General features: G+C 36.8%; 34 protein-coding genes and 1 rRNA gene (1 of these 35 running past the window's edge). 14 read left to right on the top strand and 21 right to left on the bottom strand.

The window, feature by feature from the left end; translation table 11 throughout:
- The 3 genes from ABD692_RS04970 to ABD692_RS04960 all read right to left on the bottom strand — a co-directional run.
- Positions 1–490: the 5' portion of a carbonic anhydrase family protein gene (locus tag ABD692_RS04970; protein WP_344765481.1), read on the bottom strand. It extends 284 nt beyond the left edge of the window; only the first 490 of its 774 coding nucleotides appear in the window; it begins with the start codon at positions 488–490; its stop codon lies off the left edge, out of view.
- Positions 491–612: 122 nt separating this feature from the next.
- Positions 613–2,355 carry a glycoside hydrolase family 9 protein gene (locus tag ABD692_RS04965; RefSeq protein WP_344765479.1) on the bottom strand — a complete coding sequence of 581 codons (1,743 nt, stop codon included), beginning with the start codon at positions 2,353–2,355 and terminating at the stop codon, positions 613–615.
- A 16-nt stretch (positions 2,356–2,371) separates the two neighbouring features.
- Positions 2,372–3,130 carry a ThuA domain-containing protein gene (locus ABD692_RS04960; protein WP_344765478.1) on the bottom strand — a complete coding sequence of 253 codons (759 nt, stop codon included), beginning with the start codon at positions 3,128–3,130 and terminating at the stop codon, positions 2,372–2,374.
- Between the two features lie 624 nt (positions 3,131–3,754).
- On the opposite strand from ABD692_RS04960, the gene ABD692_RS04955 reads away from it, so the two are divergent.
- Positions 3,755–5,254, top strand: coding sequence for an acyl-CoA dehydrogenase family protein (locus tag ABD692_RS04955; protein WP_344765476.1), 1,500 nt, complete (start codon positions 3,755–3,757; stop codon positions 5,252–5,254).
- A 95-nt stretch (positions 5,255–5,349) separates the two neighbouring features.
- Here the strand turns inward: ABD692_RS04955 and ABD692_RS04950 are convergent, their stop codons facing one another.
- From ABD692_RS04950 to ABD692_RS04925, 6 genes are all read right to left on the bottom strand, one after another.
- Positions 5,350–7,233, bottom strand: coding sequence for a glycoside hydrolase family 35 protein (locus tag ABD692_RS04950; RefSeq protein WP_344765474.1), 1,884 nt, complete (start codon positions 7,231–7,233; stop codon positions 5,350–5,352).
- 94 nt (positions 7,234–7,327) lie between these two features.
- Positions 7,328–8,554, bottom strand: coding sequence for a DUF2264 domain-containing protein (locus ABD692_RS04945; protein ID WP_344765472.1), 1,227 nt, complete (start codon positions 8,552–8,554; stop codon positions 7,328–7,330).
- Positions 8,555–8,573: 19 nt separating this feature from the next.
- A complete protein-coding gene (locus ABD692_RS04940) occupies positions 8,574–9,764 on the bottom strand; it encodes a glycoside hydrolase family 88 protein (protein WP_344765470.1) in 1,191 nt (396 codons plus the stop codon).
- 43 nt (positions 9,765–9,807) lie between these two features.
- Entirely contained in the window at positions 9,808–11,754 is a 1,947-nt protein-coding gene (locus ABD692_RS04935) for a heparinase II/III domain-containing protein (RefSeq protein ID WP_344765469.1), read from the bottom strand.
- 222 nt (positions 11,755–11,976) lie between these two features.
- Positions 11,977–13,737 carry a RagB/SusD family nutrient uptake outer membrane protein gene (locus tag ABD692_RS04930; RefSeq protein WP_344765467.1) on the bottom strand — a complete coding sequence of 587 codons (1,761 nt, stop codon included), beginning with the start codon at positions 13,735–13,737 and terminating at the stop codon, positions 11,977–11,979.
- Positions 13,738–13,755: 18 nt separating this feature from the next.
- Positions 13,756–17,055, bottom strand: a complete 3,300-nt coding sequence (locus ABD692_RS04925; RefSeq protein ID WP_344765465.1) for a SusC/RagA family TonB-linked outer membrane protein — start codon at positions 17,053–17,055, stop codon at positions 13,756–13,758.
- A gap of 359 nt (positions 17,056–17,414) precedes the next feature.
- Between ABD692_RS04925 and ABD692_RS04920 the strand changes: the two genes are divergently transcribed.
- A complete protein-coding gene (locus tag ABD692_RS04920) occupies positions 17,415–21,464 on the top strand; it encodes a two-component regulator propeller domain-containing protein (protein ID WP_344765463.1) in 4,050 nt (1,349 codons plus the stop codon).
- Between the two features lie 57 nt (positions 21,465–21,521).
- On the opposite strand, the gene ABD692_RS04915 is transcribed toward ABD692_RS04920, so the two are convergent.
- From ABD692_RS04915 to ABD692_RS04890, 6 genes are all read right to left on the bottom strand, one after another.
- Positions 21,522–22,751: an alkaline phosphatase family protein gene (locus ABD692_RS04915; RefSeq protein WP_344765461.1), complete on the bottom strand. Its 1,230-nt coding sequence runs from the start codon at positions 22,749–22,751 to the stop codon at positions 21,522–21,524.
- Positions 22,752–22,816: 65 nt separating this feature from the next.
- Positions 22,817–24,274, bottom strand: coding sequence for a SusD/RagB family nutrient-binding outer membrane lipoprotein (locus ABD692_RS04910; protein ID WP_344765459.1), 1,458 nt, complete (start codon positions 24,272–24,274; stop codon positions 22,817–22,819).
- 11 nt (positions 24,275–24,285) lie between these two features.
- Positions 24,286–27,711, bottom strand: a complete 3,426-nt coding sequence (locus tag ABD692_RS04905) for a SusC/RagA family TonB-linked outer membrane protein (RefSeq protein ID WP_344765457.1) — start codon at positions 27,709–27,711, stop codon at positions 24,286–24,288.
- 131 nt (positions 27,712–27,842) lie between these two features.
- Positions 27,843–28,838, bottom strand: coding sequence for a FecR family protein (locus ABD692_RS04900; protein ID WP_316762442.1), 996 nt, complete (start codon positions 28,836–28,838; stop codon positions 27,843–27,845).
- Between the two features lie 103 nt (positions 28,839–28,941).
- Positions 28,942–29,508 carry an RNA polymerase sigma factor gene (locus ABD692_RS04895; protein ID WP_316762444.1) on the bottom strand — a complete coding sequence of 189 codons (567 nt, stop codon included), beginning with the start codon at positions 29,506–29,508 and terminating at the stop codon, positions 28,942–28,944.
- 100 nt (positions 29,509–29,608) lie between these two features.
- Positions 29,609–30,688 carry a calcium:cation antiporter gene (locus ABD692_RS04890; protein ID WP_316762447.1) on the bottom strand — a complete coding sequence of 360 codons (1,080 nt, stop codon included), beginning with the start codon at positions 30,686–30,688 and terminating at the stop codon, positions 29,609–29,611.
- A gap of 185 nt (positions 30,689–30,873) precedes the next feature.
- Between ABD692_RS04890 and ABD692_RS04885 the strand changes: the two genes are divergently transcribed.
- The 7 genes from ABD692_RS04885 to ABD692_RS04855 all read left to right on the top strand — a co-directional run bounded on the left by ABD692_RS04885 (position 30,874) and on the right by ABD692_RS04855 (position 40,517).
- Positions 30,874–31,569: a response regulator transcription factor gene (locus tag ABD692_RS04885; protein WP_344765451.1), complete on the top strand. Its 696-nt coding sequence runs from the start codon at positions 30,874–30,876 to the stop codon at positions 31,567–31,569.
- Entirely contained in the window at positions 31,569–32,921 is a 1,353-nt protein-coding gene (locus ABD692_RS04880) for a sensor histidine kinase (protein WP_344765449.1), read from the top strand. Before ABD692_RS04885 ends, ABD692_RS04880 begins: the two co-directional genes overlap by 1 nt.
- A 56-nt stretch (positions 32,922–32,977) precedes the next feature.
- Entirely contained in the window at positions 32,978–34,249 is a 1,272-nt protein-coding gene (locus ABD692_RS04875) for a TolC family protein (protein WP_344765447.1), read from the top strand.
- Positions 34,250–34,254: 5 nt separating this feature from the next.
- A complete protein-coding gene (locus ABD692_RS04870) occupies positions 34,255–35,352 on the top strand; it encodes an efflux RND transporter periplasmic adaptor subunit (protein ID WP_344765445.1) in 1,098 nt (365 codons plus the stop codon).
- Between the two features lie 28 nt (positions 35,353–35,380).
- Positions 35,381–38,512, top strand: a complete 3,132-nt coding sequence (locus ABD692_RS04865) for an efflux RND transporter permease subunit (RefSeq protein WP_344765443.1) — start codon at positions 35,381–35,383, stop codon at positions 38,510–38,512.
- Between the two features lie 113 nt (positions 38,513–38,625).
- Entirely contained in the window at positions 38,626–38,946 is a 321-nt protein-coding gene (locus tag ABD692_RS04860; RefSeq protein ID WP_344765442.1) for a hypothetical protein, read from the top strand.
- 44 nt (positions 38,947–38,990) lie between these two features.
- Positions 38,991–40,517 (top strand): DUF4394 domain-containing protein, encoded by a 1,527-nt coding sequence (locus tag ABD692_RS04855; RefSeq protein ID WP_344765440.1) that lies wholly within the window; start codon positions 38,991–38,993, stop codon positions 40,515–40,517.
- A gap of 144 nt (positions 40,518–40,661) precedes the next feature.
- Here the strand turns inward: ABD692_RS04855 and ABD692_RS04850 are convergent, their stop codons facing one another.
- Together ABD692_RS04850 and hutH are read right to left on the bottom strand one after the other, a co-directional pair.
- Positions 40,662–42,665 (bottom strand): urocanate hydratase, encoded by a 2,004-nt coding sequence (locus tag ABD692_RS04850; RefSeq protein WP_344765438.1) that lies wholly within the window; start codon positions 42,663–42,665, stop codon positions 40,662–40,664.
- Between the two features lie 11 nt (positions 42,666–42,676).
- A complete protein-coding gene (gene hutH, locus ABD692_RS04845; RefSeq protein ID WP_344765436.1) occupies positions 42,677–44,224 on the bottom strand; it encodes a histidine ammonia-lyase in 1,548 nt (515 codons plus the stop codon).
- A 75-nt stretch (positions 44,225–44,299) separates the two neighbouring features.
- On the opposite strand from hutH, the gene ABD692_RS04840 reads away from it, so the two are divergent.
- The 4 genes from ABD692_RS04840 to ABD692_RS04825 all read left to right on the top strand — a co-directional run bounded on the left by ABD692_RS04840 (position 44,300) and on the right by ABD692_RS04825 (position 48,168).
- On the top strand, positions 44,300–45,190 hold the full coding sequence (locus ABD692_RS04840; RefSeq protein WP_344765434.1) for a LysR family transcriptional regulator: 891 nt from the start codon (positions 44,300–44,302) through the stop codon (positions 45,188–45,190).
- Positions 45,191–45,272: 82 nt separating this feature from the next.
- Entirely contained in the window at positions 45,273–46,457 is a 1,185-nt protein-coding gene (locus ABD692_RS04835; RefSeq protein ID WP_344765432.1) for a glycosyltransferase family 87 protein, read from the top strand.
- A complete protein-coding gene (locus ABD692_RS04830; protein ID WP_344765430.1) occupies positions 46,454–47,386 on the top strand; it encodes a glycosyltransferase family 2 protein in 933 nt (310 codons plus the stop codon). The genes ABD692_RS04835 and ABD692_RS04830 overlap by 4 nt, the downstream gene beginning before the upstream one ends.
- Positions 47,386–48,168, top strand: coding sequence for a polysaccharide deacetylase family protein (locus ABD692_RS04825; RefSeq protein ID WP_344765428.1), 783 nt, complete (start codon positions 47,386–47,388; stop codon positions 48,166–48,168). Before ABD692_RS04830 ends, ABD692_RS04825 begins: the two co-directional genes overlap by 1 nt.
- 26 nt (positions 48,169–48,194) lie before the next feature.
- Here the strand turns inward: ABD692_RS04825 and ABD692_RS04820 are convergent, their stop codons facing one another.
- The 3 genes from ABD692_RS04820 to ABD692_RS04810 all read right to left on the bottom strand — a co-directional run bounded on the left by ABD692_RS04820 (position 48,195) and on the right by ABD692_RS04810 (position 54,669).
- A complete protein-coding gene (locus tag ABD692_RS04820; RefSeq protein ID WP_425567322.1) occupies positions 48,195–49,961 on the bottom strand; it encodes a S8 family peptidase in 1,767 nt (588 codons plus the stop codon).
- A gap of 148 nt (positions 49,962–50,109) precedes the next feature.
- Positions 50,110–51,543, bottom strand: a complete 1,434-nt coding sequence (locus ABD692_RS04815) for a RagB/SusD family nutrient uptake outer membrane protein (protein WP_344765426.1) — start codon at positions 51,541–51,543, stop codon at positions 50,110–50,112.
- Between the two features lie 18 nt (positions 51,544–51,561).
- Complete coding sequence (locus tag ABD692_RS04810) at positions 51,562–54,669, bottom strand: SusC/RagA family TonB-linked outer membrane protein (RefSeq protein WP_344765424.1); 3,108 nt, start codon at positions 54,667–54,669, stop codon at positions 51,562–51,564.
- Between the two features lie 1,186 nt (positions 54,670–55,855).
- Here ABD692_RS04810 and ABD692_RS04805 point away from each other — a divergent pair.
- On the top strand, positions 55,856–56,911 hold the full coding sequence (locus ABD692_RS04805) for a transposase (RefSeq protein ID WP_344765422.1): 1,056 nt from the start codon (positions 55,856–55,858) through the stop codon (positions 56,909–56,911).
- Between the two features lie 424 nt (positions 56,912–57,335).
- On the opposite strand, the gene rrf is transcribed toward ABD692_RS04805, so the two are convergent.
- Positions 57,336–57,447 (bottom strand): 5S ribosomal RNA (rrf, locus tag ABD692_RS04800).
- Positions 57,448–57,671: the final 224 nt, after the last annotated feature.

Raw genomic sequence — 57,671 nt, 5'->3', positions numbered from 1 at the left:
TGATTGCGCCACAATATTCGTGGCCCAATACCATTACAAGCTTAGCTCCAGAAACCTTGCAGGCATATTCCATACTTCCCAAAATATCATCATTGATGATGTTACCAGCTACCCTTGCAACAAAAAGGTTTCCTATTCCACTATGAAAAACATCTTCTACTGGTACTCTGGAATCTAAGCATGAAAGTATAACTGCTTTCGGATATTGCCCCAGCGAAGCCTTCCTTACTCTTTCTGTGGTATTACGGATGGTTAGATTATCCTTTGTAAAATCCAGATTACCTTGTTCCAGGCGTTTTAGAACATCGACAGGCTGGAGCTTTGATTGCTCTTCTTTTGTTAAAACATCTGAGATCAATACATCGTCTGCCGCAATGGTTAGCGTATCTTCCTGATCAAGTTGATCTGTATTTACGGTCGACTTATTTTGCTGACATGCATTTAAGATGATTGCAGAAATGACTAGGAAGGCAAAAAACAATGATTTCATAAAAGGCGGGATTGATCATTAAAATTATAAAAAAAACCAAACATTAGCCTCATTACAATTACCATTTGCCAGCTACAGGCAGTAAAATTATTTTTGTGTTAACAATTTATCCATAAGCGACTCTATCTTTTATCAGTTTCAGCGTTCATGGCTGTAATGGCTTGAAGAAACCACGCCGCATGAGGAAGCCATTGCTCTGTCCAGCGCCATTCGTTTCCCTTATCTTCGATTTTAAAATCAATGCCATCGCCTAACCCCGATTCGGAACGGCCAGTGATCCCATTTGATATGCCACCTTTTTGCGAACCATGACCATAATTTGAGGCCATGTAAGGCACATTATTTTCGCCCATTCCATACATAAAACACATTTGATAAGGATTTAATCCTAAAATCCAGTTTAGTTGTTGCGTTGCAAATGTATGCTGGCTTTTATCTTTTTCTTTTACCAGGGCTGCCGATGCAAGAGAGGCAAGTCTTGCGTTTTCGCCTTGCCACCACCAGCCAGTTTCATTTTCATGAGGGATAAAAAATGACTTTTGAATACCTGCAGAATTTCTAAAAGTTTGACGAGGATAGCCAAAAGGATTACTCACTTCTGTGCTTATGCGATTTTGATAGTCTAAATTAGCATTGATTATATTTTGAGCACGACTTTTATATTGCTTGTCTTTCTCCAGTTTTAGATATCTGTTTAATGCAATAACAGGCAGACCAGCATCAGATGCATGAAAAAAAGGACGACCAGTATCATCAGAAATAAAATAACCTGAAGGGCTTAACCGAGCTTCTAATTTTTGCATCCACCCACGGGCTTCCGATAGGTAATATTCGTCGTTAGTAACCTTAAAAAGTTCACTTGCTGCCATTAGCGCACAATAGTTATCTATTATGTTCTCCTTTCCATCATCACAATATTTAAGGTTATTAATTTTAAGGTGTTCGTATGCCCGTTTGGCTCCAGCCAAATAATTCGTTCTTTGATTTTTCCCGAGCATAGACCACCCTGAAATTCTTGCCAGGGCGGCAATAGCCATGCCTCCCCCTTCCCGAAATGCGCATTGATATTCATCTGTGGTTACGCTATTTGCATGGAGCCCAACAACTCTGCGTGCTTTCGGATCCTTATTAAAATAACTAAAAACAATCATGTAGAAATACCCTTCTTCAGAAAGCGACTTGAGCAGGTAATCTGCTCCGTAAACCGCTTCGTCCCTTATGGAATCGGTTAGTTTAAGTTTTCCTAAAAGCTCGGGCATTCTTTCAGATGCATCAATCAGGCTCCAGGTTACCAATGGTATCTGTTGAGGAGAAAAGAAATTTGCATAAGATAAGTGAGAAAAATACTTACTCACATCACCAGAAGCATCGCACCAACCGCCCGTAAGATCAACCGTTTTTGCAGAACCGTACAGCAAAACGTTTTTGTCTTGCCCAAGTTCCTGCGGTGTATTAGCTCTCTGATTTCTGAAATAATGCATTAACGCAGGCAATGTTTTTTGAGCAAGTATATTTTCACCAATTTCGAAGACAGGAGAATGAATTGAGTCTGCAGCAATGATCTTAATATAGAATTTACCTGCCGTTTTTAATGCAGAAAAATCTATTAAATAATAGCTTTTTTTTCCCCATTCTGTAAATGCTTCTTCCTTTTTTATGATACCTTGAAATACGGATTGATGGTTACTTTGATTGATGATCTCAAATTTCTGATTAAAACTGTCGCCATATTCACTTACAATTATGGCATCTTTCGATGAACCAGTAGTATATCCGATCTGGTTTACACAAATGATAACTTTTGCGTGTAGAACACTGCATAAGGAAGATAAAAACAACAATAGGATTGAAAAAGCTTGTTTCATGTTAAGTTTGTTGGTATTATAAATATGGGGTTACAGCCCATAGAATGGAATTTTTGAAGAGTTTCTTATAGTAAGTATTGTCAAACAGATCGGCACCATGCCCCATAAAAATGTATAAATTTCGGGATTTAACATTAGGATTACTCCAGATCACTGGATGATCGCCCATCTTTGGAACCTGAGCTGGCACGTAAGAATTTTCATTCGCATTTGCTAAAACCTCGACATGAGCCCTCGGGCTTTGGTTATAGGTGTACCATTCTTCCCTTTTTACTACAAACTTCTCGGGAATTCCCTTAAATATAGGATGTGCAGGTTTTTCTAACTGAACTTCTGCAGATGCAAAACCTGGAATGTAGCTTTTAAAAACAATATCGCCCATAAAATAACTGAACCACGGCCACATACTGTAGCCATCAAAATCGCCCAGCAGGGTAGCGTGATGGAAACCTATCCAGGCGCCTTTTCCCTCTTCAATGTAGGCCCGAAATGCTTGCATTGCTTCTGGACTCCAGGCATACGGAGGATAATCGAGCTGGATAATTAGTTTAAAACTACGGAGGAACTCATCATCAAAGGATTTTGTATTATACACATAAGTAATCGCAAACGATTCTTTAGATGCAAGGCTATCCAGCCAGATTCTCGCCGCCTTAGAATATTCGGTGTGGTTACCACCCTGTTCGTAAAGAACCAATACTTTAAAGGCAGGCCGAGCCGTGGCTGTGTACCAAAACCCCAGAAAACATAGGGATAAAATGAGTATTTTTCTCATAATTAATATTACTAAAAAGAACTTATCAGTTGAATTTAAGAAATTTCCCTTTTCTGAATAATAATATTAAAGCATAATACGTTCATTTTAATCTTAAGCTAATTTCAATCGATGTAAATAAATCATCTTTAAACCAATAATTAAGATTTAAATAATTAACAGCCTGGCAAATAGCGCCAGAAAAGAAATTTTAACTGGCTGGCTGTTCCAGCGCATTAATGCGATTACCCGAATCGAAAAAAACAATAAATCTTTCACTTGCGTAAATGAGCTCAAACATTTATAAAATAAAGCTGTTAGAATTCAGGCGGATTATCCAGCTTAAAAAAATAATTTAGGCAACAGAATTTACGCCTCATATTAAGCGGATTCATATTATTAGATTCTTTTTTCTATTTTACAGCACTTTTGATCGTTAACACAAATATCATTAAAGAAATTATAACCAATGAATTTGTAAATGAGGCAATTGTAAAAATTAAAAACCGCTCTACAGGATTTCTTGAAGAAGAAATCGACGAATTATAAAAAATCGATGGAAGTGATACACGCTCGTGATGAGGATTTTGTGTTTAAAAGCGACCTCAAATTAAATATATAAAAAAGCTTACGGCAGTAAAAAACATGATAGACCCTAACCAAAGATTCCCAGAATTTCTCGAAAATTTTGAGCAACGATTAAAACATCTATTTCAGCAAGAATATAATATTGATCTGTTAAGTCTTCAAAGAGGGCTTCCACCAGAATTGCTTAAAGGAATTATGGATAATGTGCCATTATCTGTTGCCATCCCTAAAGAATATGGCGGAAGAGGAAGTTTGGTTAAAGAATGTTTGGGAATACTTTCTGCTGCATCATACGAGTCGCTATCGTTATCCTTAACTTTTGGAATAAACATTGCCCTTTTCCTGGAGCCACTTTCTAAGTACGGGAACAGTGAAATTAAACAAGGTATTTTCGATCGTTTTCTGAAAGAACAAAACATGGGTGGTTTGATGATTACCGAACCAGATTACGGTAGCGATGCCTTAAATATGAGAACCATAAACAAGGAAACTGCCGATGGTTATAAAATTAAAGGTACAAAACATTGGCAAGGACTTACGGGTATGGCCAATTACTGGATCATAGCCACAAGAAATGAAAGTAACGATGGTGCTTTATCAAGAGATATTGATTTCTTTATTTCTGATGATTCGAAAATTGCCCAACAAATTTTTGTAGAAGAATATTATGATAATGCAGGCTTATATATTATCCCATACGGCTTAAATAAACTGGATATTGAGGTTCCAAAAAATTACAAACTTCAGCCTGAAACTACTGGAATAAAAATGATGCTCGACATATTACACCGAAGCAGAATGCAGTTTCCAGGTATGGGTATGGGTTTTATAAAGCGTATGCTTGATGAGGCCTATACACATTGTTACAACAGAAAAGTTGGTACGGGCAATTTGCTTTGCATGGATAATGTTCAGCATCAAATATCCAGACTTCAGGCTGCATATACCATTTGTTCGGCCATGTGCGCCAGAAGTTCATCAATAAGTGGCATAGCAAACAACCTGGCTACCGAAGGCCTGGAAGCCAACACCATGAAAACTGTTGTAACTGATTTAATGCAGGAAAGCGCACAATTACTGGTTCAGCTATCGGGTGCAAAAGGTTACCGTACCAGTCATATTGGTGGCCGTGGCATTATGGATAGTCGTCCGTTTCAAATATTTGAGGGATCGAACGAAATGTTATATGCCCAAATAGCAGAAATGGTAACTAAAGCCATGAAAAAACAAAAACAGGCACAGCTTTACGCTTATCTTAAGGAATTCTCATTAACCATTAAGGTTGCTGATTACTTTAAAGAAGAAATTAACTTTAGTCTTGATGAACATTTGCCGCAAAGAAAGCTGGTAGATCTTGGAAAAATAATTGCCAGAATTATTTGTGCTGGATATGTTATCGATCTTCAGGAGAAAGGTTTTAGAAAAGAACTTGCCGAAAACTGTATTATAATGATAAAACAAGAAGTGGCCTCGCTAGTTGCTGCTTTGCGCTTTCAAAATACAGCTGCAACGATTACAGATTATCAGGTAGGTAGTTTGTGGCTCGATTTTGCTTAATGGAATTGAAAAAAAATTAAAGTTTACCTAAAAAAATAGGTGCTGAATAAAAATTCAGCACCTATTTTTTGTTTTAAATAACATTAGAATATATACTATTCAGTTTTTAACTTATCAAGTACTGGCTGTAAAACCGAACTTACCGATTTGTGAATACTGTCGTTCTTTTGTTCAAAAATGGCAATTTCATTCTTTCCTGTTTTTAACCAGCAACCTGGAACATATAATGTTTGCTGCGGCCCTACACTCCAATAACGGCCAATGTTTATCCCGTTAATAAAAACAATGCCCTTTCCCCAGTCTTTCATATCCAGAAAAGTATCGCCTGTTTTAGTTAAATTAAAACTGCCTTGATAAAGTGTCGGTCTGCCAACTGATGCAGAGTTTTTCATAGCGGCCAAATCGGGAATTGTATTCATTGGGAGTTTATACATGTCCCAGTTTCCTGTTATGGTTTGTCCGTTAATTATAACAGGAGAAATAATGCCTTTTGTGCTGTTTATGATTTTTGAGCCATAATTTATACGCCCCATGTTTTCTACAACGATATCTAAAGTTGCGTTAAAGGGAATATCAATGTCGCATTCGTAGTTTTTATAATAACTATTTAACTCCCCAACTTTAACGCCATTTACATATACAATTGCATAATCACGCAAGCCAGCAAGCTCTAATTTTCCGCTGATAGGCTGATTGAACTTTTTGCTATACCAAACATAACCATGTCCTTGATTTAATTCTTCAAATGTTAATGGCTTATCATCGTTTATGGGGGTAATTTTGCTCTTCAGATCTTCCAGATCAACAGCTTTAGACAACGCTATTTCTGGAATAGCAATTACAGGAATTTTTGCTGGAACTGCTGGCGTTTCTGCTGTTTTCAGCATCATTCTTAAAGTATCATACTTAACCGTTGCCCAGCCTGCTTCGCTTATTGGCGCATCATAATCATAGCTGGTTAAATCAGGCTGAATATCATGTTTACCATCATAATTTGCTCCAGAAGTAAAACCAAAATTTGTACCGCCATGAACCATATAATAATTAAAAGATACGCCACCATCAAGATATTTCCTGGTTTGCTTTGCTACACTTTTATAGCTGACCTTTGGAAAAGGCTCTGCCCAATGGTCAAGCCATCCTGGATAAAACTCTGCGACCATGTAAGGCCCTTTTCCGCCATTAAACTTATTAACTGTTTCTTTAAGTTTGGCTACATCATCTTCTCCATTTGCTGTGGGTAAAGCGCCAGGTAAAGCACCGCCTTCAAAAAGCCAGCTCCCATCTGATGTGAAAAAGGGCACATTAAAACCTACATCTTTAAGTTGCTGAAAAACTGCTGCGCTGTATTTTTTATGTTCTTCGAGGCTTATATCTTTACGCTGAGCAACATACGACCCAAATTCATTTTCGCCTTGAACCATAATAATCGGCCCGCCATTGCTTACCAATAAGTTTTTTACCTGTCCGTACAAAGCCGTAAAGTACGCTTTTGTAGCAGCAAGATATTGATCATTGTTTCCACGAATAACCATTCCTGGAACTTTTGCTAAAAACCATGGATAACCTCCAAACTCCCACTCGGCGCAAACGTATGGCCCTGGACGCAGGATAACAAACAGTCCTTCTTCCTGTGCAGTTTTGATATACTCCGCAATATCTTTATTTCCAGATTTGAAATCCCATTTACCTGGTTCAGTTTCATGATAGTTCCAAAAAACGTAGGTAGCTACAGCATTTAAACCCATAGCTTTCATCATTTTTAAACGATGACGCCAATAAGGTTTAGGAATTCTTGCATAATGCATTTCACCGCTATGAATTTGAATCGACTTTCCATCCAGCATAAAACTGCCATCACGGATTTCAAAAGTGTGCGATTGTACTTTCTTTACGGTTTGCGCTTTAAGATTTGAGCAAAAACCCGTCAACATGATCAATAAAACTGCACCAATTTTCATTTCTTTCTTTGTAAACATCTACCAATTATTTATTTAAAGCGTATAATCTTTCATCTAATATCAAAGGCTAAACTTCGGAACATCTTATTAATAAAACAATACATCGTCTATATTAATACTCCACTTTATAATCCTTTTTTATCTGCTCGCCCTTCCAGGCCTTTAAGCTCGTCCATGGAGCAGCTTCATCTGTCCAAAATTTGTGATCAGCAGGTAAACCAAGTGTTAAAAATCCTAATGTTGCCATGTATAAACTACCTGTAGAGGTGTATATATCTGCCACTTCAGGTTGGTGCCCATTAAAACCTAAAACCAACCAGCCTTGTTGATCAAAATTCTGACTACCATTGTATAGGTTGTAAATTACCATTGTTAAACCGCAGCGAACCTGGGCTGGCTTAACGTAATCGGGGAGCTTTTCCATCAATGCGGTTTGTGCCAGAGCCTGAAAGGCCGCAGTGCGATAAGTTATGGAGCGACCGTAAGCGGGATAGGTACCTTCAGGAGAAATAAGGCGTTCGAGGTATTCTGAATAACGAACCATTCTTTTCAATACTAAATCGTATTCAGATTGTGGTGCTCTTTTTTTATCAACCAGTATCTTCATTAAATCGACCAGCATCGGGTGAATAACATATGAGTTGTAGTAATCCATGCCAAACTTTTCGCCATCGCTATACCAGCTATCGCCAACGTACCATTCTTTCATCTTATTTACTGCAAACTGAACCCTTGCAGGATCGTATTGTTCGCCAATGCTTAATAAAAAACCTTCTGTTAAGCCAGAAAACAAAAGCCAGTTGTTATAAGCTCCACTTCTTGTACGCAATGCTTTAAACTCTTCTACAAACCGTTTCTTTGTCAAATCATCTAAAGGCTTCCAAAGTGCTTCTGGCGCTCTGATAAAGGCTTGTGCTACATAAGCTGCATCAACAATGGGTTGGCTTTCGGTGCGGTAGTTCATATAATCAGGACTTTCGGGATTCACTGAATTTGCCAATCCTTTAAGTAACTCTAAACGTAAACTTTTACGCATTTTTCCTTCTTCGGTTTCATCGTCGGGTAAGGCGAGCCAGGGTGCAACACCAGCGGCAGTTCGCCCCAAAGCTTCCAGATAGGTAACTTTTGTTAGGTTTAATCCATAATTAGGCAACTTCTCTAAAGGCATATTTTTCTTTAGCGTTTCGTTAGCCAGATTATGAATAACAGGGTATGAAATTTTGTATAAACTCTTAACCCAAATTGCACGGTCTTGTAAACCCGTATTGTTTTTCTTGTTTTGTGCTAATGCGAGCTGGAACAACATCAGCAAGGCAAAAAATGATACACTATATTTCATCAGCAATAATTATTATTTTTTATAAATACCATTTTTTAAACCTCAATAAAGCCTCTAAATAATAGTAGTCGGCATAAACCAAAGGCACATCTATTTCGCTGTTTAAAGGGTAGGCGCCCGTACTGTGCATTAATAAAAAACCGCCATTTTCGCCTAATTTTGCGCGATAGGCAGGACTTGCAAGTGAGTAAATCATGGTTTCGGCCGCAGATTTAAACTCATTTTTTTCGTTACCCGAAGTGTATTGACCAAGTTCCAAAAGTGCAGATGCGATTATAGCGCCAGCAGATGCGTCGCGTTTTGCATAAGGAATTCCTTGTGCATCGAAATCCCAATACGGTATTTTATCGGCAGGAAGATTTGGATGATTTAAAATAAAATGCGCAATACCTTTTGCTTGTTTCAAATATACTTCATCTTTTGTAAAGCGATACATCATGGTATATCCGTACAAGGCCCAACCTTGTCCACGAGACCATGCAGAACAATCGGCTGCACCTTGCCACGTTGCTTTTCTCTTAACATTGCCTGTTTCAGGGTTATAATCGATAACATGGTAAGAGCTAAAATCAGGGCGGAAGTGGTTTTTTAAAGTTGTGTTGGAATGGATGACTGAAATTTCTTTATACTTCGGATTTCCACCGTTATCGCTTACCCAATTCATCATTTCAAGATTCATCATGTTGTCGATTATAACAGGACAATCCCAATATTTATTTTTATTCCACGATTGAATTGCCTTAACATTTGGGCGGTATCGTGTAGCTAAAGATTCTGCCGAACGTTTAATAATGGTTTTGTATTCTTCTTTTCCTGTTAAGCGGTAGGCATTTCCAAAGCTGCAATACATCATAAAACCCAGATCGTGATTTCCTGTATAAGTTTGATTTGGCTCAATAACCTTTAATGCCTTCTCTGCTTCTTTTTTAACCGCTTCATCTTTAGTTTGCTCATACAAGTACCATAAACTACCCGAATAAAAACCGCTGCACCACCATTTTATATCATAGTTTACAGGTTTATTTTTTTCAAAACTCTGTGGTGTTAAACCTTCAGGGATATTTTTTGCTAAAAATTTATATTGATCAAGGGCAAATTTGAATTCATCGTTTATTAACTGCACCATTGGTTTTTTTGGCGATTGCGCAAAGCTAAAATTGCAGCTAAGCACAATTAAAACTGCCAGAAGGCTAATTCTTTTTATAATCATTTTAAAGTATGTATGTTTTTACAATTGGTCGAATTAATAGTTATTAGTTTTTTGACTGTGATATCAAAATCTTATATTCTGAAGATTTCTCTTTGAGTTTAGTGATTAAACGAATCCGATAGATTTTAGAGCCCCAGGCAGCAGCTAATCTTACATCATCAACTTGTTGTTCATCAATTTTTGCCTCAAACTTATGCTCATCAAAATGGAGTATTAACCCAGTTTGAAATAAAAGTTTCCCTTTTTTTATTTCTACGTTTAGGGGTGTTAAAAAGTTAAGCTCGGTTGGCGCTTTATATTCTTTCAGCACAGCCTGATCGATCAGGCTTATTTCATTTTTTGTCCTGTTAAGGGTGATTGTTCGGTTCCATTTTTCTACAGCGGCCGCTGCGGGATAGGCATTCGCGATATCCATAGAAACTGTAGCCAAATTACTTGTATTGTTAAACCTAAAGTTAGCGGCCACATATTGCTTGCCATCGTGTTGTTGCACACCGTTTATAGTCGGACAATTATGCCATTGCGATTGTACGTTCCAAAGTTCATAACGTTTGCTGCTAAAAGTTTTACTGGTATAAACGCCTACTCCAACGTCAATTAAAACTGGCTTTCCATTGCTATAAACTATAAAATTGCCTATATCATTATGGTTATGGCTTTCTGCGTTACTCCCTCCTTTTGCAGCGAAAAACAATCCTTGTGTATCGCCAGCCTTTTGCCTTGCATTAAAAACCTGCAAATCGGGCAATGCTGCATATAATGGATATGGTGCTTTTGCAGGTGTCGATTTCAGATCTTGATACAAATTGGAGATGGCCAGAAAATCGCTGATATCGTTAGACGAAACCTGTTTATTTTCGGAGTTAAACAGAAAGGCGGCATAATTTTTTAGTTTTTCATCATTAAACATTACGCCATATTGATAAACACTTTCTGGATTTTGTCCGTATTTTGAAAACGCATCGGCAAAATTTACAACATATCGATTTGCAATCTGCATCTTATATGTATAAGCACCAATTTTGTGGATCAGCTCTTTATCGTTCCAGTTCAGTTTGTGGTCGGATGCCTGATTAAGTGTGGTCATTAACCATATCAATCTTCCGCCAGCCATATCCCAATAAGAAGGACCTTCATCGCAACCTCCATCTTCTGGATACTGATTTATAAAATTATCGGTACTCTTTAAAAGTTTTACGGTTAAAGCATCCAGCTGATCGCCTGGAGCAAGAACGAATAATGCCGCCTGTAAACAATTTGCGTTTACATAAGTGTTCCAGTTGTTTACTGAATTTCCTTTAAAACCCATCCACCAAAAATTATCGTATTTTAAGTATGGCTCGAAAATTCGACGATTAAGTTCAGATAAAATTCTTCGGTTGATCACTTTAGAATAGTTCGCCAGCTTTGGTGCGAGTACACCGTAAATAGCCGCCACTGTTAAGGCTGTTTTTGATGCGTTTAAATCGATATAAGGATTTTCGATATTTGCCAGATCAGCGCCTTCTTTTTGCACCACAATATGAGCGGGAGCTACCCATGTGCTTTCTTCCAGAATAAGCCAAAGGCCATTTACAATTTGAGGGATGTATTTTCCTTTGTCTTGGATAAGTTCTCCAGCAACTAAATTCGATAATATTTTTCTACGTTCATTTTGTAAGTTTTCATAATTAACCCTTGTGCCTGTCAATTTATAATCGAGATATAATGAAGCAGGAAGTGATGGCCAATTATAAGCAACGGCCTTTTCTGCTTGCTTTATAAGTTTGTCTTTAACACTATCGGGCAGCGCCTGAATTGTTTTTAATGAATTTATGGCTTGTTGTTTTTGCCATTCGGGCAAGTTTGGAAAAGCATTTCCGTTGGGATAAACTTTATTATATGTTTGAATTAACCAATCTCTTTTTACTTGATTCTGAGCTTTAGCATTTATAAGGAAAGAGAGCGAAAAGATAAGCAGCCAAGTATATTTATTTTTAAAAATCTTCATATTCAAAGGGATTGATCAGCTATTATTCTTTTGATTTTAAATTATAAACCCAATTCGGCCAGTTAGCATTTAACTCAGATGAGAAAACCCTCATAGCAAAGTTTTTTTAAGCAAAAAATTTACTGCAAGCCGTAAAAAATGAAAGGTAAATATTTTTATTAGTGCATTTTAAAAATTAAAAAAAGGCCGTCATCACCAAATGACGACCTCAAACTAACCAACTTAATTTATCCAACCTGGGTTTTGAGTCAGGTTGGGGTTTCTTTCTATCTCTACAGCTGGAATTGCCCAATTGTAAAGGTAATCTCCCTTAAACGAGTAAGCATATACCACTTTTCCCCAGGCTTGTTTTACACCATTACCTGCATAAAACACTTTTTCTTTCCAGGTTTTCCATCTCATTTCATCAAAGAAGTTAATTCCTTCGTTCGGGAATTCAACTCTTCTTTCATTGCGAATGCGTTCTCTTAAATCAGCCTGCGAAGTAACATATGTAGGTAAAGCACCATTTGTATTTTGAAGTAATGCTACGCCAGCACGACTTCTAACTTCGTTAACCTTTGCAATTGATTCTGAAATCAAACCCTGTTCGTTAAGTGCTTCAGCCCACATTAAAAGCACATCTGCATATCTTATTAAAACCAGGTCCGTTGGCCCGTAATCTCTTGCAGGTGTTTCTGCTGTACCTTCGTAAACATATTTTCTGTATAGGTAATAAAGTAGGCTTTGGGTATCGGTACGTAAATCGCCATTGGTTGCTGCTTCCGCACGATATGGCCACCTCGAAGTTACAACCGCATTAGCGCCACTAAACACGCCTACGTATGTAGAATATGGCGTAATTACGTTCGCAGCCAATCGTGGATCGCGGTTTGTATAAGCTTTAATCAACCGAGCTTCGTTACCTGTAGGCAAATAAAGGCTCATTTTTGCGCCTCTAACCGTAGCCGCAGCAATTTCTGCAGTAGTTAAATTATTTCTTAAGAAGTAAACTTCACGTTCTGCTACACTTAAAGCCGAATAACCAGGAATGGCAACTTCCCAATCGAATTTAGAACCATCGGCATTTTCGTACAAATCGACCAAATTAGGCGAAACATGATAGGTATTCCAGCAAGAGCCGAAAGAAGAGCGGGTACCACAATAAAACTGCGTATCTGATCCAAAACCCGTAACACCGATATTTTGAATTGAAAATATCATTTCACTAGATTGTTCATTGGCTGTTTTAAATAAGTTAGAATAGTTGGCGAACAATGTATAACCAGCCTCTTTAACCTTGCTGAAATCGGCAGCAGCCAGATCCCATTTTTGAGTGTACAAATAAGCTTTACCGCGTAAAGCATAAGCTGCTCCTTTTGTGATATGGCCATATTGCGCATTACCACTAGTATAACGATCAGGTAAATTTGGTTCCGCAATGGCGGCATTAAGATCGTTAACAACCTGTGCCCAAACCTCGGCCTCGCTTGAGCGTGCCTTTGTTGCCTCGGCTGCGTTAAAAGGTTCTAGATAAATGGGCACACCTTTGTAAAGCTGATTTAATCTCAAATAAAAATAAGCTCTTAAAAATTTACATTCCGCGATATATCTTGCCTTTTTTTCTGGCGAGGAAGGTGATTTTAAAGGAATATTTTTAAGGGCATCATTTGCTCGTTGAATTCCTTCGTACAAGTTTTGCCAATGGGAGCTAAAATATCCGTTCGCTGGCGTAATTGTTCCAGAAAGCAGGGATTCGGCGCCACTAGTTTGCCCTGTCATACCTAAGGCATCCATTTGATAAAGCTCTAAACCCGAAGCGCCACCGCTAGTCCAACCGTATCTTAAAATTGCGTAAACACCAGTTATTCCCTGATCGGTTAAATTATCGGTTGTCCACATCGTTTCTGATGCAACCTGAGAATATGGTGCTGTATCTAGTAAATTTTTCTTGCAACCTGTTAGCACAGCAATTGCAAATATTATAGTTAATATCTTTTTCATTTTCTTCTTTCTAAATCGTTAAAAAGTAACATTTAATCCTACAGAATACTGGCGCATCGTTGGGTAACCTACGCCTGCTCCGATCTCTGGATCTAAACCAGGATAATTGGTGATCGTCCAAAGGTTTTCTCCCGACACGTAAATTCTAGCTCTGCTGATTAAGGCTTTTTTTGAAATCTTTTCAGGAATGGTATAACCAATCTGTAAATTTTTCAATTTTAAATAAGATGCGTTGTATAAATAGAAATCACTAGTCACCGCAGCGTTTTGGGCATCAGTCGTATTTTTTAAACGAGGGTAGTGCGCCGTAATGCTATTAGCGGGATCATTTGGATTAGCATCATTATAATAATAATGATCATTGGCAATTAATGTACTCACGGCATTACCCAATGATACGATTGAGTTGTTGTAACCCGTTGCATTCCAGTAGTACCACATACCTGCACTACCAGACCATAACATAGACAGGTCGATATTTTTGTACGACATATTTAGATTAAAACCATAGTTATATCTTGGTGTTGAAGATTTATTTAGAAACTGCGCATCAAAAGAATTTCCATACAATCCATCGCCATTGTTATCCGCATAAATTAAATCGCCGTAATAAGTTTTTGTTTTGCTCACGCCATCGGTTGGTTGAAATTTATAACCAGCAGCAATCATGGCATTTAACCAATTCATATCATCTGGTGTACGAATCATACCATCTTTCGGACCACCATTTACATTAACTTTTCCATCGGTAAAATAGTTACCCGTTCCTTTGTAAACAGTTTGCAGGTAATATTCATTTATTTCGTGTCCTTCTAAAATTCTGTTTGTTCCTCCGCTAGAAATGTTCCCTAAATTTGAAGTGTAAACTCTAGCGCCTGATGCATCTGTTGTATAACCTGCATTGAGCAAACCTTTATATTTAGCAACTCTGTTAAAATTGTAGGCAAAGTTTCCAGAAACACCGTATCTAAATTCGCCCAGTTTACCATTATAGCCAAGTGTTATTTCGACACCTTTGTTAGATACTTCGGCAATATTTTGCGTTGCTGCAGTTGCGTTCCCCGTAGTTAAAGGAATTGTTGGGGTAAATAAAATCCCATCCGTATATTTTTTATACAAATCGATTTCGAAGGTTAGCGCACCTTTAAACAGGTTACCATCTAAACCGATGTTAGTTGTGGTTGTGGTTTCCCATTTTAAATCGTTGTTGGCAAATTTGGTTGATACCAAACCAGTTGACTGGATGGCATTGAAAGAGTAATTCGTAGCACCGTATACGGCCTGATAATCGTAATTACCAGATGCATTGTTACCAGTTTTACCCCAGGATGCTCTTAATTTAAGATTACCTATGTATTTGTTAAGGCCTTCCATAAACGGCTCTTCAGAAATGCGCCATCCTGCAGATAATGCAGGGAAGAACCCCCATCTGTTTTCAGCTGAGAATCTTGATGAACCATCATATCTAAAAACACCCTCTAATAAATACCTGTTTTTAAAGGCATAATTTAATCTGCCGAAATAAGAACGCAATGCATAGTCGTACTCATCACCTGATGCAGAAGTTAATGTTGTTGCAGAACCGAGGGTGGTTATGGTTTCGTCAATTAAGCCTTTTTTACTTGCCCCAAAGTTATAATAGTTATAATAATACTGATTGTAACCAGCCAAAACACCTAAATCATGAACTTTTGATATTGTAGTTTTGTAATTTAAAATGTTATCAATCGTGTATGAATAGTTTTTGTTAAAATTATAGCTGGTACTTAATTGATCTGGAGTTGTTGCCGCTTGCTTTAATGTATTTGTCGCAAAATTCCATTTTTCAAATGTATTAGAGTGTGAGTTAGATTCTTCCTGACGGGTTTGATAATTGAATCGGGTTTCAAAGTTTAAGCCTTTTACAATATCAAATCTTGCAAAAACGGTGGTGTTTATTCTGGTTTCGTTATCGGCTCCACCATTACTATACAAATATTGAGATATATTATTCGCTGTTGAAGATTCTTCTGCAGCTGCAGGAAAACCATATCTACCATTGTAAACAGGGTAAACACCGGGCGTAGTTTGGCGCAAAAAGTTAAATGCGTTATCTGTACTTGCCAGACCGAAAGTTTGGTTTGATGCAAAAGTTTGCGTTCCAACGGTTAAAAAACTAGCTACTTTCGATTGAAGGTTAATACGCAGGTTGTATTTATCCGAACCTGTATTAGCCATAGTACCAGGATTGTTAATGTAAAAAGCAGACAATAAGTATTGTGTATTTTCATTACCTCCATTTAAAGAAAGGTTGTGCTGTTGAGCAAAATTATCCTCAAAAATAGTTTTACCCCAGTCGGTATTTGGATAAGCGATATAATTTGGAATCCCTTGGGCTGTCAAGCCATCAGGATTTGCATTTGCCGCCGCCCAAAGTGCAATTGTTGCGTCTGTATAAATTGGTGTTTGCCCTAAATTCCTGTAACCTTCGTTAACCAAATTCATGTGGGTAATGTAATCCGTAACAAAGGTTGGTAAATTAGCAGGTTTCGCAACCGAACCAAGACCACTGTAGGTTACAGTCGTTTTTCCCTGCTTACCTTTTTTTGTTGTAATTAAAATTACGCCATTAGCTGCAAGCGATCCATAAATAGAAGCTGCTGCTGCATCTTTTAAAATAGAAATGGTTTCTACATCATTAGGGTTTACAGCATCCATACTGCCTACTATACCATCTACAATAATTAATGCATTGTTACTGTTTAGTGTTCCCGTTCCCCGAATCCTTATAGTTGCCCCATCAGCACCAGGCTTACCAGATGCCTGCCTTACAGAAACACCAGAACTTAAACCGCCTAGAGAAGAGGAAAGATTGGTTACTGGACGATTTTCTATCGCTTTAGCATCTATCGTTGCTACCGAACCAATAACATTTACTTTCTTTTGCACCCCATAACCCACAACCACAACATCATTCAAACTATTATTCTGATCTTGTATGGTAACCACCAAATTGGTAGAGTTACCAACGGTTACTTCCTTTGTATCGTAACCGATGAAAGAAAATATAAGTATGCTTTGCGATGATGGTACAGCTAATGAAAATTTACCCTCATCAGATGTTACTGTGGCCGTTGAAGTTCCTTTTACTTTTACACTAACTCCAGGGATGATCTCCCCTTTCGTATCTTTTACTGTTCCAGAAATTTTTATGGATTGAGCGGAGGCCGTAAATGCCATAAAACTCAAAAGCATAATTAAAGAGAATAGTTTTGCAGAGCCGTAAAAACGACTCGATTTTGCTTCTCCAATTTTGAGATGTTTGTAAAGTTTATTCATTTTTTGTTTACTTGGTTATATGGTTTATTGAAGTTTTGATCGCAAAATTTTTGGCACAACTCTAAAAGAAACGGCTCGAATTTTATATTTACTCGCTACAAAAAAATGATATAAGCTTAGAAGTTTGGTTGCTTCAAAATATTTGGTTGGTTCAAATTTGTGGCTTTAAGGCTTATTGGAGGGGGTAAAATCCTAAAAGAATAGGGGTAAAATTCTAAACACGAAATATTAATGCCTTACAATTAGGGAAAATGGATAGCTAAAACGTTAAAACGTCTTTCCCTTTATTAATTCATTTTATTAATAAAAACATAATTGTAATTTTATTCAGTTTAACTAACCTACCTTACCTCAAAGGCATGCGATTTCATATAACCCTAGTATTCTTATTCTGTCTTTGTATTACGCGTGCCCAAAAACCTGTTGCCTTTAAATACCTTAATGTAGAAAATGGTTTATCCCAGAGTTCAGTCCTCGCAATAGCGCAAGATTCTAAAGGTTTTATCTGGTTCGGAACGCGTTTTGGCTTGAATAAATACGACTCCAGAAATTTCAAAATTTATAAAAAAGAAACTAATGAGGAAAAAAGCCTGAGCCACTCGGAGTATATTTCTTCAATTACACACTCTAAAGACGGCACTTTATGGATTGGAACGCCTTATGGACTGAACAAATACAACGAATCAGCAGATAATTTCGATCATTTTATTTATCAGGAAAATAATCAAAGCAGCATAAGTAACTCAAAAATAAACTGCATTTACGAGGATAGTAAGAACCGTTTGTGGGTGGGCACCGCGAATGGATTAAATCTTCTGAAATCTAAAAAAAATTCACTTTTCACGAGGTTTCTTAACGACAAAAACCATCCGCAGCAAATTTACGCGATTACTGAAGATAACACAGGAACAATCTGGTTAAGTGCAACGGATGGCTTAATGAACATAACATTTGAAAAAGGAAAAGCTAAGTTTAAATATTTTAAATCTTTCAGCGATCAGATTAATAAAGCGATCGATAACCATATAACCAGCATTATCCAAGATTGGGAGAATAATTTGTGGATTGGAACAAAACAAACTGGCTTAAATAAGCTTGATCTCAAAACTGGAAACATCGTTACTTACTCCTACAACAGCCTTAATTCTGCTGGTATCAGCAGTAATAACATTAGAAAAATTATTGTAGATAAAACAGGCAAGCTTTGGATTGGCACTTTACATGGTATTAATATTTACGATCCAGCGACCAGGATTTTCAGTAATATACAGAATGAGCCTGGTAATAGTTCCAGCTTAAGCCAGAATTCTGTGTACGACATTTTTCAGGATAAACAAGGGATTATCTGGGTTGGAACCTATTATGGCGGTGTTAATCTGGTTTATCCAAACTACACACCATTTAAGGTGTACAGTAGCTCGAAAGCAGGTTTAAATAGTAATGTAGTAAGTTCTATAACAGAAGATAATAAACACAATTTATGGATTGGTACCGAAGGTGAAGGGCTTAATTATTTAAACAGGCAAACCAATACCTTCACTCATTATATATATAGTCCCAATAACCCGAATAGTTTAAGTTCAAACCTTGTTAAATCAATTATAAAGGATAAAAAGGGCAGAATATGGATTGGTACACATCTCGGTGGTTTAAATCTTTTTAATCCTGAAAACAATACTTTTACCCGATTTACCAGCAAGAGAAATGATACATCATCAATAAGTAATGATGAAATAACCTCAATTTTCGAAGATAGCCAGGGCCGATTTTGGGTAGGCACAAATAACGGCCTAAATAGCTTTAATACCGAAACGGGAAAGTTTATTAGAAACAGGCTAAATGGTCGACACGATGCTGTCTTTTTTATCTATGAAGATTCAATGCAAACCATTTGGGTAGCTACAAATTCTGGCTTACATCAACTTAAAAACAAATCCAGTAAATTTATTTCACGAAGGGCAGATCATCCAGCTGTACTTCCTTACGGTAATATAAGCTGTATCACCGAAGATCAGAAAGGTTTCTTTTGGCTCGGCACCTTTAGAAACGGCTTGTTCAAGCTGGATACAAAAAAACATATTTATACTCAAATTAAAGCAGTTGATGGTTTACCAAGTAACAATATTGTAGGCGTTTTAGAGGATGAAGACAATAATTTATGGATCAGTACAGATAATGGTCTTTGTAAGTACAACCAGCAAAAAAAAACATTTGATATTTATAACATCAAAGATGGTTTGCCAGGAAATGAATTTAATTATAAATCATTATTTAAAGATAGTTATGGGGAATATTTCTTCGGCAGCCTAAATGGCTTGATTAGTTTTTTCCCGAAGGCGGTAAAGCAAAACAAAGAAGTACCAATAGCCGTTTTTACTGATTTAAAATTGTTTAACAGATCTATTAAATTAAATGATGATGATGGTTTGCTTAAAACAAATATCAGCGATACGCAATCCATCACTTTTAAATCTGATCAAAATGTTTTCTCGGTTGATTTTACGGTATTAAATTTTATAAAACCCAATAAAAACCTTTATGCTTATAAACTAACTGGCTTCGAAAAAAACTGGAATTACGTAAATACGCCTTCGGCAAGTTATACCAACTTATCACCAGGTAATTATACATTATTAGTTAAAGGGAGTAATAACGATGGCGTTTGGACTTCAAAGCCAGCCCAACTTAAGATTGAAGTTTTGCCGCCATTTTACCAAACCTGGTGGGCATATTTAATTTATTTACTTTTTATTGCGGCCATACTTTTTGTACTGGTTAGGTATTTATTAATAAGAGCAGTTTTATCAAAAGAAAAAGAAATTAATGAGCATAAATTGGAATTCTTCACCAATATCTCTCACGAAATCAGAACTCCTTTAACACTAATTATTGGCCCGTTAGAAAAGCTAATCGACAGCGCTGTAGATAACCCAGAATTAAGCAGAGATTTGCAGCCTATAAAGAATAATGCAGATCGGCTAATGAATCTTATTACCGAATTATTGGATTTTAGAAAGGCTGAAAGTGGAAAAATGACTTTACAGGTTAGCCCCGGAAATATTGTTAAATTTTGCAAGGAAATCTTTCTCGCTTTTCAAAACTGGGCCATAACAAATCAAATAGACTATAATTTTTCGGCAGATGATGAAGAAATAGTGCTTTATTTCGATAAAATTCAATTAGAAAAGGTGTTGTTTAATTTATTGTCGAATGCTTTTAAGTTTACACAAAAAAACGGCGAGATTAATTTAAAAATTAAACAGGATACCGATAATGTTTATTTAGAAATTAGCGATAATGGCAAAGGAATCCCTCTGGATAAACAGGGAAACTTATTTGAAAATTTCTATCAGGCTAATCCAAGTACAAATATTGGAACTGGTTTAGGCTTATCACTATCAAAGAGTATAACAGAGTTACATCACGGCGAAATTAAAATTGAAAGCGAAACCGAAACAGCTGTAAAACACGGTCGTACTTGTTTTAATATTAAACTAAGAAAAGGTGTAAAACACTTTAAACAGTCAGAATTAATGTCTGATTATGTTTATTATGATGATGCTAAAAATTACGCTGTAAATATTAGTCCTATTATTTCCAAAGATTTATCAATCCATTCTTCAGATCCTGTAGTTTCGGAAACGCAAAAGAAATACAGTGTTTTATTAGTTGAGGATAATATTGATGTTCGGAACTTTATTAAAAATGCCCTAAATAAAAGCTATAATATTTACGAAAGTGAAGACGGACAACAAGGTTTAGCGGCTGCTTTAGAGTTAATTCCTGATTTGATTTTGAGTGATGTAATGATGCCAAATATGGACGGGCTTGAGCTGTGCAGAAGATTAAAAACAGACGAAAGAACAAGCCATATACCTGTTATGCTTTTAACTGCCCGTTCGGCTTATGTACATCAATTAAATGGCTTCGAAAATGGCGCCGATGCCTATATTATGAAGCCCTTCAATTTAAAAATTTTAGAATTAAATATTCATAATCTGTTAATTACCAGAGAAACAATCAGGCAAAAATTTGGGCAGGTTGTAATGCTCGAACCTAAAAATATGATTATCAATAAAACAGAGCAAAACTTTGTAGAAAAGATCATTAACATTATTGAAAATCAGATTGCCAATCCGAATTTCGACGTACCTGCCTTAGCTTTTGAAATCGGGATGAGCCAACCAATTCTATATAAAAAAATAAGGGCGCTAACCGATTTATCGGTAAACGACTTTATAAAATTTATAAGGTTAAAAAGAGCCGCACAGCTATTAGAGCAAAATGCTGGAAACATTTCTGAAATTGCCTATGCTGTTGGCTTTAACGACAGAAAATACTTTAGCCTCGAGTTTAAGAAGCAGTTTGGAAAAACCCCAAGTGAGTTTTTGCAGAAACCGATCGTATAGATACCTCTTAATTCTACTTTTAAGAAACTAAGAGGCATCTATTCCTTTTACTTGAAACTATTTTAGAACAATCCAGCGGTTTATCATGTTATTTTTAGCTTCCAAAACAACCTTATAAAATTTAGAAGGATACTTTTCTATGTTAACAAAAGCATGTTTATCCGTAACTGGAACCTCAGCCAAAAGCTGATAATCATCTTTACCTCCTCTTTTAAAATTATTGGTTGGCGTTACCCAAACTTTAACGGTTCCAGTGTTTGATAAAGCTTTCCAACTTACATCTATATTCCCCTGAATATAATTAACACTTGCATCGGCAATTGATACCTCTCCAATCAACGGTGTGCCATCAACTTCCATTTGATTTGCTTTTGGAATTTCTACATTCATATATCTGGCAATTGAAGGCATAATATCTACAATAGCGGGATTATAATATTTTGCATAGCTGTTTAGCTGAGGATAGTTCGAAACCATCCAAGTACTACGCTGTCTTTGCGACTGTCCTCCGTGATTTCGGCCAGTCTTTTCATCACGACCGTGGTCGGTTGTTACGACCAAAAGCCAATCTTCGTTGTTGTTCTTTTTACGATATTCAATTGCATCGTAGATTTTACCAAGTTGCACATCAAACTTTTTTATTGCTGCTGTAAACTGTGGGCTATCTCCATACATATGCCCCATATCATCGGTATATTCCAGATAAATCCACGAAAGGTCTGGCGCATCTTTTTTTATTGTTATGCTGGCCTCATTAATTACCTGCTCATCTATTTTGTTCATAAAATCACGAGCTTTATCATGTTTAAATTTAGCCGTATCAAGTTCGTAACCATCAAAATACTGGTCTAATTTTAAATTTCCCGCAGCAGGTAAATTATGTCCAAGTAACTTTGTTCTATTATCTATCCAGCTAGAAAATATGGCTGTTTTTTTATTCGGATATTGAGTTTTAAAAAACCTATATATATTTTGATAATTATAGTTTGGGTCTTTAATATCGTTATCAGGAATATTATGTTTATTAAACCAAACGCCTGTTAAAAGGCTATTATAACCTACAGCAGATATTGTTGGTGTTTGACTGTAGCCATCTTTTTCTCCGCCAACATACATTCGCGTATAACTACCTGCCTTAATTATGCGCTTAATATTCGGTAATTCAAGTCGCTCAATTAAATCGGCAGGAATACCATCAGCGATGATAAAAACTGTTTTTTTTGTTTTCTGTGCAAGGCTATTCATAGAGATCGCCATTAGCAACAAGACTAATATTTTTTTGCTCATTTTATTTGTAATTGAATATTGATCAGATTATACAAAAAAGCACCGCCATTCGGCGGTGCTTTTTATTAAGGTTTTATTAACCACATTACGCCATTGATGTTATCACCTTCGGGGAATTGTCTTGAAATTGCGCCACTTACATTTTGCTGATTCAATCTCAATTCCGTTTCCGGATACATCCAACGTTTTGGAATACGTTTTTCATTTAATACACCTGCGCCTGTTGTATCAAAAACGGGGAAACCAGTTCTACGTTGTTCAAAGAACGGCTGCCAGCTGCTATTCATAAACGAAGCAATATACTTTTGGGTAATAATATTTGCCAAAGGATTTGCCGAACCTGCCAGCTGAACCGCAGGTTGCGCTAAATAGGTATTTATTGCATTATCAGTTAGGTTATAAAACTGCATTGAAGCTTTAACACCTTTTTGGTAGTAATCACTTGCGCTACCCGCAATCCAACCTCTTTGTACACCTTCTGCAAGAATAAACTGTACCTCTGCATAGCCAAGCGCAATGCTAGCTTCGTTTGTTGGGTTATTATAAAAGCGTGGATTAATTTTTGAAATCTCTCCTGCAACGGCACGGGCATTGTTTTCATTAACAGGAGCACTACCTTTAGCACCACCATAGGCATTAAAATCTGTTGCAGATAATGCTGTAGATTTAGGTGTTTTATCCGCAAAGCTGAACAAGCGTGTATCATTTAAAGATTTTAACAGATTTACAAAAGTCTCTTCCATATAGTTAGTCGTTTGCATATCATTACTATTAAAATATGGATAACGATTTCCCTGAAGGTCGTAAAACTTAAGTTGCGCATTATCGGTATTGGCTGTTAGAATTGGATATTCAGTCGGATTATTCACGATTTCGGCGAAACGCTTTTTGATTTCAAATCTGGTATCATTTTCTTTGATAGATAAACTCATCAAAACCCTTAACGATAAAGAATTTATCGTTCTCTTCCATTGCTGCATGTTACCATTGAAAACAATATCACCTTGCAAACTTGGCGTAGTCGCCGTAATCATTCCATTTGCAGCTTTTAGGTCGTTTAGGATATTTAAATAAATATCTTCCTGTTTATCATAAGCAGGACTTGAAACATTTTCGTCGCCTTTTAGAGCCTGACTATATGGAATATCTCCAAACATCTGCGTAAGCTGCAAGAAATACCATGCTCTAAAAAACTTTGCAAGGGGTAAATATTCAGGTTTGCTTAAGTTAGCAGCTGCCTGCTCCATTTTAAGCACCTGACGTAAATTATTGTAATCGTTATAACTTCCGCGAGTCCAGCCATAATACTGATTTAAGTTAACGGCATCTGTAAATACCATTTGACGTGAAGCAAATGCCACAGTAATATCGGTTGATTGAAAAGCACTTTGCTCAATCGAATTTAAAAGTAAATCGGGTGTAGCTACAGTAGATTTATTCGGGTCTGTTTGAAATTCGCTGAATTTCTTACATCCTGTTTGTGTTAATGCTGCGAGTAAAAGGATATATAATGTCTTTTTCATATACATTCAGATTAAAATTTCAGGTTTACATTAAAACCAAATGAACGGGTTGAAGGAGTTTGCAGATTATCCACTGCCGGATCTGGATCTACGTTTGGCATTTTAGAGAATAACAAAAGGTTTCGGCCAACTACAGAGAAATCCAGCCCTTTAATGAAAGATTTACCCAATAATTTTGTTGGCACTTGCCATCCAAAAGTTACCTCTCTTAATTTTAAAAACGTTTGCGAGAAATAGTTGTAGTTATTGTAGGCACCGTTACTGGTGTTTGTCATATAATCGATGTAGTTAACTGCCTTTGTATTCGGTGCAAAAACACGGGTATCTGTTAAAATATCGCCATTTGCGTTATAGGTTGCAGCTCCACTTGTTACAATAACACCATCGCCAACAAATGTTGATTTACCAGCATTGGCATCCACACGATATTGATTAAGCGTACCAGGATTGGTTCCGCCCCACCACATTTTCTGGTTGGTTGTAGAATACATCATACCACCCAAACGTCCATCTACCAGGAATTTTAAAGTAAAGCTTTTGTAATTGAACGTATTTTCAATCCCATAAGTCCAATCTGGCGATTGGTAGCCAATAAACCTCGAAAATGTATCATTTAATGGGAAACCGTTACTTCCATAGATAATTTGACCTTGATTATTCGTTTGATATACCGTGGTATAAATTTTATCTGTTCTATCGCCTACCCGAAGGAAGTTTAAGGTTTCAGCTCCACCGTAAATCTCTTTTAAATATCTGCGATATTTACTCAGGTTAACAGCCATATTCCATTGAAAACTGCTACTTTTTAACACTGTTCCAGAAACTACAAACTCAAGTCCCTTACGTTGATAAACATTTCCGTTAGCTAACTGGCTGGTGTAACCACTACCAACAGATATTGGTATAGAAACGATATTATTAAAATCTCTTGTTTGATAATAAGTTGCTTCAACATTTAATCTGTTTTTGAAAAACTTGGTATCCAAACCAATCTCCCAGCTATCGGATGTTTGTGGTGTAAGGTTACCACTTAACAAGGCTCCACCAAAAGTTAATGAAGGTGTACTGTTCCAAATTGTTCCCTTATCAAATGAAGGTAAATAGCCATAAGTATAATCGTTATCATTTAGCGTAGCACTCGAAACTCTCGACCACGAAGCCCGTGCTTTTAAATACGTAAACCAGTTTGGCAATTTAGTTAACTGTGAAACCACTACTGATGAACTTACCGATGGGTAGAAGAAACTATTGTTTGCAGTTGGCAAGGTTGAAATTATATCATTCCTCCCTGTACCCGTTAGGTAAATTGCGTTTAAAAATTCAAGATCCAAAACAGCATAAACACTGCTTGTTCTTCTTTCTTCAATAAAGTTAGTACCCTGAATAGGACTTGCAGAGTTACTAAGATTATAAAAACCTGGAATCGTTAATCCATCCGTATTGGTAGAACCGTATTTGTTATTTCTATAATAATTAGCCGCACCAACCTGAGCATGTAATTTAAATTTATCAGTAAAAGTATGGTTATAATCGCCGATTAAGTCCGTTACCAAATCAATATAATTACCAGTCGCAACGGTGAATTGTCCTCTCGATTTATTGCCGTAACCAATATAACTTTTTGGCTCTTTATAAGTACGGTTTAAACCATAAGAATTTACACCATTTCTGAATTGAACACTAAATGCAGGGCTAATCTTATAGTTCATGTTTAAAGACCCAAAAGTGTTGTCTTTATCATATCCACGCAGATATTCGTAAGCCTGGAAAAACGGGTTGTTATAATAAGATAGATTATAATTGCGCTGCTGGATACCTTCTTTACCAGGAACCCAATAGTTTCTTAAATCCTCTACGCTTACATCTGGCCCAGTCCACAGCACTAGATTATAAAGATAATTTGTTGGTCCGTAACCCGTTTCAGGGAAATTTTTAGTGAACTGACGGTTATAGTTTAACCTTGCATCAATAGTAAATGCATCAGATAATTTATAATTACCAGAGACATTAAACGAGCTATTGTTTAAATCAGTATTTGGAACTATTCCTTTTTGATAGATGTGTGATGCTGAAGCCCTAAAAGCCCCCTTTTCATTACTTTGCGTAATACTGATATTATTACTTGAAATTAATCCCGTTTGGAAGAAATCTTTTACATTGTTTTTCCCTCTCGAGATAAATGGTAAAGGAATTAATTTTCCAGTAACCGGATCAACAGGACTATTAAATTGTGGCGTTTCGAAAAAACCGCTTGGAGTTGTTGGATCTGGCTGATCTAACTTTGGTCCCCAAATCCATCCAGAACCTTCTGGTCCACCACCAGAACCATCTGTATAGGTGTATTTTCCCTTAAATCCTGCGCCATATTCTGTTTGAACTTCTGGAATTCGGATAAAACTTGGTTGAATTTGAGTAGAACTATTTACATCGACACTTAAATCCTTCCCTTTTCCACGTTTAGTGGTAATCATAATCGCACCGTTTTGCCCAATAGAGCCATACAATGCTGATGCATTTGCACCTTTTAATACGGTTACTGTTTCAATATCATCGGCATTAACGCGATAAAGATCTGCCGATTGATCTGGAATACCATCTATAACAAGAAGTGGTTTTCTACCCCTCAATGTTATGGTTGGATTTTGAAAAAGATCAGTTGAATTTGCAATATTTAAACCAGCCACCCGACCAGTAAGCGAGTTTATAATATTTGGTTCTCTAGCTTTAACCAGGTTTTCGCCCATCACTTCCTGTACAACGTAACCTAATTTTGCACGTTCTTTTTTGATACCTAAAGCTGTAACAACAACCTCCGACAATCCTTGAGCGTCTTCTTTTAGTTCAACCTGATAAGCGTTGGCATTATCTATGGTTATTTCTTTTACGATGTAACCGATACTGCTAAAAACCAAAACATCGCCGTTATCGGCTTTGATGGAGAAATCTCCTTCCTGATTCGTTACCGTACCTGTTTTAGTACCTTTTATTAAAACGGATATACCAGGCAAACCTAATTTCTTATCATCAGTTACATGACCTTTAATTATTCTAGCATTTTTTTCTACGATAATCTTTTCTAAAGGTTTTAAAATAATTTTATTGCTCACTTTGGTATAAGTGAAAGGTACAGTTGCAGCAATTTTTTTCAGTACAAGCTCCAGGTTACTATTGCCTTCATTTAAACTGATTTGTTTTTGAAGAAAACCATTCCTATCCACGCAAACGAAACTAAAATTCGTTTGTTTATGGATAATATCGAACACTTGCTCGAGCGATTTATTAGTTGTTTTAATGGAGCATTTTACCTCTGCAAGGCTTTGCTCGCCATTCAATTTCGGAATGGAAAAGGCGTTGTTAAAAATGGTAAGGAATAGGCAGGCTATCCACAAACCTCTTTTCAAGGAAATTAAAGATGAGTTGTAAATCTTTTTTTGCATAAATTAGCTAATTCGTTAGTTAAATTTTTCAATGTTTATTTGGCGATTAACCGGCATCTAGTCCATGCCGGTTTCTTTTTTTAGCTTATGCCTGGCACAAGCCAATTCGTTACACTTTCACTACTAGTTCATTATTTAGCGCTTAAGTAAATTTTATTTCCATTTTTACTATAAATTAAATTCCCTGTAGAGCAAATAATCTCAAGAACATCATCAAGTTTATCATTATTAAATTGTGCGTAAAGCCTTGTATCAGCAGTAGCCTGATCGGCAAAAACAAGTTTTACGCCGTACATATTTTCGATTTTAACCGCGGCATCACTTAATTTATCATTACTAAAAACAAGCGTTTTAGTCATCCAGCCGAGTACACTAACACTATCTAATTTTCGTTGAAATACCTGCAAGTTATTGCGGTTAACAGAGAGTTCTTCGCCAGGTTTAAGCGTGTAAGCGCCATCTTGATCGTCGTTAAGATTTACCTCTACTTTGCCTTCTAAAAGTGAAACCGTTGTAAAAACCTGATTTTTGGATGCATTGACATTGAAGTGTGTTCCTAAAACTTTCACACTTAAATCGTTCGTATTAACCACAAATGGTTTGTGTGGATTTTTGCTCACTTCGAAATAAGCTTCTCCATCCAGTTGGATGCTGCGTTCGTTTTCTTCAAACTTAACAGGATAACGCAAAATGCTTTTTGAACCGAGTGAAATTTTTGTACCATCGCTTAACGTAATGGTTTTCATTTCGCCCACTTTTGTTGCCAAACTATTCATAACATTTATGCTTTTCTTAGGCGATTGAGCAAGAAAAATGATGGCAAATGATAGTGAACCGATTAGAACTAAGCTGGCAGCAATCCTACTCCATTTCAATGGAAACAGTTTCTTAGTTTTAATTTGCTGATCTGTTCCTTGCCGGATTCTATTTTTTAGCTTTGATAATGCATTAGCACTTTCTGAAACGTTAGGTTTTTCTACGCTGAGCCACGCCTGTTTTATTTCTTCAAATGTTTGTTCGTTATCGGCCGATGAAGTCATCCAATCAGCCAACATTTCATTTTCGGTTGTATTAGTCTGTTTTTGCAGGTATCTGGTAATCAATAAATATATTTCGCGTTCTTCCAAAATGTTCTGATGAATTTAAAGGGAAGACGAGTTGCAACGTAAGCTTCCTTACAAGGCTCATTCGAATTAACAGAAAGATAACATGCTTAATAATGCCTTAACACTAAAACGGAGAATTGTAATGGCGGAAATTTTCCTTAAGAAACTTAATAGCTCTGTACATATGTGTTTTCACAGAGTGAATTGAAATGTTTAGCATCTCAGCAATTTCAGTGTAAGAAAGATAATCGTTTCTGTTCATCCTGAATACCAGTTCGGTTCTTTCTGGCAACAAACTTATCATTTGGTTGATATCCAGATCCAATTCTTTATACATCAGTAAATGATCTGGCGCCAAGTAATCATCCATAGGCTTTTCTTCGACCAGATTTAATGGTGCGTAAGTAGTTAAATGCCTTCTGCGAAAATGATCATTTACTTTATTTTTTACAGAAATATACAGGAAAGCGTTCAGTGCAGTATGGATTGTGCCATTTTTTCGCTGCTGCCAAAGTTTTAAAAAAATTTCCTGAACCACATCTTCAGCCTCATCGCCGGAACTATTCAGCAAAGATTTACAAAACCGAATTAAACCTGGATAATATTTGGCAAACAAGTGATCGAACGCTTTTTCATTATCGTTCTCTAATTGAGCCAAAAGCTTTAAATCTTCGGTCTGGTTAATGTCCATAGTTACCGACAAAGTTAGCCCCCCATTGTTAACTGACTGTTAAAAAAGGGTTAGCTTAAGGCAAGAAATAAAATCAAGATAAAGCTATTGAATCAATAACTTAAGGCACAATAGTATAAAATAGATAGGAGGCAAATATTACGAGCAATACAATCCCTTGCTGCACATTCGTTTTTCCTGTTGCCAGTGTAAAAACAAGTGTAATCATCGAAAGTAAAAGGAGTACAGTAGATCTTGCATCAACACCCAATACTAAAGGCATATTCATAAAAATAGAAACAATAGCTACAGCTGGAATGGTTAAACCAATACTGGCTAATGCAGAACCCAGTGCAAGATTAAGACTGGTTTGTAAACGATTCATTTTAACTGCACGATAAGCTGCAAGGCCTTCGGGCAAAAGTACAATGGCCGCAATTATTACACCTACTAAAGATTTTGGAGCACCTACACTGATTACAATGTTTTCTAAATCGTAAGACAGGTATTTAGCCATTAACACCACTAAAACCAGGCTAAGCAATAAAAAAATTAAGCTAACGGTTGCCGTTTTTCTATTTGGCTCTGGTGCATGATCATCTTCTGATTTCGAATCTTTTGGCAGAAAATAATCGCGATGACGGTGGGTTTGCACAAAAATAAAACCACCATAAAGAACTAATGATATTACCGAAACAAAGATAAGCTGGTTGGTATTGTACTCGCCTATTGGGCCACTAATGGTGAAGTTTGGTAATATTAGCGTGAGCACGACAATAGCCATAAGCGTTATTAAAGCCGCATTTACGCCTTGCAACTGGTAAACTTGTTCCTTAAATTTTATGCCTCCCTTTAAAAGGCAAATACCAACAATTGCCGTAATAATAATCATCACAGCGGCAAAAACAGTATCTCTTGCCAACTCCTTTACGGCATCTCCTCCGCTAAGCATCAAAGAAACAATAAGCGCAACCTCAATAGTTGTTATGGCTATCGCTAGTATTATTGTTCCGAAAGGTTCGCCAACTTTATGGGCTATAACTTCTGCATGATGAACCGAAGCCAAAACACTACCAATTAACATAAAGGCCAAAACAACTTTTATAAAAACACCTAAATCCAGGTTAGTTAACAGGTATACAACAATCCCCAAAACAGGAATTAACATGGTCCAAATGGGTAAAGTAATCTTATTGGTCATAAGCTATAAGTTTCAGTCTTAACACAAAAAGTGTGTTAAGGTTTTTACTAATCTTGAAAGATAAAGTCGGTAAAATATGTAATGTAAACAAATTGATTTAGCGATTTATAGAATTTGCAGCATATCGCAAACTTTATTTTAATTATAAGCGATCAAAAAACTTACACATCGTCTTTTAAAATCAGATGATTACTTTTGTTTTTATGCCAAGAATAGGAATTGCAGAAGATGATCAAAAAATTGCTGAACTGCTAAAAACTGCCTTCGAGGAAAATGATTATGAAGCGGATTTTGCTTTTAACGGAATTGAAGCGCTTGAATTGTTTTTAGAAAAAGACTTCGACTTATTCATTATCGATATTATGATGCCTGGGATTAACGGTATCCAGCTTTGTAAACAATTACGCGATAACCAAATAAACAAGCCTGTTTTAATGCTTACCGCAATGGGTACAATTGACGATAAGGTGATTGGATTTGAAGCTGGGGCTGATGATTATCTGGTAAAACCCTTCCATTTAAAAGAGCTGCTGATTAGGGCTGCTGCTTTACTTCGCCGTAATGCTTCGCCAGCAAGTACCGAAACACACAAACTGTTTTATCAGGATTTATGCCTGGATACTTACAGCAAAGAAGTAACCCGGGCGGGAAGGTTAATAAACCTTAGCGCAAAGGAATTTATCTTACTCGAACTCTTTCTTCGCAATCCAAACCGTTTGTTATCGCGTCAATTTATTGCTGAACAAGCCTGGGATATTAACTTCGATACAGGCACCAATGTTATCGATGTTTACATTAACTTTCTAAGAAAGAAAATCGATAAAGATTTCGAACGGAAATTAATTCATACTAAAATTAATATGGGCTATATTCTTAAATAATGAAAATAAAAGACCGAATTGCATTGTACTTTACCCTAATTAGCACGTCTATGCTCTTTGCGGTTTTGTGTATGGTGTATTTCACTTTTATGAAATTTTTGCAGGCAGATTTTTTTGAGCGCTTAACCGACCGAACAATGGTTACCGCCAAACTGTATTTAGAGGCCGACGAAATAAGCCGAGATGCTTTAAATACCATTCGACATAAATACCTGCAAAAACTAAACGGCGAGGTGATCCGTATTTACGACGAAAAAAATCGGGCAACATTTATTAGTGATTCTGCCCAGTACTGGACCACATCAACCATTAACAAAGTTCGGAAAAATGGGCGTTTAAAATATAGCGATGGGAACCGCCAGGTGGTTGGAATTTTCTATAAAGATAACCAGGGCGATTTTGTAATTCTTGCTTCCGCAGCAGATCAAGGGTCGCAAAACAGGTTGAGCAAGCTATTGAAAATTATGATTTTTACCTTTCTGCTCATCTCCATTCTGGTATTATTGTTAAGCAGGTGGGTAGCCGAAAAAATGCTCAAACCCTTAAATCTTTTTATGCTCGAAGTAAAACAGATTGGTTCAAAAAACATGGCTTTCAGGGTTCGGGAAACTGAAAATAAAGATGAAATTAATTTAATTGCCCAAAGCTTTAACCATTTAATGGAAGAACTGGAACAAGCTTTTATCCTCCAAAAAACATTCGTAGCCAATGCCTCGCATGAGCTTAGAACGCCGATTACCAGAATGATGATGAACGCTGAATTAACCCTTTCGAAAGAAAGGGAAAACACATCATACAAAAAAGCAATTGCAGATATGCTGGAAGATGCAGAGAAAATGGACGATATAATTACTGGTCTGTTAACTCTGGCAAAAATGGATGTAGAATTAATTAATGCTCAGCTATTTCCAGTTAGTTTAAATAAGCTACTTAAAGATATTGAGTTAGAATGGCGGGATTCAAAAATGTTTCCATTTACTTTTACCGATAATAGTACTACTCCAGGGGCGCTTAAGGTTTCTGCAAATTCTGTTTTACTTCAAATTGCAATTGATAATATTATTTCTAACGCATTTAAATTTTCAGATAACCAAGCCGTTATCTGCGAACTTAACCATATAGATTCTACCTGCGCCATTCACATAACAGATCAAGGCATAGGCATATCAGCTACAAAACAGGAAGAAATATTTAAGCCATTTTACACAACATCAAAAGAAAGCGGCAAAAAAGGAGAAGGAATGGGCTTATACATGGCCCAAAAAATTATTCACCTTTTTAAGGGAAATCTAAACGTTACGCGTTCTGAACAAGGCCGTACAACATTTACCATCACACTACCTCAAGTTTAATCTGCTTTTAATTTCGATTTAATTCCACTTTAATTCGGTAAAAATAGCTTTGCCGAATGAGAAGAATACAATTCCTGCTTTTATTTCTTTTCGCTACATCGGCGAGCAATATTTTTGCACAAAACGACACTTTACATTTAGATTTAATTCAGGCTGAAAAGCTCTTCCTGAAAAACAACTACGAACTTTTACTTCGCAATTATCAAATTGAAAGTGCCAGAGCAGAAATTATTACGGCCAAACTTTTCGATAACCCGCAATTAGAATATGAGAATTTATTCTATAACCATGAAACCAAAAAATTCCTGCAAACTTCTTACGAAAGCGGACAATATGCAGCTTCAATTTCTCAACTCTTTAAACTGGCAGGTAAACGGAATAAAAACATTAAACTGGCACAAACTGGCGTACAGTTAGCCGAATTAGAGTATTTCGATTTAATGCGAACGCTTAAATTTGAGCTTCAAAATACTTTTTACAAAAGCTATTTTGCCTCGCAATCGCTTAAAGTTTACGAGAATCAAATCGCATCTACCGATCAACTTTTAAAAGCCTACAACATTCAGTTAAAGGTTGGCAATATTGCCTTAAAAGATGTGATCCGAATTAAATCATTATTAATTGGTTTAAAAGCAGAACGCACCGAATTATTGAACGAACTGGAAGATAATTTTAAGGATTTAAGGTTAATGTGTGGCCTTCAGCCTGCTACTCCAATAACATTAATGTTGCAGGCAGTTAATCATAATCAGTCGTTAACTACCCAAATCAGTTACAACAATCTGTTAGATTCGGCACGAAATAACCGTTCGGATTTAAAATTAGCTAAAACAGATTTATTATATAATGAAGCCAATCTCAAACTTCAAAAAGCAATGGCTATTCCCGATATCGAACTTTCTTTAAGCTACGATTTGAAGGGTAACTATCCCGAAAAATATACTGGCTTAGGTTTAAAAATCCCAATCCCCCTTTTCAATAGAAATCAGGGTGAAATCAAGAAAGCTAAAATTGGAATAGATGCGGCAAATACAAGTATCAAAAGGCAAGAATTAATCCTCGAAAACGAAGTTTTTAACAGCTATAAAACCGCCATTAGAAATGAGCAGAGTTTACAGGAAATTGATCCAGATTTTAGTTCCGATTTCAACAAACTAATCACAGGTTTAATTAAAAATTTCAGGGAAAGAAACATCAGCTTAATTGAATTTCTCGATTTGTACGAATCTTACAAAGACAACACACTTCAGCTTAATAAACTTCAATACGAACGGATGAGTTCGAGGGCAGAAATCAATTTCGTTACAGGTTCAAATATCTTTAAATAATCAACATGCAAATCCTCCATAAAAACATCGTTAAAGGCATTCTTATTTCTTCAACTGCCTTATTTTTTGCCTGCAGCGAGCACAAAACCGAAACTCCAGTCGAAAAATTTGCCATAACCGATTCACTTCTTAACCGCCTGGTTATTGATACGGTTGAACAGGCGAATAATAAAACCGACCTGATGTTTTCGGCTAAAATTACGGCAAATGAAGAACGTCGTTCTGAGCTTTTCCCTATGGTGAGCGGAATAGTTAACCAGGTTGCGGTTCGATTGGGCGATGAAGTTTCGGGCGGGCAGTTATTGGCTACGGTTAATAGCTCGGAAATGGCAGGTTTCGACAAAGAGGTTATCGCAGCCAACGCAGAATTAAAGAGCGCAGAACGTTCCATGAAACAAGCCGAACAATTATATGAAAGCGGACTTTCTTCTGCCAAGGAATTGGAAGATGCAAAAAACGATTATCAGGTTAAAAAAGCAGAAGCTAAACGTTCAACCGCTGTACTAAAGTTAAATGGCGGCAGCAAAAATGGATTTTACGCCATTAAATCGCCCATTAAAGGTTTTATTATCGAAAAAAATGTAACCAACAACATGCAACTACGACCTGATCATGATAAAAGCCTTTTTACAATTGCAGATTTATCGAATGTTTGGGCTATGATTAATGTTTACGAATCAGATATTTCAAAAATAAAAACTGGTGATGCTGTAAAACTGACAACACTTTCTTATCCTGATCAGGTTTTTACAGGGAAAATCGATAAACTGTACAACCTGATCGATCAGGACACTAAAGTAATGAGCGCCAGGGTGGTTATATCAAATCCCGATTTTCTGCTAAAGCCAGGCATGTTGGGTACAGTAAAAGTTTCGGCAAGTACAAACAGCAATTTGCCCGTGGTAAACTCCAGCGCCGTAATTTTTGATGAAAACAAAAATTACTTGCTTGTACTGGATCAAAATAAAAAGGTAAGCATTAGGGAAATACAAATTGGCAGAAAAACGGCCGATAAAACGTACATCACTAGTGGTGTAAATGCTGGTGATTTAATTATCGCATCGAAACAGGTTTTTCTTTTTGAAAGCCTTAAAAGTCAATAATTTTTCATCAACCTATAAATTTCAGATAATGAATAAATTCATTAAAAATATTATTGGCTTTGCGCTTAAAAACAAGTACTTCATTTTCTTTAGCACCTTTGTATTAATTGTTGCAGGCTATTTAAGTTTTAAAAGCACTACAATTGATGCATTTCCAGATGTTACCAATACCAACATTACCATTATTACACAATGGCCAGGCAGAAGTGCCGAGGAGGTAGAGAAATTTGTAAGCAGACCTTTAGAGATTGCCATGAATCCAACAGAAAAGCGAACCAGTATCCGCTCCTCTTCTCTGTTTGGTTTATCCATTGTAAAAGTAAGTTTTGAAGATGATGTAGATTATGCAGAAGCCAGGGTTCAGGTAAATAATCACCTGGAAGAAGCAGATTTACCCGAAGGCATTCAGCCAGAAGTACAGCCACCTTACGGGCCCACAGGTGAAATTTTCAGGTACACTTTAAGTAGCGATAAAAAATCGGTTCGGGAGTTAAAAACTTTGCAGGATTGGGTGATTCAACGCGAACTGCTTTCAGTTTCTGGAATTGCCGATGTGGTTAGTTTCGGTGGCGAAGTAAAAACTTATCAGATTACGGTTGACCCGCAAAAAGCCATACAGTACAAAGTTAGTGCTACCGACTTATTCGAGGCCGTATCTAAAAGCAATATTAATGTTGGCGGCGATGTAATTGTACAAGGCGGCCAGGCTTATGTTGTTCGGGGTATCGGCGTTTTAAACAACATCGATGAAATTAGAAATGTGGTGGTTGACAACATTAACGGAACACCAGTTTATGTTAAAACCATTGCCGAAGTTGCCGAATCGGCCTTGCCAAGACTCGGACAGGTTGGAAGAGATAATGACCCCGATGTGGTTGAAGGAATTGTGGTGATGAGAAAAGGGGGTAATCCAAGTGAAGTAATTGCCCGTTTAAAGGAGAAAATCGACGACATCAATAACAATATCCTTCCAGGAGATGTAAAAATTAATGCCTTTTACGATCGTGAGGATTTGGTTAATTATTCGGTACATACCGTGATGGGCAATATGTTGGAAGGAATCATATTTGTAACCCTCATTGTATTCCTTTTCATGGCCGACTGGAGAACAACTCTAATCGTTTCCATCATTATACCATTGGCATTGCTTTTTGCTTTTATATGTTTAAAATTGAAAGGAATGCCTGCCAATTTATTATCGATGGGTGCGATAGATTTTGGAATAATTATCGATGGTGCAGTCGTAATGGTCGAAGGAATTTTTGTTGCGCTCGACCACCAAGCCAGGAAAATTGGCATGGAGCGATTTAACAAAATAAGTAAACTAGGCATTATTAAAAAAGCTTCGCTAGAGAATGGTAAGGGTATTTTATTTGCCAAACTGATTATTATTACTGGATTACTCCCAATTTTTACCTTCGAAAAAGTAGAAGGTAAAATGTTTTCGCCATTGGCATGGACATTAAGTTTTGCGCTTTTAGGCGCCTTAATACTCACGTTTACTTTAGTTCCTGCAATGGCGAGTTTGCTGCTCAAAAAAAATGTAAAAGAAAAACATAACATCTTTTTAGAATGGCTTACAAAAATTACCTTGAAATTTTACGATGCCTGTTTCAGTAAGAAAAGATTAACCTTCGCCATTTCCATTATCATATTAGTTTTTGGGGCTTTCAGTTTTAAGTTTTTGGGTACCGAATTTTTACCAAGTTTGGATGAAGGCTCCATTTACGTTCGGGCAACGGGGCCATTGAGTATATCGCTTAACGAAACCAAAAAGCTTTCGAATGATATGCGTAAAATCTTTTTGAGTTTTGACGAGGTTAAACAGGTAATGTCGCAAACAGGGCGGCCGAACGATGGTACCGATGCTACAGGCTTCTATAATATGGAATTTCATGTAGATATTTATCCTCGAAAGGAATGGAAACGCAAGCAAAGTAAAGAGCAGCTCATCGAACGTATGCAGGAGAAACTAAAAGGCTTCCCTGGAATAAGTTTAAATTTCTCACAGCCTATTTCTGATAATGTTGAGGAAGCCGTTTCTGGTGTTAAAGGCTCTATTGTAGTCAAATTATTCGGCGATAATTTCGAATTCATGGAAAAAGAAGAAGAAAAAATCGAAGAGATTCTGAAAACAGTTGATGGAATTGAAGATTTAGGGATTTTAAGAAATCTTGGTCAGCCAGAATTACAAATCAACCTCGATCAGAAGAAAATGGCCTTGTATGGCGTAAGCACGTCTGATGCAAATTCGGTAATTGAAATGGCAATCGGCGGTAAAGCTGCCACACAAATTTATGAGGGAGAACGAAAATTCGATTTGATTATCCGATATCCCGAAGATTTTAGAAATGATGAAAGTGCCATTGCAAAATTGCAGGTTCCAACAATATCTGGTTCAACTGTTCAGCTAGGCGAAATATCAAGCATCCGAAAAATTACAGGCCCAAGTATAATTTACAGGGATAAGCACAAACGTTATGGTGCCATAAAATTCTCGATCAGGGGTAGAGATATGGGTAGTGTAATTGCGGAAGCACAGGAAAAGGTAAACGCAAAAATTAAACTGCCCAAAGAATATAAGTTAGAATGGGCAGGCGATTTTGAAAACCAACAACGAGCTACCGCAAGATTATCTCAGGCCGTACCAGTAAGTTTATTGCTTATTTTCTTCATTTTATTTGTACTGTTCGGGAATGTCCGCGATGCCTTGCTTGTATTGAATAACGTTCCTTTTGCAATGATAGGCGGTATAATGGCGCTATTAATTGCAGGTGTAAACTTTAACATTTCTGCTGGCATTGGGTTTATTGCCTTATTTGGAATCTGTGTGCAAAATGGAGTTATTCTGATTACCCGATTTAAAAGTAATATCGTAACCTTAAAACATCATCCAACATGGACTTTTACCGATGCCATGAAAGATGGAATTGCCAGCCGCTTTCGGCCTGTATTAATGACCGCCATGATGGCCGCAATTGGCTTAATGCCCGCAGCACTTTCAACTGGAATTGGATCTGAAGCTTCAAAGCCTCTAGCCATTGTAGTTATCGGTGGTTTAATAACCAATACCATATTTAATCTTTTTGTTTATCCGATCGTTTTCTACTGGTCGTACCGCAAAAAAGTTGAAAAACTTAACGCCTCAACAATTCAATAAATTGTTATCTGAAAGCCTTGAATTTTATTCAAGGCTTTTTTTTTAGGAAAAATAATCTTCAGGAAAACCAATTATTCCATAAAGTCGTAAGTATGGTTACAAGCTGCTACTCTATGGGAAAGTTTTCCTTTCTATTTCTGCTTTCATTTTTTCTCTTGCTTTGCTTAAGCGCAAAGTTAACATCGTCGTTAATAAGCCCTGCCACCTCAATTTCATCAAAAGAAGATTTAGAAAAAGATAAAAGCGAAAAAATAGAAACTGGAAGTGAAGAAAAGAATGGAAACGAAGGTAAAGTTAAACCTGGCGAATTTATTTTAACCCACTTTACCAATTTTGCCTTCCTTCACCAAAGTAAAATCAGCTACCTTAAAAACAATCCTAATCTCCCAACCACTTATTCAAAAGTTTTACAGCAACCTCCTAAAAATTTTTAGTTTTTCGAATAATTAAACAATTCCTTAAATAAAAAATTTTAAAAATGCTTAAAACTAAACATACACTGATAGCGGTACTATGTATCTTATCTTTAACCTTCATATTCTCATCTTGCAAAAAAGACAAAGGTTACAACGACCAGGAAACGATAGTTCCAGGTCCTGATTTAAACGTTTACGCGCTAACTGCTGATGGCAAATTGCTATTGGTTAATGCTAAAAATCCTTCGAGTATTACCTCACAGGTAACTTTATCGGGTTTACAAACTGGCGAAACCATTTTAGGTGTTGATTTCAGACCTGCAACGGGACAACTTTATGGCGTGGGGAGTACCAGCCGTTTATATATTATCGATCCGAAAACAGGTATTTCGAGAGCTGTTTCTGCAACGCCATTTACACCCGCTCTTACGGGCACTTCTGTTGGATTTGATTTTAATCCAACCGTTGATCGAATCAGATTGGTTACATCAACAGGGCAGAACTTGCGCTTGCATCCAGAAACAGGCGCTGTTGCCGCAACCGATGGCGCAATTAACGGCGTAACAAATGCAAAAATTACGGCCTCTGCCTACACACAAAATAAAGCAGGAGCAACAACTACTGTTTTATTTGGTATTGATGTAGCTAATGATAAACTTCACAAACAGGATCCACCTAATGATGGTAAACTGGTTGAAGTTGGAAGTCTTGGTTTTGATGTAGAGGATGCGAGTGGATTTGATATTAATCCAGATGGAACTTCTGCGCTTGCGGCATTATCTGTTGCAGGTACTTCATCACTTTTCACTATAGATTTAACCAGTGGAAAAGCAGCTAAAATTGGTAATTTCACTCAACAGATTACTGGAATCGCAATTCCGACAGAACCTGTGGCTTACGCCATATCAGCAACAAACGATCTTTTAATTTTCAATCCGCTTGCTACAACACCAACGTCAATTTCGAAACCAATTACTGGAATGCAAACAGGGGAAACTATTCTTGGTTTAGATATGCGCCCAGTTAATGGTCAGTTATTTGCACTTGGCAGTACCAGCAGAATTTATACAATTAACGCATCATCAGGCGTTGCTGCTTTGGTAGGCACGGCACCTCTAACTACGTTACTTTCTGGAACTTCATTTGGATTTGATTTTAATCCAACAGTTGATAGAATTAGAATTGTAAGCAACACAGGCCAGAATCTACGTTTTAATCCAGCAGACGGTACCGTAATTGTTGATGGCAACATTTCGATGGCTACAGCAAATATTACAGGTGCAGCCTATACGAATAATGTTGCTGGCGCTACGACCACTGTACTATTTGATATTGATTCGCAAACGGATAGATTATACAAACAAGATCCGCCGAACTTAGGTACTTTAGTAGATGTTGGTGCGCTTGGCTTTAATGTGGAGGCCGCAAATGGTTTTGATATTGGCTCAACATCAGGAACTGCTTACGGATTATTTACTGTAGCTGGTGTTCAGAAAATTTATACCGTGAATTTAACTACTGGAGCAGCTGCCGCACTAGGCACAATTGCAACTCCAGCCAGAGCCTTTACCTTAGGTATTAGCTTATAAATAATTAATATATTAAAAAGACTGTATTATAAATTTCTAAAAACCTAATCCTGTTGAGCTTATCGAAACACTTAATATTTTCTTAAGTCATTCAACAATTTCAGGATTACAAATTGAATTTATAATGCAGTCTTATTTTTTTACTTATTTGATCAGCTGATCAATTACAGCATCTTCAACCAAATTCGGGAGTGTAACTCTTAACGTTGGTGTTCTTTCCATCTCTCTTTCGATGGCGAAACGAGCTTCTTTATTTCTGGCCCAGCTTCTTCTGGCAATACCATTGTTTACATCGAAAAACAGCATATTTTTCAACTTTGCAGCAGCTTGCGCCGTTCCATCCAACACCATTCCAAAACCACCATTAATAACTTCGCCCCAACCTACACCACCACCATTGTGAATGGAAACCCAGGTTGCACCTCTAAAGCTATCACCAATTACATTCTGAATAGCCATGTCGGCTGTGAAACGACTTCCATCATAGATATTACTGGTTTCCCTAAACGGAGAATCCGTTCCGCTTACATCATGATGATCTCTCCCTAAAATAACAGCAGCAGATAATTGTCCGTTTTCTATTGCATCATTAAAGCGAGAAGCAATTTTTACTCTCCCCTCCGCATCCGCGTATAAAATTCTACTTTTAGAGCCAACAACAAGTTTGTTTTCGGCTGCGCCAATAATCCAGTTGATATTATCCTGAAGCTGTTGCTGAATTTCCACAGGCGCATTTACCTTTATTTCTTCCATAACATCTCTGGCAATTTGGTCAGTTATTTCCAGGTCTTCTGATTTCCCTGAAGCACACACCCATCTGAAGGGGCCAAAACCGTAATCGAAACACATCGGCCCAAGAATATCTTCTACGTACGAAGGATATTTAAAATCAACCTTATTCGGAGCCAAAACATCGGCTCCTGCCCGACTACATTCTAATAAAAAGGCATTTCCATAATCGAAAAAGTAAGTGCCACGTTTACTATGTTCTCCAATACTTTTCGCCTGTTGTTTTAACGATTGCTGTACCAAAACTTTAAAATGCGCAGCATCTTCGGTCATCATTATATTGGCATCAGCATAACTTATACCTGTTGGGTAATAGCCCCCCGAAAAAGGATTATGTAAAGAGGTTTGATCTGAACCAATGGTAACTTCGATGTTTTTCTGATAAAAAGTTTCCCAAACATCAACTACATTACCTATGTATGCAATGGAAACGGTTTCTTTATTGCTTTGAGCGAGTAAAACACGAGAAACCAAAGCTTCTAAATTATCAACCAATTCATCCACCCAGCCTTGTTGTTTTCTTTTTTCTGCCGCTTGCGGATTTACCTCCGCACAAACGGTAATGCAACCTACAATATTTCCTGCTTTAGTTTGCGCACCGCTCATACCGCCCAAACCTGCTGTTAAAAAGATTTTTCCAGCAACAGCTGAACCATAAAAACCCTTTTTTCTAAAAGCATTCATCAAGGTAATAGCGGTTCCGTGCACAATTCCCTGCGGACCAATATACATGTACGAACCTGCGGTCATTTGTCCATATTGGGTTACACCTAATGCGCTAAATTTTTCTAAATCTGATGGTGAAGAATAATTCGGAATCATCATGCCATTACTAACGACAACTCTTGGCGCCGCTGCTGATGAAGGAAATAAGCCTTGGGGATGACCGCTGTAAATATTAAGCGTCTGCTCATCAGTCATGTTGGCCAGGTATTGCATGGCGATTAAATATTGCGCCCAATTTTGAAACACACTGCCATTTCCGCCATAAGTAATTAATTCTTGTGGATGTTGTGCAATTGCTGGGTCTAAGTTATTTTGAATCATAAGCATAATTGCAGCCGCATGCTTACAATTACAAGGATATTCTTCAATTGGCCTTGCGTACATTTCGTAATCAGGCATAAACCTATACATGTAGATATGCCCCAAACTGTTCAGTTCTTCCAGAAACTCAGCTGCCAATTCCGAATGCCATTGTTGGGGAAAATAGCGCAAAGCATTACGTAAACTCAGCTTTTTTTCGGTTTCATTTAATACCGCCTTTCTTACTGGTGCATGGCTAAGTTTCGAATCTCTTATTTTCTTATTCGGTAAAACCGATGGGATACCGTTTAATATCTGCTCTTTAAAATTCATTTGAGTCTATTTTACAGAAAGGATATGTTATTTTCTTTCGCTGCCTTTTCTGCCACTTTTACAATCTCGTCGTCTTTAACCATGTTTATCGAAGTTTCCATCATATCGTACATAATCTGATCCTGCTCAAGGTGTTCAATCTTCGTTCTTACAAAATCATGTACAGCCGCTAATATCTTACCTTGTTTCAAAGGTTGGTGATAATCTAGAGCCTGGGCAGCACAGAAAAGTTCTATGCCTAATATTTTCTGCACATTTTCAATAACCTGTAAGGCCTTACGGCCGCTAATGGAACCCATACTCACGTGATCTTCCTGCCCCAGCGAAGTTGGAATACTATCTGCACTTGCAGGGAAACAAAGTCCTTTATTTTCGCTCGCCAAAGCTGCAGAAGTATATTGCACAATCATAAATCCTGAATTTAAGCCTGTTTCTTTCATCAACAATTTCGGTACATTATTCGTATTTCCCTCTAAGGATAAATAAATTCTGCGATCGCTGATATTTCCGATTTCTGAAGCCGCTAAACAGGCGTAATCCAAAGGCATTGCCAGCGGCTGACCATGGAAATTACCTCCGCTAATGGTTAAGTCATCACTAAATATTACTGGATTATCCGTTACCGAGTTAAGTTCTATTTCGAGCACTTCATTTAAATGTGTCCACGCATTCCAGGAAGCACCGTGCACCTGAGGAATACACCTTAAAGAATATGGATCCTGAACTTTTGCACAATTTAAATGCGATGCGGCAATTTCCGATCCCTCTAAAAGTGTGCTGATTCTTTCTGCAACTTTGATATTTCCAACATAAGGTCTTAACTGATGGAGTTTTGGATGGAACGGTTTTTTAGAGCCTAACAAGCCCTCAATCATCATCGCTGAAATCACATCAGCAGAGATCAGCAAATTATACATCCGATCGACAACCATTACAGCATGTGCCGCAATAAACTGGGTTCCGTTTATTAGGGCTAAACCCTCTTTCGGACCAAGCGCTATGGGCAACAAATCATGTTCTTTTAGCAGTTCTGCTGTCGAAATTACCTTTTCTTTATAGGTTACTTTTCCAAGTCCGATTAATGGTAGAAATAAATGAGATAGCGGCGCTAAATCGCCGGATGCGCCAACTGAACCTTGTTTTGGGACAACTGGAGTAGCACCAATTTCCAAAAACCAGATCATCCGTTCTAAAGTTTCTAGTCTAATCCCAGAATAACCCTGAGCCAAAGCCTGAAGTTTCAAAATAAGCATTAGGCGAGAAATTTCTGTACTTATCGGTTCACCTACACCCACGGCGTGGCTTTTGAGTATATTCTCCTGAAGTTTACGAGTATCACCCTCCGAAATCATGGAAGTACAAAGTGGCCCAAAGCCAGTATTTACGCCATACACAGCTGCTCCAGCCCCTGCAATCCGCTCCACAACCTTGCTGCTTTCTATTACTTTCGCTCTTGTATCATCATTTAAAACACCCGATAATTCGCCTCTGCAAATTGCAAGTGCAGTTGCCGATGTTAATTTATCTATTCCGTAATTAAAAAACTGGTTTACATTCATATAGCAAAGATTTAAACAAAAATAACATCTATATTTGATACCTATAAATACCAATTTAATCAACGTTCAATAACCATGAGTTATCAATTAGAGCTTAGACATTTAAAATATTTCCAGGTACTTGCAGAAGAATTAAGGTTTAGAAAGGCTGCGGATAAGCTTTTTATATCTCAACCTGGATTGAGCAGGCAGATTAAGCAGATGGAAGAATTGCTGAATGTTGAGCTTTTTGATCGCACCAAGAAAAAGGTTGAACTGACCAGAGCTGGCATTTACTTAAAACAAGAAGTAGATCTTTTGTTCAGTCATGTAGAAAATATTAAAAAGGAACTCACGAATATTGAGGCTGGTAATCAAGGTGAACTTAGAATTGGCTTTTTAGGTTCTGCCGCACAAAAAATAATACCCGAATTAATTTTCAAGCTGAACAAAACACTCCCTGGTGTGAGAACCAATCTCGATGAAATGCCTAATAAACTGCAAATCGAGCTTTTGGATAAAGATATGATTGATTTGGGTTTCGTAAGAATTCACCAGTTCAAAACTGGAATTTCCAAGCACCTCATTCATCAGGATACTTTTTCTTTGGTTCTTCCAAAACACCACCCGATGAATAAGGCCAGTTTTGAAGCCGTTAAAAAGATCGCTAACGAACCCTTTATTTTCTTTTCTAGTGATGACAGTCCTTTTTATTATGATTTGATTATGGGAATTTGCGAAGACCATGGCTTTCAACCTAAAACTTTCCATAAATCGGTAAATGCCTTAACCATTTATAAATTAGTGGAAGAAGGACTGGGAATTGCCATTGTACCAACAGCACTACAATATGGTTATAAGGAAAATGTTAAGTTTGTAGAGCTCACCCACATTCCTCAGCGAACAGAATTATATATGATTTGGAAAGATTCAAACCGAAATCCTGTTTTAAAAAATGTTTTGGATTTGTTCGTAAACAAAGGATAAGTTGTAATCATCATCTATTTACCACCGCTTTTCATATCTAGACCTGCAATTTTAAAATTCTTATATTGCAACACTAATCATAATGAACCCTGCTAAAAACATCAATATTAAATCTATTGGTGCGTTTCTCTTAAAAAAAGAATGCATCGCTATCGTTTATCTCCTACTGGCAATTATAGCTAGCTCTAAGCAATATGTACACCATACTTTTAATAATTACCTCATTTTTAAATATGTTTACTGGCATACAATAGATTTTCAGAATTTATATAATAATTACCCTGAATATTTAGACAGCAACCATTACGGTCCGTTGTTTTCGGTTTTTATAGCGCCATTTGCGCTATTACCCGATGGATTAGGGATGGTACTCTGGAATGTCGCCAACATATTAATATTACTCTGGGGAATTTACAGTTTGCCAATATCCTTAAATAAACGCGCTGTTATCGCCTGGATTTGCGCTCACGAAACCTTAACTGCTTTATTTAGTTTTCAGTTTAATATCGCCTTAACTGGTGTTATCATACTCAGTTTTTCATACCTGTTAAAGAAAAAAGAAATCCAATCCGCATTTTTTATCGCCTTTGGCACCCTTGTTAAATTATACGGAATTGTGGGTCTGGCCTTCTTCTTTTTCACCAAAAACAAAGTGAAATTTATCATTTCAGGAATAATTGCCTTTACCGTTCTTTTCGCATTACCAATGGCAATTTCTTCTCCCGCCTTTATCATTCAATCTTATGGAGATTGGTATAACTCTTTAGTTCATAAAAATGATTTAAATGCTTCCTTAACTTCGTTTCAAGACATTTCAGTTATGGGCATGGCACGGAGGATTTCAGGCAATATTAACATGCCAAACGGGCCATTTTTACTAGGCGGATTATTGCTGTTTGCTTTACCTTATCTAAGAATTAAACAATATAAAAATCTTGCTTTTCGCTTAATGCTGCTGGCATCAACGTTAATTTTTACGGTAATTTTTAGTAGTGGATCAGAATCACCAACCTACATCATCGCATTTGCAGGTGTAGCCATTTGGTTTATCGTTCAGCAAAATCCAAAGCAACCTTGGGTAATTGCATTATTTGTATTTGCGTTATTGCTTACCAGCCTATCGCCAACAGATATTTTCCCAAAACCTGTTAAAGAATTTATTCGTCTATATTCACTCAAAGCTCTACCTTGCACCATCATTTGGCTAACTATTATCTATCAAATGATGAAACAAGATTTTGAATCTTATTTGATTTCCGATAAATGAAGAAATTAGTTTCCATCGTTATTCCTGCTTACAATGAGGCCGACAATGTTTTTGTAATTGCAGAAAGCATTAAAAGCGTATTTTCTACCTTAAATTATAACTATGAAATTATTTTAGTAGATGATGGCAGCGCAGATCATACACTCGAAAAAATAAGAGCGTATGCAGCAACTACAAATAACGTATTTTTTCTCGAGTTTTCTAAAAACTTCGGCCATCAGTTAGCCGTAAAAGCAGGGATGGATCATGCCTATGGCGACTGTGTAATTTCTATGGATTGCGATATGCAACATCCACCTGAGTTGATTCCTGATATGCTAAAAAAATGGGAAGAAGGCTTTGAAGTGGTGTACACCATAAGAGCAGAAGATAAAAATTTATCAAAAGGCAAAAGAAGTTCATCCAGTTTATTTTACAAAACTTTAAACTGGTTATCCGATATCGAATTAGAACCAGGTGCGGCGGATTTTCGTTTACTGGATCAAAAGGTTGTTAATGTATTCCGTAATTTCCATGAGAACGAACCTTTTTTAAGGGGCCTCGTTAAATGGTTAGGTTTTAAACAGATTGCAATTCATTATAATCCTGCGGCCCGTTTTTCTGGCAAAAGCAAGTATACATTCAAAAAAATGGTTAATCTTGCCTTGCATGGCGTTACTTCTTTTAGTATTAAGCCATTGTACACAGCAGTTTATTTAGGTTTTATATTATCGATGGCATCGGTGCTTTATGTTCCGTATATTATTTATGCATTTGCTAATAATGTAGAAGTTTCGGGTTGGGCTTCTGTAATTATGACAATTGTTTTCTTTGGTGGATTACAATTAATCATTTTAGGCATTATTGGTATCTATGTAGGGAAAATGTTTATGCAATCTAAAAACCGACCAAATTATATTATTCGTTCAACAAATATTCCAGTTAGATAATGATTCTTTTAAGTTTTGATATCGAAGAATTCGACATGCCTTTTGAGTATGGAAAGGACATCGCCTTTGCTGATCAGATTGCGATTTCCAGAGCAGGAACAATTGCTATTTTAGACTTATTAGATAAACACCAGGTTAAAGCAACATTTTTTTGCACCGTAACTTTCGCAGAAAACATTCCTGATTTAATTAATCGAATTACAGAAACAGGCCATGAATTAGCTTCACATGGTTATTACCATTCTGATTTTAAACCAGAGCATCTTTTACAATCCAAACTTAAATTAGAAGAACTTTCTGGTAAGGAAATTACAGGTTACCGAATGGCCAGAATGATGCCTGTTGATGAGCAAGAAATTGAAAAAGCAGGCTATACTTACAACACCTCCATCAATCCAACTTATTTACCAGGCAGATACAACAACTTTAATATATCTCGAACCTTTTTCACAAAGGAAAATGTGCTTCAAATCCCAGCATCTGTTAGTCCATTAGTTCGATTCCCTTTATTTTGGTTGTCGTTCCATAATCTACCCCTTAGCATTTATAAATTCTTAGTCAGCTGGACCTATAAAAAAGATCGATACCTTAACGTGTATTTTCACCCTTGGGAATTTACAGATTTAGATGATTTTGAACGTTTTGGCTTTCCTGCTTATGTGAGAAAAAATACTGGCGTTAAAATGGTTGAAAGAATGGATAATTTAATCAGTTGGATGAAATCTAAAAATTATCCCTTTGGTACCTTTCAAAATTTTATTGAAACAATAACAGCAAAATAATTAGCAGCTAACACTTAAACTGAAAGCTACTTATAAGTTTCTGCAAGTTTTAGCGCATTGTAAGCATTTACAATGCCACCGCTTATACAAAGTTCACTAAAAGGTACTCGTACATTTTGCCCTTTGTCGTTTGTGTTTTTTACCTTGTGCAATACCTTGGTAACCGAATTAATTATAATTTCTCTAACCTGAGCAGGTTTTAATTGTGGATAATAGCTTAAAATTAAAGCCGCTAAACCCGAAACAACTGGAGAAGCCATACTTGTTCCATCCAATTCCTCGTATTGATTGTTTGGAACCGTAGAATTAATCAAAAAGCCTGGCGCAAAAACATCTACATTATACTTACCATAATTAGAAAATTCGGCTTTTAAGCTTTCGTCATCCTTATAGGCGCTCGCCCCAACCTCTATCCAATTCGTTGCATGTGGAAGTTTGTATTTAGCAGAATCTAAAGGAACTGGTTTTACAACAGGCGTTCTATCCATACCTGGTCTCATCCCCATGCCATTTCCAGCCATTGGCTTTGGTGGCGTAAAATCAGCCAAAACTGGTTTTTTGTTGGCTATTTTATATGCTTCAGCTTCTGGACTATCGTAATATTTATTCGGGTAATTCTCTTCTACATCATTATTTTTTGCATCATTCCCTGCAGCGTGCACTAATAAAACATCCTTACTTTCGGCATACTTTATCGCCTCATCTACGGCTTTCTTATCCCATTTATAAGCTTTACCAAAGCTCATGTTTATTACTTTAGCACCATTATCAACTGCATAACGAATTCCATTTGCAACATCTTTATCGCGTTCATCACCTGTAGGCACAACTCTAATGGCCATAATGCTTACATGATTCGCTACGCCCATAATACCCAGGCTATTGCCCCGATTTGCACCAATTATACCCGAAACATGTGTTCCGTGCTGTGCATCAGGGCCTTTTACATCATTATTTCCGTAATCTCGTTGCTTAGAATTGGTGTAATCATCCCCCACCAATTCAGCACGCATGTCATATTTGGGGTTCAGGTTATATTTCAGCATGGCATCATACTGTTTGTAACCGTCTTTAATATTCTTATAAAACTTTTCAAAACCCCCGTCATCTTTTGATCCTCTGAAAATGATCTTTTTTACCTGTTCCTCTTCTTCATCATCAGCTTTATAATTACTTATGTTTTCTAAAGTCGAAATCTCTACCTTATTTATTTTAGCTACAGAATCAATAACTTTTTTAATTTTTATCAATACGGAAAACGTTTGACTTGCATCATCATATTTTTTGCCGAAATCGCCAACCATTTTTTTATAAAGCCTAAACTCTTCTTTTTGTCCGCTATCCAGAGGGGTTAAATTTGTTGTAGACTGATATTTTGGTGTATAAATCCGAAGTAATCTTACAAGTTCAAGATTATCAAATTCTAAATTACCTTTCTTAGAACCAATGAAATTCCATCCATGAATATCATCTATATAACCGTTACCATCATCGTCAATTCCGTTATCTGGAATCTCCTTTTTATTGGTCCACAAAACATCTTTTAAATCCTCATGATTGGTATCAACTCCACCATCGATTACCGCTACAATTATCTTTTGCTTAGGCTGCTTATCTTTAAGAATTTCGCGATATGCCTTATCTGTGCTAATGCCAAAAAAACCATTTTCAGCCAAGTCCAGATTAAACCAGTTAGCTGGCAGTTTAACGTTTTTATTTTGTGCAAAACTTACGGTGTTTACACCTATTAAAAACGCAATTAAAACAATCTTTTTCAGGCCAATATTCATCATAGCAGTATATACGTGGTACTACAATAATACGGTTTTATTGCCTTTGGCTTGAAAAATTTAGCATTTTTTAACAGACTCAAAAATTTACAAAACACAAAAGGGTTATCTCAAAATGAGATAACCCTTTTTATAATTAAAGCATGATAAATTAGTTACTATATCCAGGATTTTGTTGTCCTTTTAAAATCGGATTTGCATTTAACTCACTTTGTGGTAAAGGTAATACCAATTTATTGTCACCTGGCTGGAAATTCACAATTGCCCAGTGTCCGTTTCCTGCTGTTCTAACTACAGGAGTTTTGGTTCTGAGTAAATCGAAGAATTTAAATCCTTCGCCATAAAGTTCTTTACCTCTTTCAACCAAAATTTCGTTAATTAATGCCTGGCCAGTATTTGCTGATGGTGCTGTTGCCACGCCCGCTCTTTGTTGAATAGCCAGTAAAGCAGTTTTAGCTGCTGCTTCATTTGCTACGCCTTGTCTAGCTTCGGCCTCTGCCTCGATCAGATACATTTCAGAGGATCTGATGATCACTTGATTTTGCGCTGGAGTAGTAGAGAAATCGAATTTATTAATTAAAAATCCTTCCTGCCCTCTTCTTGCACCAATTACACCATTTACTTTAAATTGCTGTAAACGGATGTCGTTTGCTGCAAATGAATTAAAGAAGTTATCTGCTGCTCTGAAACTAGAATAGCCAATATCGAAAGGATCATAAAACGAGTTTACGGTTAAAAACCCAGAGTTATCATCTGTTCTTGAATTTAAAGCATAAATCCATTCTGATGATGGGTTGATGTAACCCGTCAATAAAGATGCACCAGTTCCAAGTGGTTTACCCGCACGAGCTAATTTTGCATATTTACTGGCATTTGGATAATCGCCCATGGTAAGATAAACCCTGGCCAAGAAGCCCTGAATAGCACCTTTAGTCATTCTATAAACACTTGTTTTTGTAGCTGGAATGTTTGCCTCCGCATATAAAAAGTCTGACAATATTTGTGCATAAACATCTTTAACCTTGGCTCTTCCAGATAAGGCATCGTTTGGACCAAGCGGCGCCAAAACTAAAGGTACACCTAAGGCTTCTGGATCTAGCGTATATGGCTTGCCATACCATTGAACTAACCAAAAGTAAGCCTCTGCTCTTAGGGCTCTGGTTTCTGCCAAATAACCGCTTTTTTGAACATCAGTAAGCGCAGATGTAGGAATATTTAGTTCAAACTGATTTGCATTAGCAATTACCCTATAATTTGATGTCCAATAATCCAATGGTTCAGAAGAACTTGAATTTTCGATAAATTGATAACCATTTATAAATCTGCTGTAATTCCCTGCTCCACTTACAATTAACACATCACCTCCCTTAACATCATTATTTAAAATCATGTTGTATTTAACAGAACCAGTAGAGAGATCATAAACCCCCGTAAGCGCTGCCGCAATTTTTTCAGGTGAAGAAAAGGCTTCCGCAGAGTTAATTGATGTTGTTGGTGTTACTTCTAAAAAGTCTTTTTTACATGCTCCCAAACTTGCAAGAAGAAGGATGGCACTATAAACTCCTATTTTATTAATCTTTTTCATAATATCTTATCTATATAATTAAAAACCAGCTGTTAAACCAATTGAAAAGGTTTTGATATTTGGAATATCATTGTTACTGGTTCCATCAATTGTTGATTCAGGATCGTACCCTTTGTGCTTAGCCAACGTAAACGGATTTTCGGCCATTACAAATAAGCGAGCAGTCGATAACATCACTTTATTAGCCCATTCTTTTTTCAAGGTATAACCAAGCGCAATATTCTTAACCCTCATGTAAGAACCATCATACAAAAATCTGCTGGAAGCACTATTCGATAAATCTGTATTTGATGTAGGTAAAAATCTAGGAATAGTTGAGCTCGTGTTAGTAGCCGACCATGCGTTTAATACATCTCTTGACATTTGCTGTCCAGGTGTAATACCATTATGCATTAATGCTGCATATAACGCATCATAAACCTTTCCTCCTAAAGAAAAATAAGTATAAACGCTCAAATCAAAATCCTTATAGTTTAAAGTATTATTGAAACCACCATAGTATTTTGGAAGTGCCGAGCCTAAGCCAGAATATTGTTTCGCTTCTGCGTAAACTTTAGTTGTTACTTTATTTCCAGAAGCATCATCCTTATACCACATTGCTCTACCATCTGCCTGATCGATTCCTGCATATTCTCTCAAATACCACTGGTAACGATCTCCTCCGATTTTTATCAGCTTAGTTCCATCAACAACTTCATCCTGTGTTGAGGCAACAATTTTGTTTTTAATTTTAGTGATGTTAAAAGCGATGTTCCAGTTAAAATCTGTTGTTCTAATTGGCGATGCATTGATAGCAAGTTCAATCCCAGTATTGTTCATCTCAGCCAAATTGGTTGTTATAGAAGTAAAACCAGTAGTTCTTGATAAAGGTTTTGCAAACAATAAGCCATCAGATTTCTTCTGGAAGTAAGAAATTTCACCATTAATTCTGCGATTTAAAACCGAGAACTCTAAGCCAAATTCTGTTGTTTTTGATTTCTCCCAAGCCAATTCACTATTAGCAAGCTGACTATAAGCCATACCTGCAAGACCTTCGTAAGCATTAGCTAAAGAGTATAAACCCTGCGCAGCATAGCGGCCAATATCATTGTTACCCGTAACACCATAACTCGCACGCAATTTTAAATCGTCAATGAAACGAACATCTTTCATGAAATTTTCTTGCTTAAGTCTCCATGCGCCACCAACTGACCAGAAGTTACCAAATTTATTATCTGGTCCGAAAGCCGAAAATCCATCTCTTCTAAAACTTCCCGAAAGGAAATATTTACCCTCGTAATCATAATTTGCTCTTGAAAAATAAGATTCAAATCGAGCTTCAGTATAAGAAGAAGATGCCGTTCCAGGCGTAGAAGCAGAAACCAGTTCAGTTTGTCCAGCGAAGCCATAGCCAGTAGCCATTGCGGTTATACCATCAAACTTATTACGATAAGCTTCCTGACCCACCAATACATCAAAATTATGTTTTCCAATGCTTTTATTATAGGTTAAAGTGTTAATGTAAGTTGTCGTAATATCTTCTTTTGAATAACGATAGCCTCTACCCTTAACTCCTACACCATTACCGTGTAATAAATTATAAAACTGGCTCTCTCTAACTGCTGAATAATCTAAACTAACTGTTGATTTAGCCGTAAATCCGTTAAGAAATTTTACCTGAGCAAAAGGTGTAGTTGTAATACGGGTAATTTTAGTTAAATAAGTATCTAATTCATTTAACCCAACTGGATTAAAATCAGGTGAAACTGGATTAACATAGCTATAGGTAGGATTACCGTTTGCATCCAAAACTGGGTTACCATTTGCATCTCTAACATATAAAGAGTAAATGTTAGCAACGATATCACCAAATCTTACTGGATTTGCACCACCACCTGCACCAGGAGGCGTGTTCTGTGTTGAACTGGCTAACGTATTATTGATACCGAATGAAAAGAATTTATTCACATCATTCGATAGGTTAAATTTCCCTGAATATCTTTTATAATCAGAACCAATTACGATACCTTTCTGATCGAAGTAACCACCAGAAACGTAATATTTAAGCTTCTCTGAACCACCACTAGCAGAAACATTCACGTCTTTAGTTTGCCCTCTTCTTAATACTTCATCTCTCCAGTTAGTATCATATAATAAAGATGCGCCAGGAGCTAAACCCCCACCAGCAACGAATGGATTTAATGTATTAAAAGGATTTACAGTCAATCTATTTCTTGTTAAGGTATTTGCTGCGATTGCAGCTGCATCAGGAGCTAATCCAGCAGCAATTCTCTGGGCATAATAGCTATCGAAATAAACCTTATAATATTCTTGTGCGTTCAAAACGTCGTGTTTTTCTACAGCTTGATAAGAGTAACCTCCAGTTATGCTAGCAGTAAATTTAGTTGCACCAGCTTTACCTTGCTTGGTCGTAATTAAAACAACCCCATTCGCCGCACGAGATCCATAAATTGCAGATGCTGCTGCATCCTTAAGGATCGTTACCGATTCAATATCATTAGGGTTTAATGAAGATAAAACATCAGCAGTTTGTGCTACAGACGTTAGGTCTAACCCTGAAGAGGTAACAGCGATACCATCAATTACGTATAAGGGGGTTGAGCCTGCAGAGATCGATCCAACACCGCGAACCCTAACTTGGGTTGCGGCTCCAGGCTGACCAGAAACACTGGTAACCTGAACGCCAGCTGCTGCACCTTGTAGCGACTTTTGAAATGAAGTATTCGGTCGATCTGCTAAAGTTTTGGCACCCACAACAGATGCTGCACCTGTAAAGCTTTCTTTTTTTACAGTTCCATAGGCTACAACAATCACATCTTCCAAATCTTTGGTATCCGCAGACAAAGAAACATTGTAAGTAGATGCTCCAGTTATGGTTTGCTTTTGAGGAACAAATCCTAACGCAGAGAATTCGATTGCTGTTGCATTAGAAGAAATGTTGATGGTGAAGCTACCAGAAGCATTGGTAACAGTCCCCACTTTAAGGCCTGTCAATTTTACACTTACACCAGGAAGGGGAAGTCCATCTTCTTTTGATGTGACCGTACCTGTCACTGTTCGATCTTGAGCCATTGCAGAAAATGCAAAAAACATCAAAACGAACAAACTTTGTAAAAGTTTTCTCATGAAATTTAAGTTTTAGGTTTGATTATAGTTAATAATCGCCTAATCTATACCATAATCACAGATAAAACAAATTTATAACCTAAAATCTTACAGAAAGTTGTAAATAAATATAACTAATAATACAGTTTTAAGATAAAAAAAACATAAAATCGATAAATAAATAGCAATCAACATAAATAAACATGAAATAATATATTTAATAATACAATAAAACTCATAAATAGACATTTTTCCAACTCATAAAAGAATATTTATTGAGTATTGAGCAGGTTAATCTACCAAATAAAAAAATATAACCTTTTTCATTTAGAGAAATAGCGAAAAAACTATCTTAGATAAAAGAATTAAAACATACCTCCAAAAAAAAAGAGCTGTTTATAATTTTAATAAAAACTATGATTTGTTTCCTTGTCATGTTTATGAGAAAAGCATATACTGCACGAATGCGTAGAGGAGTTTTGTTGAATAAACCATAATACTACCATCCCGGCATTATTAATAAAATACCATGTATCTATTTGCTGAGTAATGTAACACGACTGAAAGTTCTCTGCATTCCGCTTTGTTTTTTTAGCCTTAGTCTTTCCATGAGGTTATTGATGAATATGCATTTATAAATGCTGAGGTAATCCGAGTAATCTCTATAATAACCCTTAAATAAAACTGTAAACCTTAGATACCCTTAGATGCCTTAGCTGGTAAATGAATATCATTTCACCATTGTAGATTGATGTCTGGCTTAACCAACTTAAGCTTTGCGCTTTAAGCTTTAGTCTTTAAGCTTTTCAGCATAAATAATGGATCCGTTGAAATCCCAAGCATTCCATATTGGTCTTTTAACCTTACTCTATATTATTGATAAACTAAGCGTCTAACAATTTGCGCTCTTCCCTGTAATCTGAAGGAATTATATTAATAATCCTTAAAATGAAACTGGAAAACTTAGATTCCCTTAGATATCTCCTATGTTTACAAAGGCTTAAATTTGTGAATATAATTGAAGGAGGATGAGAGCACATGGATGTCTAAATAGCTTTTTAGCATATTGTATCTAAGAACTTGCCTCATCCTTTTCTATCTTTTCGAGTTTGAACAGAATGTAAGGAACCATGCTTCATGATATCCAGAATATCCAACCAGGAGAGAAAACGAAGAGAGATTCATCAATTACATTATAAGATAAAAGATGAAAAAAGTATTAAAACAAGTATTGGGCATAGATGTAGCCCAGAAAGAATTAGTGGTAACCTTAGGTAGAACACTGGAAGATTTCACTATCGAGCTTTATGCCCATAAGGTTTTTAAGAATAGTGATTCGGGGATCAGATCACTATTGGAATGGGTTAAAAAACATACGGATAATACGATAAATATTCGTTATGTAATGGAGGCCACAGGCGTTTACCACCAGAAAATTGCCTATCATCTGGCAGAAAATGACTATGAAGTAAGTATTATTCTGCCCAATAAGATAAGCAACTATATGCGCACATTAGAGAACAAGACCATCACTGATAAAACTTGTTCAGAAGCTATAGCCCAGTTTGGATTAGAGCGTAAGTTAGATAATTGGCAAAGGCCAAAGGCGGTGTATAGAAATCTTCAACAACTATCACGAGAGCGTGATCAAATTGTATCAGAAAGATCCATGGTTAAAAATCAGTTGCATGCAGAAAGTTCTGAAGCATATCCCTACCAGAAAAGTATAGAGCGGCTACAGGACAGAATATTTTTTTTGAATAAACAGGAAAAAGAAATCAAGCAAGATATCAAAGAGATTGTTAGCGAAAATAAAGATTTGGAGCAAGAAGTGCGGATTATGAGCTCAATACCGGGTGTTGGAGAATTGACAGCAATAATTGTTCTGGCAGAAACTAACGGATTTGAATTGATACGGAGTAAAAAACAGCTTACCAGCTACGCAGGCCTTGATGTAAAAGAAAAACAATCCGGTACATCAGTAAAAGGAAAGCCAAAGATATCTAAGAAAGGAAATCGAAGTTTAAGAAAGGCAATGTACCTGCCGGCATTAAGTGCTGTTAAATGGGACGAAAGATTTAAGGCAATATATGCCAGAATTGTGGGTAGAAATGGAATAAAAATGAAAGGGTTAGTCGCAGTACAAAGAAAATTATTAGAAATAATGTATATATTTTTTAAAAATAAAAATACATATGATACCCATTATCTTGAAAAAGAGAATAGCGTACAGATACAAGATCAGTACGCTATTACAGGCTAGTTCTAGACTGCCTAGAAAACAAAATTAATAAAATATTATTTGGAAATCAACACAGAATCTTAGATGGTAATTAATTCCTGTAACCCTCAACCACCTTGGTCTTTAAGCTTTGATCTTTAACCTTTCCGCTTTCAGCATAATAATGGAGCAATTGAAATCCCCAACCTGCTGTTTTAGTCGCTTAGCATCTAACAATCTGCGGTCATCCGATTAATCCCCTGAAATTATATTTAATAAGCTCTTATATGAACCTGGATACCTTTGATTCCCTTAGATATCTTAGCTGGTGAAATTAATTTTCAGTTACCCTTAACCACTTTAGTCTTTTAGCTTTCTGCTTTAGTCTTTCCGCATTAAGCATCATAAAAAAACCCTGTAAACAAAGAAAGCCTTGCAACAATTGTTACAAGGCTCTTCTTTTAAGATTTGGCACCGACCTACTCTCCCACGTGTTACCGCAGTACCATCGGCTCTGGTGGGCTTAACTTCTCTGTTCGGAATGGGAAGAGGTGGACACCACCGATATAGGCACCTAAATATTTTTATTTAAAGCTTAAAGGAGAAAGTTCAAAGCTTAAAGCCATTTGTATTTCGCTTTAATCTTTAGTTTCAGCTGTTCGCTTTATTAATATGATCATAATTTCAATTCTTCAGGCGTACTGTGTTTATTCAAATTACACATACCCTTGTATAAAACCAAGAAACCCTTGCAGTTGTTACTACAAGGGTTCTTTTATTAATCTGCATTAGCAGTTTAAGA

This window comes from Pedobacter ginsengiterrae (assembly GCF_039537385.1).
In the GTDB taxonomy this organism is placed as follows: domain Bacteria; phylum Bacteroidota; class Bacteroidia; order Sphingobacteriales; family Sphingobacteriaceae; genus Pedobacter; species Pedobacter ginsengiterrae.
The sequence above is the reverse complement of the archived record's forward strand: the minus strand, read 5'-3'. Positions and strand labels throughout refer to the sequence as shown.

What these genes read in the sequence shown, in the direction of transcription:
- ABD692_RS04965 (WP_344765479.1), bottom strand. Translation starts at nt 2,355, where the DNA reads ATGAAACAAGCTTTTTCAATCCTATTGTTGTTTTTATCTTCCTTATGC.
- ABD692_RS04960 (WP_344765478.1), bottom strand. Translation starts at nt 3,130, where the DNA reads ATGAGAAAAATACTCATTTTATCCCTATGTTTTCTGGGGTTTTGGTAC.
- ABD692_RS04955 (WP_344765476.1), top strand. Translation starts at nt 3,755, where the DNA reads ATGATAGACCCTAACCAAAGATTCCCAGAATTTCTCGAAAATTTTGAG.
- ABD692_RS04950 (WP_344765474.1), bottom strand. Translation starts at nt 7,233, where the DNA reads ATGTTTACAAAGAAAGAAATGAAAATTGGTGCAGTTTTATTGATCATG.
- ABD692_RS04945 (WP_344765472.1), bottom strand. Translation starts at nt 8,554, where the DNA reads ATGAAATATAGTGTATCATTTTTTGCCTTGCTGATGTTGTTCCAGCTC.
- ABD692_RS04940 (WP_344765470.1), bottom strand. Translation starts at nt 9,764, where the DNA reads ATGATTATAAAAAGAATTAGCCTTCTGGCAGTTTTAATTGTGCTTAGC.
- ABD692_RS04935 (WP_344765469.1), bottom strand. Translation starts at nt 11,754, where the DNA reads ATGAAGATTTTTAAAAATAAATATACTTGGCTGCTTATCTTTTCGCTC.
- ABD692_RS04930 (WP_344765467.1), bottom strand. Translation starts at nt 13,737, where the DNA reads ATGAAAAAGATATTAACTATAATATTTGCAATTGCTGTGCTAACAGGT.
- ABD692_RS04925 (WP_344765465.1), bottom strand. Translation starts at nt 17,055, where the DNA reads ATGAATAAACTTTACAAACATCTCAAAATTGGAGAAGCAAAATCGAGT.
- ABD692_RS04920 (WP_344765463.1), top strand. Translation starts at nt 17,415, where the DNA reads ATGCGATTTCATATAACCCTAGTATTCTTATTCTGTCTTTGTATTACG.
- ABD692_RS04915 (WP_344765461.1), bottom strand. Translation starts at nt 22,751, where the DNA reads ATGAGCAAAAAAATATTAGTCTTGTTGCTAATGGCGATCTCTATGAAT.
- ABD692_RS04910 (WP_344765459.1), bottom strand. Translation starts at nt 24,274, where the DNA reads ATGAAAAAGACATTATATATCCTTTTACTCGCAGCATTAACACAAACA.
- ABD692_RS04905 (WP_344765457.1), bottom strand. Translation starts at nt 27,711, where the DNA reads ATGCAAAAAAAGATTTACAACTCATCTTTAATTTCCTTGAAAAGAGGT.
- ABD692_RS04895 (WP_316762444.1), bottom strand. Translation starts at nt 29,508, where the DNA reads ATGGACATTAACCAGACCGAAGATTTAAAGCTTTTGGCTCAATTAGAG.
- ABD692_RS04890 (WP_316762447.1), bottom strand. Translation starts at nt 30,688, where the DNA reads ATGACCAATAAGATTACTTTACCCATTTGGACCATGTTAATTCCTGTT.
- ABD692_RS04885 (WP_344765451.1), top strand. Translation starts at nt 30,874, where the DNA reads ATGATTACTTTTGTTTTTATGCCAAGAATAGGAATTGCAGAAGATGAT.
- ABD692_RS04880 (WP_344765449.1), top strand. Translation starts at nt 31,569, where the DNA reads ATGAAAATAAAAGACCGAATTGCATTGTACTTTACCCTAATTAGCACG.
- ABD692_RS04875 (WP_344765447.1), top strand. Translation starts at nt 32,978, where the DNA reads ATGAGAAGAATACAATTCCTGCTTTTATTTCTTTTCGCTACATCGGCG.
- ABD692_RS04870 (WP_344765445.1), top strand. Translation starts at nt 34,255, where the DNA reads ATGCAAATCCTCCATAAAAACATCGTTAAAGGCATTCTTATTTCTTCA.
- ABD692_RS04865 (WP_344765443.1), top strand. Translation starts at nt 35,381, where the DNA reads ATGAATAAATTCATTAAAAATATTATTGGCTTTGCGCTTAAAAACAAG.
- ABD692_RS04860 (WP_344765442.1), top strand. Translation starts at nt 38,626, where the DNA reads ATGGGAAAGTTTTCCTTTCTATTTCTGCTTTCATTTTTTCTCTTGCTT.
- ABD692_RS04855 (WP_344765440.1), top strand. Translation starts at nt 38,991, where the DNA reads ATGCTTAAAACTAAACATACACTGATAGCGGTACTATGTATCTTATCT.
- ABD692_RS04850 (WP_344765438.1), bottom strand. Translation starts at nt 42,665, where the DNA reads ATGAATTTTAAAGAGCAGATATTAAACGGTATCCCATCGGTTTTACCG.
- hutH (WP_344765436.1), bottom strand. Translation starts at nt 44,224, where the DNA reads ATGAATGTAAACCAGTTTTTTAATTACGGAATAGATAAATTAACATCG.
- ABD692_RS04840 (WP_344765434.1), top strand. Translation starts at nt 44,300, where the DNA reads ATGAGTTATCAATTAGAGCTTAGACATTTAAAATATTTCCAGGTACTT.
- ABD692_RS04835 (WP_344765432.1), top strand. Translation starts at nt 45,273, where the DNA reads ATGAACCCTGCTAAAAACATCAATATTAAATCTATTGGTGCGTTTCTC.
- ABD692_RS04830 (WP_344765430.1), top strand. Translation starts at nt 46,454, where the DNA reads ATGAAGAAATTAGTTTCCATCGTTATTCCTGCTTACAATGAGGCCGAC.
- ABD692_RS04825 (WP_344765428.1), top strand. Translation starts at nt 47,386, where the DNA reads ATGATTCTTTTAAGTTTTGATATCGAAGAATTCGACATGCCTTTTGAG.
- ABD692_RS04820 (WP_425567322.1), bottom strand. Translation starts at nt 49,961, where the DNA reads ATGATGAATATTGGCCTGAAAAAGATTGTTTTAATTGCGTTTTTAATA.
- ABD692_RS04815 (WP_344765426.1), bottom strand. Translation starts at nt 51,543, where the DNA reads ATGAAAAAGATTAATAAAATAGGAGTTTATAGTGCCATCCTTCTTCTT.
- ABD692_RS04810 (WP_344765424.1), bottom strand. Translation starts at nt 54,669, where the DNA reads ATGAGAAAACTTTTACAAAGTTTGTTCGTTTTGATGTTTTTTGCATTT.
- ABD692_RS04805 (WP_344765422.1), top strand. Translation starts at nt 55,856, where the DNA reads ATGAAAAAAGTATTAAAACAAGTATTGGGCATAGATGTAGCCCAGAAA.